The 57,671-nt window shown below is 53.4% G+C and carries 53 protein-coding genes, 2 pseudogenes and 1 riboswitch (1 of these 56 only partly in view); of the genes and pseudogenes, 19 read left to right on the forward strand and 36 right to left on the reverse strand.

The window, feature by feature from the left end; translation table 11 throughout:
* The 3 genes in view from OGX75_RS07625 to OGX75_RS07635 are tightly spaced (each overlapping or abutting the next) and all read left to right on the forward strand, a layout consistent with a single transcriptional unit that may run on beyond the window.
* Window positions 1-87, forward strand: the 3' end of a protein-coding gene (locus OGX75_RS07625) for a nucleoside permease (protein ID WP_286451217.1). It extends 1,191 nt beyond the left edge of the window; the window shows 87 of its 1,278 coding nt (coding positions 1,192-1,278); its start codon lies beyond the left edge, outside the window; its stop codon occupies window positions 85-87.
* The gene (locus tag OGX75_RS07630) at window positions 84-1,088 is read left to right on the forward strand and encodes an ADP-ribosylglycohydrolase family protein (RefSeq protein ID WP_115181409.1); all 1,005 of its coding nucleotides are present in this window, start codon (window positions 84-86) and stop codon (window positions 1,086-1,088) included. Before OGX75_RS07625 ends, OGX75_RS07630 begins: the two co-directional genes overlap by 4 nt.
* Complete coding sequence (locus OGX75_RS07635; protein ID WP_286451216.1) at window positions 1,085-2,050, forward strand: PfkB family carbohydrate kinase; 966 nt, start codon at window positions 1,085-1,087, stop codon at window positions 2,048-2,050. The genes OGX75_RS07630 and OGX75_RS07635 overlap by 4 nt, the downstream gene beginning before the upstream one ends.
* On the opposite strand, the gene OGX75_RS07640 is transcribed toward OGX75_RS07635, so the two are convergent.
* The 3 genes from OGX75_RS07640 to thiM are packed head-to-tail and all read right to left on the reverse strand — an operon-like array spanning window position 2,024 to window position 4,400.
* A complete protein-coding gene (locus OGX75_RS07640) occupies window positions 2,024-2,770 on the reverse strand; it encodes a GntR family transcriptional regulator (protein ID WP_058669406.1) in 747 nt (248 codons plus the stop codon). The genes OGX75_RS07635 and OGX75_RS07640 overlap by 27 nt on opposite strands.
* Before the next feature lie 44 nt (window positions 2,771-2,814).
* Window positions 2,815-3,615 carry a bifunctional hydroxymethylpyrimidine kinase/phosphomethylpyrimidine kinase gene (thiD, locus tag OGX75_RS07645; RefSeq protein ID WP_012131659.1) on the reverse strand — a complete coding sequence of 267 codons (801 nt, stop codon included), beginning with the start codon at window positions 3,613-3,615 and terminating at the stop codon, window positions 2,815-2,817.
* Window positions 3,612-4,400, reverse strand: coding sequence for a hydroxyethylthiazole kinase (gene thiM, locus OGX75_RS07650; protein ID WP_286451215.1), 789 nt, complete (start codon window positions 4,398-4,400; stop codon window positions 3,612-3,614). The genes thiD and thiM overlap by 4 nt, the downstream gene beginning before the upstream one ends.
* 31 nt (window positions 4,401-4,431) lie before the next feature.
* Window positions 4,432-4,529: riboswitch (TPP riboswitch) on the reverse strand.
* 281 nt (window positions 4,530-4,810) lie between these two features.
* On the opposite strand from thiM, the gene rcnB reads away from it, so the two are divergent.
* Window positions 4,811-5,131, forward strand: a complete 321-nt coding sequence (gene rcnB / locus OGX75_RS07655; RefSeq protein ID WP_024130186.1) for a Ni(II)/Co(II) efflux transporter accessory subunit RcnB — start codon at window positions 4,811-4,813, stop codon at window positions 5,129-5,131.
* Between the two features lie 73 nt (window positions 5,132-5,204).
* Here rcnB and OGX75_RS07660 read toward each other — a convergent pair whose 3' ends face one another.
* The 6 genes and pseudogenes from OGX75_RS07660 to apbC form a co-directional block, all read right to left on the reverse strand.
* On the reverse strand, window positions 5,205-6,185 hold the full coding sequence (locus OGX75_RS07660) for a fimbrial protein (protein ID WP_286451214.1): 981 nt from the start codon (window positions 6,183-6,185) through the stop codon (window positions 5,205-5,207).
* 12 nt (window positions 6,186-6,197) lie between these two features.
* Window positions 6,198-8,683, reverse strand: a pseudogene (locus OGX75_RS07665) (fimbrial biogenesis outer membrane usher protein).
* 14 nt (window positions 8,684-8,697) lie between these two features.
* Window positions 8,698-9,378 carry a fimbrial assembly chaperone gene (locus tag OGX75_RS07670; RefSeq protein WP_110494039.1) on the reverse strand — a complete coding sequence of 227 codons (681 nt, stop codon included), beginning with the start codon at window positions 9,376-9,378 and terminating at the stop codon, window positions 8,698-8,700.
* 64 nt (window positions 9,379-9,442) lie between these two features.
* On the reverse strand, window positions 9,443-9,976 hold the full coding sequence (gene yehD, locus OGX75_RS07675; RefSeq protein ID WP_112001920.1) for a fimbrial protein YehD: 534 nt from the start codon (window positions 9,974-9,976) through the stop codon (window positions 9,443-9,445).
* Between the two features lie 278 nt (window positions 9,977-10,254).
* Window positions 10,255-10,536: a YehE family protein gene (locus OGX75_RS07680; protein WP_112001919.1), complete on the reverse strand. Its 282-nt coding sequence runs from the start codon at window positions 10,534-10,536 to the stop codon at window positions 10,255-10,257.
* A 274-nt stretch (window positions 10,537-10,810) separates the two neighbouring features.
* The gene (gene apbC, locus OGX75_RS07685; protein WP_012131650.1) at window positions 10,811-11,920 is read right to left on the reverse strand and encodes an iron-sulfur cluster carrier protein ApbC; all 1,110 of its coding nucleotides are present in this window, start codon (window positions 11,918-11,920) and stop codon (window positions 10,811-10,813) included.
* Between the two features lie 165 nt (window positions 11,921-12,085).
* Between apbC and metG the strand changes: the two genes are divergently transcribed.
* A complete protein-coding gene (metG, locus tag OGX75_RS07690; protein WP_286451213.1) occupies window positions 12,086-14,119 on the forward strand; it encodes a methionine--tRNA ligase in 2,034 nt (677 codons plus the stop codon).
* A gap of 140 nt (window positions 14,120-14,259) precedes the next feature.
* Here the strand turns inward: metG and OGX75_RS07695 are convergent, their stop codons facing one another.
* The 3 genes from OGX75_RS07695 to OGX75_RS07705 are packed head-to-tail and all read right to left on the reverse strand — an operon-like array spanning window position 14,260 to window position 17,178.
* Window positions 14,260-14,730, reverse strand: coding sequence for a YehS family protein (locus OGX75_RS07695; RefSeq protein WP_012131648.1), 471 nt, complete (start codon window positions 14,728-14,730; stop codon window positions 14,260-14,262).
* 46 nt (window positions 14,731-14,776) lie between these two features.
* Window positions 14,777-15,496 (reverse strand): two-component system response regulator BtsR, encoded by a 720-nt coding sequence (btsR, locus tag OGX75_RS07700; RefSeq protein WP_012131647.1) that lies wholly within the window; start codon window positions 15,494-15,496, stop codon window positions 14,777-14,779.
* Complete coding sequence (locus OGX75_RS07705; protein WP_012131646.1) at window positions 15,493-17,178, reverse strand: sensor histidine kinase; 1,686 nt, start codon at window positions 17,176-17,178, stop codon at window positions 15,493-15,495. The genes btsR and OGX75_RS07705 overlap by 4 nt, the downstream gene beginning before the upstream one ends.
* A gap of 222 nt (window positions 17,179-17,400) precedes the next feature.
* Here OGX75_RS07705 and mlrA point away from each other — a divergent pair, with 222 nt between their 5' ends.
* Both mlrA and OGX75_RS07715 read left to right on the forward strand, forming a co-directional pair.
* Entirely contained in the window at window positions 17,401-18,132 is a 732-nt protein-coding gene (gene mlrA / locus OGX75_RS07710) for an HTH-type transcriptional regulator MlrA (protein ID WP_012131645.1), read from the forward strand.
* A 109-nt stretch (window positions 18,133-18,241) separates the two neighbouring features.
* Entirely contained in the window at window positions 18,242-18,349 is a 108-nt protein-coding gene (locus tag OGX75_RS07715) for a protein YohO (RefSeq protein WP_047462533.1), read from the forward strand.
* On the opposite strand, the gene OGX75_RS07720 is transcribed toward OGX75_RS07715, so the two are convergent.
* From OGX75_RS07720 to bglX, 5 genes are all read right to left on the reverse strand, one after another.
* Window positions 18,330-19,061: an ABC transporter permease gene (locus OGX75_RS07720; protein WP_114848213.1), complete on the reverse strand. Its 732-nt coding sequence runs from the start codon at window positions 19,059-19,061 to the stop codon at window positions 18,330-18,332. The two genes, OGX75_RS07715 and OGX75_RS07720, sit on opposite strands and share 20 nt — an antisense overlap.
* Complete coding sequence (locus OGX75_RS07725) at window positions 19,045-19,992, reverse strand: ABC transporter ATP-binding protein (protein ID WP_286451342.1); 948 nt, start codon at window positions 19,990-19,992, stop codon at window positions 19,045-19,047. The genes OGX75_RS07720 and OGX75_RS07725 overlap by 17 nt, the downstream gene beginning before the upstream one ends.
* On the reverse strand, window positions 19,985-21,142 hold the full coding sequence (locus OGX75_RS07730) for an ABC transporter permease (protein ID WP_110494898.1): 1,158 nt from the start codon (window positions 21,140-21,142) through the stop codon (window positions 19,985-19,987). The genes OGX75_RS07725 and OGX75_RS07730 overlap by 8 nt, the downstream gene beginning before the upstream one ends.
* 24 nt (window positions 21,143-21,166) lie before the next feature.
* The gene (gene osmF / locus OGX75_RS07735; protein WP_012131641.1) at window positions 21,167-22,084 is read right to left on the reverse strand and encodes a glycine betaine ABC transporter substrate-binding protein OsmF; all 918 of its coding nucleotides are present in this window, start codon (window positions 22,082-22,084) and stop codon (window positions 21,167-21,169) included.
* A gap of 201 nt (window positions 22,085-22,285) precedes the next feature.
* The gene (gene bglX / locus OGX75_RS07740; RefSeq protein WP_047462528.1) at window positions 22,286-24,583 is read right to left on the reverse strand and encodes a beta-glucosidase BglX; all 2,298 of its coding nucleotides are present in this window, start codon (window positions 24,581-24,583) and stop codon (window positions 22,286-22,288) included.
* Between the two features lie 251 nt (window positions 24,584-24,834).
* Between bglX and dld the strand changes: the two genes are divergently transcribed.
* Window positions 24,835-26,565, forward strand: a complete 1,731-nt coding sequence (gene dld, locus OGX75_RS07745) for a D-lactate dehydrogenase (protein WP_024130181.1) — start codon at window positions 24,835-24,837, stop codon at window positions 26,563-26,565.
* Window positions 26,566-26,676: 111 nt separating this feature from the next.
* Here the strand turns inward: dld and pbpG are convergent, their stop codons facing one another.
* The gene (gene pbpG / locus OGX75_RS07750; RefSeq protein WP_012131638.1) at window positions 26,677-27,612 is read right to left on the reverse strand and encodes a D-alanyl-D-alanine endopeptidase; all 936 of its coding nucleotides are present in this window, start codon (window positions 27,610-27,612) and stop codon (window positions 26,677-26,679) included.
* A 230-nt stretch (window positions 27,613-27,842) separates the two neighbouring features.
* A complete protein-coding gene (locus tag OGX75_RS07755; protein ID WP_012131637.1) occupies window positions 27,843-28,430 on the reverse strand; it encodes a Yip1 family protein in 588 nt (195 codons plus the stop codon).
* Between the two features lie 163 nt (window positions 28,431-28,593).
* Between OGX75_RS07755 and OGX75_RS07760 the strand changes: the two genes are divergently transcribed.
* A complete protein-coding gene (locus OGX75_RS07760) occupies window positions 28,594-29,163 on the forward strand; it encodes a DedA family protein (protein ID WP_286451212.1) in 570 nt (189 codons plus the stop codon).
* A gap of 48 nt (window positions 29,164-29,211) precedes the next feature.
* Here the strand turns inward: OGX75_RS07760 and mdtQ are convergent, their stop codons facing one another.
* From mdtQ to mhbT, 7 genes are all read right to left on the reverse strand, one after another.
* On the reverse strand, window positions 29,212-30,648 hold the full coding sequence (gene mdtQ / locus OGX75_RS07765; RefSeq protein WP_286451211.1) for a multidrug resistance outer membrane protein MdtQ: 1,437 nt from the start codon (window positions 30,646-30,648) through the stop codon (window positions 29,212-29,214).
* A gap of 281 nt (window positions 30,649-30,929) precedes the next feature.
* Entirely contained in the window at window positions 30,930-31,868 is a 939-nt protein-coding gene (gene dusC / locus OGX75_RS07770) for a tRNA dihydrouridine(16) synthase DusC (RefSeq protein ID WP_047462518.1), read from the reverse strand.
* A gap of 66 nt (window positions 31,869-31,934) precedes the next feature.
* The gene (locus OGX75_RS07775) at window positions 31,935-33,128 is read right to left on the reverse strand and encodes a 3-hydroxybenzoate 6-monooxygenase (protein ID WP_286451210.1); all 1,194 of its coding nucleotides are present in this window, start codon (window positions 33,126-33,128) and stop codon (window positions 31,935-31,937) included.
* Window positions 33,129-33,142: 14 nt separating this feature from the next.
* The gene (gene maiA, locus OGX75_RS07780; RefSeq protein WP_024130180.1) at window positions 33,143-33,787 is read right to left on the reverse strand and encodes a maleylacetoacetate isomerase; all 645 of its coding nucleotides are present in this window, start codon (window positions 33,785-33,787) and stop codon (window positions 33,143-33,145) included.
* 8 nt (window positions 33,788-33,795) lie between these two features.
* The gene (locus tag OGX75_RS07785) at window positions 33,796-34,497 is read right to left on the reverse strand and encodes a fumarylacetoacetate hydrolase family protein (RefSeq protein WP_071258975.1); all 702 of its coding nucleotides are present in this window, start codon (window positions 34,495-34,497) and stop codon (window positions 33,796-33,798) included.
* 15 nt (window positions 34,498-34,512) lie between these two features.
* Window positions 34,513-35,550: a gentisate 1,2-dioxygenase gene (gene gtdA / locus OGX75_RS07790; protein ID WP_071258977.1), complete on the reverse strand. Its 1,038-nt coding sequence runs from the start codon at window positions 35,548-35,550 to the stop codon at window positions 34,513-34,515.
* A gap of 11 nt (window positions 35,551-35,561) precedes the next feature.
* Complete coding sequence (gene mhbT / locus OGX75_RS07795) at window positions 35,562-36,920, reverse strand: 3-hydroxybenzoate transporter MhbT (RefSeq protein WP_286451209.1); 1,359 nt, start codon at window positions 36,918-36,920, stop codon at window positions 35,562-35,564.
* 126 nt (window positions 36,921-37,046) lie between these two features.
* Between mhbT and OGX75_RS07800 the strand changes: the two genes are divergently transcribed.
* The 6 genes from OGX75_RS07800 (at window position 37,047) to OGX75_RS07825 (ending at window position 41,317) form a co-directional block, all read left to right on the forward strand.
* Window positions 37,047-37,955, forward strand: coding sequence for a LysR substrate-binding domain-containing protein (locus OGX75_RS07800; protein ID WP_286451208.1), 909 nt, complete (start codon window positions 37,047-37,049; stop codon window positions 37,953-37,955).
* Window positions 37,956-38,084: 129 nt separating this feature from the next.
* Window positions 38,085-38,483, forward strand: a complete 399-nt coding sequence (locus OGX75_RS07805) for a CidA/LrgA family protein (protein WP_286451207.1) — start codon at window positions 38,085-38,087, stop codon at window positions 38,481-38,483.
* Complete coding sequence (locus OGX75_RS07810; protein ID WP_071258980.1) at window positions 38,480-39,175, forward strand: CidB/LrgB family autolysis modulator; 696 nt, start codon at window positions 38,480-38,482, stop codon at window positions 39,173-39,175. The genes OGX75_RS07805 and OGX75_RS07810 overlap by 4 nt, the downstream gene beginning before the upstream one ends.
* Before the next feature lie 129 nt (window positions 39,176-39,304).
* The gene (gene cdd / locus OGX75_RS07815; RefSeq protein ID WP_214143319.1) at window positions 39,305-40,189 is read left to right on the forward strand and encodes a cytidine deaminase; all 885 of its coding nucleotides are present in this window, start codon (window positions 39,305-39,307) and stop codon (window positions 40,187-40,189) included.
* 166 nt (window positions 40,190-40,355) lie between these two features.
* Window positions 40,356-41,075, forward strand: coding sequence for an outer membrane permeability protein SanA (gene sanA / locus OGX75_RS07820; RefSeq protein ID WP_012131623.1), 720 nt, complete (start codon window positions 40,356-40,358; stop codon window positions 41,073-41,075).
* Window positions 41,076-41,077: 2 nt separating this feature from the next.
* Window positions 41,078-41,317, forward strand: a complete 240-nt coding sequence (locus tag OGX75_RS07825; RefSeq protein WP_012131622.1) for a DUF2542 family protein — start codon at window positions 41,078-41,080, stop codon at window positions 41,315-41,317.
* A 59-nt stretch (window positions 41,318-41,376) separates the two neighbouring features.
* Here OGX75_RS07825 and mglC read toward each other — a convergent pair whose 3' ends face one another.
* The 6 genes from mglC to folE form a co-directional block, all read right to left on the reverse strand.
* A complete protein-coding gene (mglC, locus tag OGX75_RS07830) occupies window positions 41,377-42,387 on the reverse strand; it encodes a galactose/methyl galactoside ABC transporter permease MglC (protein ID WP_012131621.1) in 1,011 nt (336 codons plus the stop codon).
* A gap of 15 nt (window positions 42,388-42,402) precedes the next feature.
* On the reverse strand, window positions 42,403-43,923 hold the full coding sequence (mglA, locus tag OGX75_RS07835; RefSeq protein WP_047462502.1) for a galactose/methyl galactoside ABC transporter ATP-binding protein MglA: 1,521 nt from the start codon (window positions 43,921-43,923) through the stop codon (window positions 42,403-42,405).
* Window positions 43,924-44,001: 78 nt separating this feature from the next.
* The gene (mglB, locus tag OGX75_RS07840; RefSeq protein WP_012131619.1) at window positions 44,002-45,000 is read right to left on the reverse strand and encodes a galactose/glucose ABC transporter substrate-binding protein MglB; all 999 of its coding nucleotides are present in this window, start codon (window positions 44,998-45,000) and stop codon (window positions 44,002-44,004) included.
* 279 nt (window positions 45,001-45,279) lie between these two features.
* Complete coding sequence (galS, locus tag OGX75_RS07845; RefSeq protein ID WP_012131618.1) at window positions 45,280-46,320, reverse strand: HTH-type transcriptional regulator GalS; 1,041 nt, start codon at window positions 46,318-46,320, stop codon at window positions 45,280-45,282.
* A gap of 152 nt (window positions 46,321-46,472) precedes the next feature.
* Window positions 46,473-47,630 carry a DUF418 domain-containing protein YeiB gene (gene yeiB, locus OGX75_RS07850; RefSeq protein WP_047462500.1) on the reverse strand — a complete coding sequence of 386 codons (1,158 nt, stop codon included), beginning with the start codon at window positions 47,628-47,630 and terminating at the stop codon, window positions 46,473-46,475.
* A 14-nt stretch (window positions 47,631-47,644) separates the two neighbouring features.
* Complete coding sequence (gene folE / locus OGX75_RS07855) at window positions 47,645-48,313, reverse strand: GTP cyclohydrolase I FolE (RefSeq protein WP_012131616.1); 669 nt, start codon at window positions 48,311-48,313, stop codon at window positions 47,645-47,647.
* 337 nt (window positions 48,314-48,650) lie between these two features.
* Here folE and fghA point away from each other — a divergent pair, with 337 nt between their 5' ends.
* Window positions 48,651-49,487 (forward strand): S-formylglutathione hydrolase, encoded by an 837-nt coding sequence (gene fghA / locus OGX75_RS07860; protein WP_286451206.1) that lies wholly within the window; start codon window positions 48,651-48,653, stop codon window positions 49,485-49,487.
* Here fghA and OGX75_RS07865 read toward each other — a convergent pair whose 3' ends face one another.
* Window positions 49,488-49,865, reverse strand: coding sequence for a helix-turn-helix transcriptional regulator (locus OGX75_RS07865; protein ID WP_104868446.1), 378 nt, complete (start codon window positions 49,863-49,865; stop codon window positions 49,488-49,490).
* 4 nt (window positions 49,866-49,869) lie between these two features.
* Complete coding sequence (locus OGX75_RS07870; protein WP_214143323.1) at window positions 49,870-51,237, reverse strand: L-serine ammonia-lyase; 1,368 nt, start codon at window positions 51,235-51,237, stop codon at window positions 49,870-49,872.
* Between the two features lie 216 nt (window positions 51,238-51,453).
* Here OGX75_RS07870 and serB point away from each other — a divergent pair, with 216 nt between their 5' ends.
* From serB to OGX75_RS07885, 3 genes are all read left to right on the forward strand, one after another.
* Window positions 51,454-52,341 carry a phosphoserine phosphatase SerB gene (gene serB / locus OGX75_RS07875; protein WP_286451341.1) on the forward strand — a complete coding sequence of 296 codons (888 nt, stop codon included), beginning with the start codon at window positions 51,454-51,456 and terminating at the stop codon, window positions 52,339-52,341.
* A gap of 32 nt (window positions 52,342-52,373) precedes the next feature.
* Window positions 52,374-53,696, forward strand: a complete 1,323-nt coding sequence (locus OGX75_RS07880) for an MFS transporter (RefSeq protein ID WP_012131609.1) — start codon at window positions 52,374-52,376, stop codon at window positions 53,694-53,696.
* A 311-nt stretch (window positions 53,697-54,007) separates the two neighbouring features.
* A complete protein-coding gene (locus OGX75_RS07885) occupies window positions 54,008-55,993 on the forward strand; it encodes a ligand-gated channel protein (protein ID WP_024130173.1) in 1,986 nt (661 codons plus the stop codon).
* Window positions 55,994-56,044: 51 nt separating this feature from the next.
* Here the strand turns inward: OGX75_RS07885 and OGX75_RS21280 are convergent.
* A pseudogene (locus tag OGX75_RS21280) lies at window positions 56,045-56,133 on the reverse strand (hypothetical protein); the annotation flags it as partial.
* Window position 56,134: 1 nt separating this feature from the next.
* Window positions 56,135-57,604 (reverse strand): lysine-specific permease, encoded by a 1,470-nt coding sequence (gene lysP, locus OGX75_RS07890; RefSeq protein WP_012131607.1) that lies wholly within the window; start codon window positions 57,602-57,604, stop codon window positions 56,135-56,137.
* Window positions 57,605-57,671 lie beyond the last annotated feature (67 nt).

Consider the following 57,671-nt stretch of genomic DNA (forward strand, 5'->3'; position numbering starts at 1 on the left):
ATTTTCTTTCGCGAATCCGACAAAGAGATCACTGCGATTAAAGTGGACGATCGCGATATTGCGCTGACACAAGGGGAAGTTAAATGAAAGCTGAACGTATTCTCGGTGCCCTTTATGGGCAGGCGTTAGGGGATGCGATGGGAATGCCGTCGGAGCTATGGCCCAGAACGCGCGTAAAAGCGCATTTTGGCTGGATTGATCGCTTTCTGCCCGGCCCTGCGGAAAATAACGCGGCCTGCTATTTTAACCGCGCTGAATTTACTGACGATACGTCGATGGCGCTGTGTCTGGCGGATGCGCTGCTGGAGCGCGACGGGCAGATCGACCCGGACCTGATTGGCCGTAACATTCTGGACTGGGCGCTGCGCTTTGACGCCTTTAATAAGAACGTTCTTGGCCCGACGTCGAAAATTGCGCTAAACGCCATTCGTGACGGCAAGCCCGTTGCTGAACTGGAAAACAACGGCGTGACCAACGGGGCGGCCATGCGCGTTTCCCCACTGGGGTGCTTGCTTCCGCCACGCGATCTGGATGCGTTTATTGATGATGTGGCCCTGGCCTCCAGCCCGACGCATAAGTCAGACCTGGCTGTTGCTGGTGCGGTCGTTGTGGCATGGGCTATCTCACGCGCGATTGAAGGTGATTGCTGGTCTGATATTGTCGATTCGCTACCGGCTATCGCCCACTATGCGCAGCAAAAACGCATCACGACCTTTAGCGCCTCGCTCTCGGCTCGCCTGGAGATCGCACTGAAGATCGTCCGTGACGCGAACGGTATTGAATCCGCCAGTGAGCAGCTTTACCAGGTGGTTGGCGCGGGCACCAGCACCATTGAATCGGTGCCCTGCGCCATCGCAATGGTCGAGCTGGCCAACACCGACCCTAACCGCTGCGCCATTCTGTGCGCCAATCTCGGCGGCGACACCGACACCATTGGGGCGATGGCAACGGCGATTTGTGGCGCGCTGCACGGCGTGGAGGCCATCGAGCCTGCGCTGAAAGATGAGCTGGACGCGGTAAACCAACTGGACTTCATGCGCTATGCCACCGCGCTGACGCGCTATCGCCAGCAGCGGGAGGCGGTATGAACACAACGCGCCTGCGGGCGTTGCTGCCCGATTTAGCCCGCCGCCAGCCGGTGACGGTCGTGGGCGCGGCGGTCATTGATGTGATTGCCGATGCTTACGCGCTGCCCTGGCGTGGCTGCGATATTGAGCTTAAACAGCAAGGCGTCAACGTCGGCGGCTGCGCGCTCAATATCGCCGTCGCCTTAAAGCGTCTGGGGATTGAGGCCAGTAATGCCCTGCCCCTCGGTCAGGGCGTATGGTCAGACATTATTCGTCATCGCATGGCGAAAGAGGGGTTACACAGCCTGATCGACAACGCAGAGGGAGACAACGGCTGGTGTCTGGCGCTGGTAGAACCGGATGGCGAACGCACGTTTATGTCGTTCAGCGGCGTTGAGAACCAATGGAATGCCGACTGGCTGGCGCAGCTGACAATTCCGCCCGACAGTTGGATCTACTTTTCCGGTTATCAACTCGCCTCGCCATGCGGCGAACTGCTGGTGAGCTGGCTGGAAGGGTTAGAGAGCGTGACGCCGTTTATCGACTTCGGACCGCGAATCGGCGACATTCCCGACCCGCTAATGGCGCGGATTATGGCCTGCCATCCGCTGGTATCGCTGAACCGTCAGGAGGCAGACATTGCTGCCGAACGGTTTGGCTTTAGTCATGAACCTAACGCGTTTGGCGCCGCCTGGCTTGCGGCGTTTGCCTCACCGGTTATTGTCCGCCACGATAAAGACGGAGCATGGTATTTCAGCCAGCAATCATCCGGCTGCGTGCCGGCATTTGCCACAACGGTCGTCGATACCATTGGCGCGGGAGACAGCCACGCGGGAGGCATGCTGGCCGGGCTGGCATCCGGCTGGGCGCTTGCAGACGCGGTGCTGCTGGGGAACGCGGTCGCCTCCTGGGTGGTAGGCCATCGTGGCGGCGATTGCGCGCCAACGCGCGAGGCGCTACTCCTCGCACACAAAAACGTATAGATCGCTGCGACAGTAGCTGATGCTGTATTCAATGGGCCGCTGTTGCTGGTCAAGCGCCACCTGCTTGATCACCAGCACCGGCACTTTGCTGTCCATCTGAATATGTGACTGAAATTCCGCATCCGGCATGCGCGCGCTGACGCGAGAGCGTGTACGTTGCGGAAAGATATGCTGGCTGCGGAAATAGTCATACAGCGAGATCCCGATGGCGTCCGCATCATGAATCAGGTGCGCAGGCACCCAGGACTCCTCAATGGACACCGCATCCTCATCCACATAACGAATACGTTTGAGCAAGAACACATCGCTGCCTGCGGCGATCGCCAGCTGCTGCGCCACCTCATCCGGGCATTTCACTACCCGCTTGTTGACCCACAGGGTATCCGGCTTTTTACCGCGCAATACCACCTGCTGCGAAAAGCCACGCGCCTCTTTCAGGGAATATTCGAAGATGTTGTTAATCTGCGTTCCGTAGCCACGGGCGCGAGTCACGACGCCTTCTTCTTCCAGCGCCTGCATTGCCTTGCGCACCGTAATACGCGAAACGCCGGTCAACTGGCTGAGATCGCGCTCGCCGGGCAAAATGTTGCCATGCTCAAGAATCCCGCTGCGAACGGCATTTTTGACCGTCTCGGCAAACTTCCTGTACAGCGGCGTGTTATCCACCGCTGCCATTCGTTCATTCAGTTGCGCGATAAGCCGGGTATGCGCTTGTTCCATTTATCTTTTTCCAGGCCGACAAGTCTGGGATCAGTATACTACCATTACCACCACGCGTGGAAATGATGTACCGGGCCAATCCCCTCGCCTACCTCCAGCGTATCCGCCTGGGCTAACGCCGCCGAAAGCCATGTTTTTGCTTCCTGTACCGTATCGGCCCAGTTGCTATGGCACGGGCGCAGCGCCGCCAACGCCGCCGACAGCGTACACCCGGTGCCGTGGGTATTTTTGGTCATCACCCGTGGGGCGGTAAAACGCTGCTCCCCTTCACGGGTAAAGAGCCAGTCCGGGCTTTGCGCATCATCCAGATGACCACCTTTCATCAGCACGGCGCCACAGCCCAGCGCCAGTAGCGCACGCCCTTGTTCCAGCATTTCCTGTTCCGTGCGGGCGTGCGGCGCATCCAGCAATGCCGCGGCCTCCGGCAGATTCGGCGTGATAATCGACACCTGCGGCAATAACCGGCTGCGCAACGTCTCCACCGCCGACGGAGAAAGCAGCGGATCGCCGCTTTTCGCCAGCATCACCGTATCCAGCACCACGTTTTGCACCTGGTGACGCTGCAAACGTTCTGCAACAGCTTCAACAATATCCGTTTCCGCCAGCATGCCGATTTTGGTGGTGTCGATACGCACATCGCTGAAGACAGAATCCAGTTGCGCTGCGACAAAATCTGGCTCAATGCGGTACACCGACTGCACGCCGCGGGTATTTTGCGCCACCAACGCCGTAATGACGGAGCAACCATACGCGCCCAGCGCCGAAAAGGTCTTCAAATCGGCCTGAATCCCGGCGCCGCCGCTTGGGTCAGTGCCTGCAATGGTTAACGCGTTAATCCGTTTCATACCTTCTCCTCCGCATTAAGGTGATACAGCGCATCAAGAAAAGCCGGAATAAAGCTCCCGGGCCCCTGACTGCGTTCGGCAGCGATCTGCCCGGCCTGTTTCATCCAGCTACAGGCTGACGCCACATTGTCCAGCGTATTTCCCGGCAGCGCGCAACTGGCCGCCACAATCGCAGATAAGGCGCATCCCGTCCCGACAACGCGCGTCATCAGCACATCGCCGCCGGTAACGCTGACGGTACGCTGCCCGTCGGTGACATAATCCACCTCCCCCGTTACCGCAACGACGGCCCCCGTCTGACGCGCCAGCGCCTGAGCGGCCGGTAACGCCGATACCGCCGTATCGGTGGTATCCACTCCACGCCCGCCCGCCGCTAATCCAGACAGGGCGAGGATCTCCGAGGCATTGCCGCGTATTGCCCTGGGATTAAGAGACAGCAGTTCCAGACAGAAACGGCGGCGATAATCGAGCGCGCCAACCGCCACGGGATCAAGCGTCCAGGGGGTTTTCGCTATATGGGCCTGCTCTGTCGCAGCGCGCATGGCCTCCGCGCGCGACCGGGTCAGCGTGCCGACGTTAATCAGTAACGCACTGGCGATAGCAGCAAACTGGCGCGCCTCTTCGGGCTCAATCACCATCGCCGGTGAGGCGCCTGATGCCAGTAATGTATTGGCGGTAAAGTTCTGTACGACGTCGTTCGTCATACAGTGGGTCAGCGGAGAAAGGATACGAAATTGTTGTAAGGTATGAGCCGCAAGCGTGCGGCTGTGCAGGTCAGGCTGCATGGTTCAGCTCCTGCCCGCGTGAAGAAGGGACACGAGCAGTGTCAGACTTCCCTACGCTGGCATTATCCAGATCAGGTAATACGGGTATGTCTCAGCCCTTCGTGAAAAGGGGCACCCCGAGTCGTTGAAACCGAAGCATTTATTATGCATGTTTCGCCAACAGGATACTGGGTGCGTCAGGGGATGTAAATCAGCGAAATGCCGATATCGCTGGCTCCAGCGCAGGTCAGATAGTTCCCAAAACCGTCATTCGTGATGCGAACTGCCTACGGCATGTGTTGCTTGCGCGCGCTTTCGTTTACACTTTTTACGAAATTATTGGCGTGATAACAAAATAGTTCTTGTCAGACTTGCTGCACAGTGAGAATGATACACGACTGATTTTTATGACCCGAATACGTGGAGAGTTTATGGGTATGAAGAATAAATTTTTAATGGGCGCACTGCTGCTGGCAACCAGCGCAGTCTGGGCAGCACCCGCCGCAACGGGGATTGATCAGTACGAATTGAGCAGCTTTGTTGCCGACTTTACCCATTTCAAACCTGGCGATACCGTTCCTGAGCTGTACCGCACCGACGAGTACAATATTAAGCAATGGAAGCAACGCAATCTGCCAGCGCCCGACGCAGGAACCCACTGGACCTATATGGGCGGCGCTTATGTACTGATTAACGACACCGACGGCAAGATTATTAAAGCCTACGATGGCGAGATTTTTTATCATCGGTAAATGCTTTACTGTAAAAACAACAGACAAAACACGTCCTTTCATTCAGAAAAGGACGCGTTTTCAGAGAAATGACTTAATCATATGAAACAGCAAATATTACTTTGCTTTGCAAATTTCCAGGACGTAATGGTTCGTTGCTGACTCTGACATATTTTGCGGTAATCGGGATAGTATACTTATCCTCAATACTGGTCATTTTTACCATTGTTCTTAATATATCACCCTGCATTAAAGGCGTAGTACCTGAGCCACTGTATATCTGAAACCCCACACCTTTTGCACCCTCCGTCAGCGTATTTTTAAGTATCGTGCCGTTTTCATTCCAGTCACCATGAGAAACGTTGAAACTCACTGGATTAGTCGTAACATTATATACGCTATCACAGTTTAAAATCAGATTCGTGGTTCCTGTTTTCGTATTATTTCCGGTTATTATCTCATTTAATGTTGTTTCTGGCATCGCAATAACATATTGATTCTGTGAAAAATGGCAGGTCGTAGGTTTATGTTTTACTGTAAAAATAATGTTTTGTGAATAAGAAACATTACTGTTTAGCCTTCCCGTTATCCAACAAATAAGCCATGAGAAAAGATTATTATTACAGGTATTATCAGTAAGAATGCTGATAGCCGGACGGTTTAAGTTAATGCTATTACCTGAAACGGTTAAATCCGCAGTTCCAGACTTTATATAGTTCGCTTCAAGCGTAAACGACTTCGTATTGGTCACATTATCTGTTGTAGTCTCCTGGTTACCAATCGTAACGGGAAAGCCATTTCCAGTCAGCTTTAATTGCATAAAAATGGATTTCTGCGACCCCGTCCCTTTAAACTCAACGATATAATTTTGTAAAGGCGTCGCATAATACATCTTGTCGCTTGACGCATTACAGGTAAACGTATCATGTAAATTAGTTTTGACAGGAATCACCGCAGCACCTGATGTCATATCTATTTCAATAGATTGTTGTGCGGTTGTGTTATTCCCTAGTGAACATTTAGCCTGTGATAAGACAGGGAATAACAGTAATAATATTAACCAATACTTATTCATAGCAAGTCCTTTTCATCGACAAATATAGGTCTTGTTCTCATCAATTACGCCATCAAAAGTAATAATGCAAAACAATCCTTGCTGTTTGTTTGTCGCGACTTTCAAAGAGGCAGGAACATTATCTGTACGGATAAAGAGGCGACTTCCTTGCCCAACTAAGCCAACATTTTTCCCGGAATGATCTTCTACTTCATAACCGAAGGTTAATGGAGAACCATCTGGACGTCGCGCCAGAAAATACCAGGGCTTGCGCCTGTCGGTTTCAAACTCAGCTAACACAACCGCACCACGATAAGGCACAATCCCCTTACGATTACCGCGTAGTTCGACATCACTGTAGGTATGGGAAAGATCCAACGTTAAAAAGTTTTCACGATATGGCGTCAGACTGTCATATATGGCATACCCATTCTTGTCCGTGGTCAGATAACGGTGACCTTGCACTGCTGCCCCTTCTAACCCAGGCGCTTTAATAATGGCAAGTGTATCTGAGAGGCGGTTGGTTAAATGTATACCATCAGACCAGGCGACAATTCCCCCCTGGATATTCCCACCAGCCTGCCGGTATTTATTAGACTGGCTATAGCTGGCACCTACCGTCGCAACCGGCGCTCGCCACGTCAGGTTTCCACCTGCGCTTGTTTCATTATTTTGCCGCTGATGCGCAATATTCGCGCCATAGCTAAATTGATCTCGACCACCCGCAATGCCGCTTAGGCTGGTATTATTCGACTGATAGCCTTCGTTATCAAACGTCGTTGAGTTTGAAACAAAGAGATCGCGTTTCGTTGCCGTGACGCCATCGCCCCAGGAGAATGGGATGGAAATATAAATATTAAGACGCTTATCCTCCCGATTATCCTCATCATAACTCTGACTCGCAGACAAGGTATAACTAATACGCCGCCAGTCATTAGAATAACTCAACTGATAATCCTTTCCGCTGCCATTACGTCCCCAATAATCACGCCATAATCCACTCAGGGCCAGGTTCCCCCATCCCTCTGGTAACCCCTGGTTTATATTGACAGAAAAACTATTCTTACGACCAAAATCATTTTGGTAATAATCAGTGATGTCATACACATCACTGTTATCCCGATGATAGCTGTTTTTATTATTCGCCCAGACATGATCATTAAATGAACGGTAATCACGTGAAGAATAACGATAGGCTGCTAACGCAAACTGCGTACCTGTTTGTGAAACATATTTATTCCACGCTATCTGATAACTTTGACCATTAAAAACATCACCATTATCCTGTTTACTATGAGACTGAGTGGCATCCACAGAAACAGCACCAATATGTGTATTCCACCCTGTGCCTAATGTAAAGGCCTGGTAATGGTCAGACAGCATAGTGCCACCATATAATGTCAGTAGATTATTTAATCCATACTGATAATTGGCTTGCAAAAAATCCGTCTGCTTTGTCGCGCCTTCTATATGGCTACGCCCTGCCGCAATATCGTATTTTGATACGCCAGACTGTAGCATATTAGGTACAGATGAATAAGGCACAAGATAATGGGAAACTGAACCATCAGCTTCTTTTACACTGACATCCAAATCGGCACCACCTCCAGCAAGCTGTAGATCGGCAATCGCAAATGGGCCAGGCGGAACCTCTTTTTGATAGACAATAAAGCCATTCTGTTCAATGGTTACTAAAGCATGACTTTGTGCAATACCACGAACAATGGGTGTAAAGTTTTGTTTCGAATTGGGCAGCATTTGCATATCACGCCAGATACGTATCCCGGTGAAACGTACAGAGTCAAACAGATCGGTTCCGGTATACATATCCCCGGCACGTAGCGTTCCTAATATTTCAGGGATGCCACGTTCCATATACAATGTATTATTTTTCCATTCTCCGCTGTCATCATTACTTTTCGTGAAGTTTGCATTCGAATGTAACTGCCAGCCAAACAGATTTAGCCCACTGTTCAGACTTACGTAGCTGCTTTCATCATTACCACCACTTTTATAATTACTGTAATACTGACTGGCATAATAAGACATGTATAGAGCATTAATGCCCCGATCCCAGGTTTCAGGTAACATATAACCCGGCTCGTATTCATTCACGTAGGCATGAGGCACCGTCAAATTTAGAGCAAACTGACTGATATCATAGCTAATATCCCCCCCTGAACTGCGGCTCGTAGCGATACACAATCAACTTTCTTATCCACTTGAAGACCATCGGACTTAATACCAATCTGATGCAACTGAGCTATAGACAAGCAAGTATCATCAGGATCATCCTGGATATTTAATTCGTAACGGCCACGCCACTGATTGTTAAGATAAACATCCATATCATAAAGGCCCGGCATCGGTTTATCTCCGTCGATCTGATAACGGGAAACCTTTTCACCTTTTAATCCGCCAAACATAAAGTGTGTGTCAAATGTTTCGGTTTCTCCCCATACCGGGGATATCACCAGCACAGAAAGGATCGCTAACGTAATGGAGTTTATCTTTAACATAACCAATCCTTGGGCTATCTATCCGTTTTTACTTTCTCACTCAAATAATTACCATGATCATCAATAAGTGTGACAGTATAATGATTAACGCCAACAGAAGTGCTTACTAATTTATCTGACCAAGGTGCAAGCACATAAGTTTCTTTATTAATTTTGGTTTTTCCAACAATTTCAGGGATGGTAATCCAGTTTGCTGAATTATTTTTGATGTTTATGCCGTTGTATGATTTACTAATCCGCAGACGAGAAAAGCTATTTTTATCTACAGAAGAAATTCCTTGTGGACGGTAGATAAACTTCACACGGTTTTGCATCGCAAATTTGATTACATTTTTCCCTTCCGTTTCTGCTGAATTTGGCGGGATATCCAACACATTGAGAAAGAACAGACTTTCACGATCACCCGGCAATCTATTCTCAAGTAATTTAATCTTCAGTTGTTGGCCAGAACCCGCAATCACTCGGGCGACTGGCGGTGACAGAACAAATGGCACCTGAATTTTTTCAGGTGGCAAACTGGTATCGCCATCATCAATCCATGACTGCACCAACGCGCTACGCGTACCTTCATTCATTAACTGTACAGTAATTTCTTTTTTCTGGGCTGGATAAATAATCCGTGTGCCGTAAATATAAATACCTGCCCACGCAGGCATTACAGCACCAGCCAATAATAATACCATTATCTTTCTCATGGTTAACTCACCTTATTATCAGAGAAATCGGCGGCGACAAAACGCCGCCGACTAAAAGGGTGTGTTAATCAGTTACTACCGTCAGCGTCAAAGAGGAGCTCACCTCACCCGCAGTTACATTATTTTGTCCAGCCAGATTAGCATAACGCGCTGAGAAGCTAAGCTCATATTTCCCATCATCACTTTTATCCAGGGAAATACCATTATCTGCATTAACCTTATTCCCGTCATAATAGACAGAGAAACCAGCGCCATTGTTTGATGCAGTATTCCGTGTAACAGAGGTATGTGAACTATCAAACTGTGAACGGGAGAAGGTAATACGAGGTGCATTATCACCCGTACACTCAACTTTCAACGGCGTGATAGTGGAGTTAGAATATCCATCATAAACGCCGCCAGCATTCAGTATATTTAAACGGTCCACCCCCACCTGGTTCATATCAATCTTTGCAGTTGCATCACCAACAAATTTACATGTTGTGCCAACAACTTTACCCGTAATAATCAGTTCGCCATAATCTGCATCCGCCGCAAAAACCCCGGCACTCATAAAAATAGCAGACAATACGGAGGCAGCAATAATTGAACGTTTCATAGTATCTTCCTTAATAAATGAATTTCTATTTGTTAAGAGGGATTAACTCTTGAAACTAAATTCTCACACACAAAACGTTATCGCAATGTAAACGTGTTGTTTTGTTGATTTAAAACAATTTACAGAATGCAATATAATTACAACAAATAAGTTGTACTAATTATCATTTTTAGAATTTATTAATAATCGTGATTTATCATTAAATACATTCAAAATATAAATAAAAAAGCCCACATCATTCATGAAAATAATGTGGGCTTTCTCGTATTCACGTTATTTTAGTCGTAGCGGTTTAAGACTATCTGGCGAGCAGAGCCTCCAGGCAGAGTGATAACTTCCGTTACAACGCCTCTGACCGGCATTGAGGCCGTTTCTCCTGCGTTTGTCAGATAGGTGTTATTACCGCAACGCTGTTGCAACTGAGTATCCACAACGTCAGCGTGACAGGTGGGGGTCGTGACGCTTCCGCTAATCGTGAGCGTCGCGGTATCAGAAGCAAAAACAGGAGAACTCATTCCATAAGCCAGAACTATAATTCCCATCAGCAAAGGATTCTTCATGTTTAGCGTTAATCCTGTCGTAAAAGAGAGCACAGCACAGTTTATCTTCATGGGAAATTATGCTCGCTGGTTCATTGTAAGACCAATCGAGATAATAAATTAATAAGATAGCTATGATCAATTCAAATGATGTATTTGGCGATTTTTTAAGAAAAGCGCCCAAATAATGAAGGGAAAATAAATAATAGCGTGATGATTATTTCATTAATATATTCACCGCATCAATATATTTCTGATGCGGTGAATAGCAGTCATCCTGACGGTTCAGGCGAAATTAAACCGCGCGGAAAGCTATTTCTCCGGGAATAACCTCACCCTGCCAGTACAGTTGCGCCGCAACGCGCCCTGCCAGCTCGCGGTATATCGCGGTAAACTCACTGTCGGGACGGCTGATTACCGTCGGCGTTCCGCGATCGAGATCTTCACGCAGGCTGATATGCAACGGCATCTGCCCCAGCAGTTGAGTACGGTACTGCTCGGCCAGTTTCTGTGCGCCGCCGGTGCCAAAAATTGGCTCATGGTGACCGCAGTTGCTACAGATATGCATACTCATGTTTTCAACAATCCCGAGCACCGGTACTTCGACCTTCTCGAACATCACAATGCCTTTTTTGGCGTCAATAAGCGCGATGTCCTGCGGCGTGGTAACGACAACCGCGCCTGTCACCGGAATGTTCTGCGCCAACGTCAATTGAATGTCACCTGTTCCCGGCGGCATATCCAGTACCAGGTAATCCAGATCCGGCCACAACGTTTCCTGCAACATCTGCATCAGCGCTTTGCTGGCCATCGGGCCGCGCCATACCATCGCATTGTCATCCGTCACCAGATAGCCGATGGAGTTGGTTGCCAGACCGTGAGACATAATCGGCGCCATATGGGTGCCGTCCGGCGAAGTTGGGCGCTGATTCTCAGCCCCCAGCATGGTCGGGATAGACGGGCCGTAGATATCGGCATCCAGAATACCGACTTTCGCCCCTTCCGCCGCCAGCGCTAACGCCAGGTTAACAGCGGTAGACGATTTTCCCACGCCGCCTTTACCGGAACTGACGGCGATAATGTTCTTCACGCCGTTAATGCCAGGCTGATTTTTAACGCGCTTCAGCGTCGCGATGTTATGCGACAGCTTCCAGTCAATGGCTTTCGCGCCCGTAATCCGCAGTAAATCGGCGCTGCATTGCTCTTTTAACACCTCAAACGCGCTGTGCCAGACAAACGGCATGACCAGCTCAACGTGCAGCGTGTCATCCAGCCAGGCGACATGGTGCAACGCTTTCAATGTCGTCAGGTTATGCTTCAGGGTTGGGTGCTGAAAATTCGCCAGCGTCCCGGCAACCATCGCGCGCAGGGTCTCTGGTGATTTAGCCTGGGATTGTGCGTTCATCCCGACTCCTTTTTATCGTTATGAAAAGTACAATTGTAACTTTCTAGTTTACTCCTGCGGTAATAATTATTCATTTATGGTTTGATCCCCTTATTTCTTGGCGTAGTTATTACCTTTCAGGTAACATCAGAACCCCCTTTTACTAGAGAAGAAGTAATACCTACTATGACTCAAGTCGCGAAGAAAATTCTGGTAACGTGCGCGCTGCCGTACGCCAACGGCTCCATCCACCTCGGCCATATGCTGGAGCACATCCAGGCTGATGTCTGGGTCCGTTACCAGCGAATGCGCGGCCACCAGGTCAACTTCATCTGCGCGGACGACGCACACGGCACCCCTATCATGCTGAAAGCACAGCAGTTGGGGATTACGCCAGAGCAGATGATTGGTGAAATGAGTCAGGAGCATCAGACTGATTTCGCAGGCTTTAACATCAGCTATGACAACTACCACTCAACGCACAGCGAAGAGAACCGCGAGCTGTCCGAGCTGATTTACACCCGCCTGAAAGAGAACGGTTTCATTAAGAACCGCACCATCTCTCAGCTCTACGATCCAGAAAAAGGCATGTTCCTGCCGGATCGTTTTGTAAAAGGCACCTGCCCGAAATGTAAGTCTCCAGATCAGTACGGCGATAACTGCGAAGTGTGCGGCGCGACCTATAGCCCGACCGAGCTTATCGAGCCGAAATCCGTGGTTTCCGGCGCTACGCCGGTGATGCGCGACTCTGAGCACTTCTTCTTTGACCTGCCATCTTTCAGCGAAATGTTGCAGGCGTGGACCCGCAGCGGCGCGTTGCAGGAGCAGGTAGCGAACAAAATGCAGGAGTGGTTTGAATCCGGCCTGCAACAGTGGGATATCTCCCGTGACGCGCCATACTTCGGTTTTGAAATCCCGAATGCGCCGGGCAAATTTTTCTACGTCTGGCTGGATGCGCCGATCGGCTACATGGGTTCATTCAAGAATCTGTGCAACAAGCGCGACGATCTGACCAGCTTTGACGACTACTGGAAGAAAGATTCTGACGCCGAGCTGTACCATTTCATCGGTAAGGATATCGTTTACTTCCACAGCCTGTTCTGGCCGGCCATGCTGGAAGGCAGCGGTTTCCGCAAACCGACCAACCTGTTCGTTCACGGCTATGTAACGGTGAACGGCGCGAAGATGTCTAAATCGCGCGGCACCTTTATTAAGGCCAGCACCTGGCTGAACCATTTTGACGCCGACAGCCTGCGCTATTACTACACGGCGAAGCTCTCTTCCCGCATCGATGACATCGACCTGAATCTGGAAGACTTCGTGCAGCGCGTCAACGCGGATATCGTCAACAAAGTCGTCAACCTGGCTTCCCGTAACGCGGGCTTTATCAACAAGCGTTTCGATGGCGTACTGGCTGCTGAACTGGCCGATCCCGCGCTGTACAAAACCTTCACCGACGCAGCAGCGGTCATCGGCGAAGCGTGGGAAAGCCGCGAATTCGGTAAAGCGATCCGTGAAATTATGGCGCTGGCGGACATGGCTAACCGCTATGTTGATGAACAGGCGCCGTGGGTTGTCGCGAAACAGGAAGGCCGCGATGCCGACCTGCAGGCGATCTGCTCGATGGGCATCAACCTGTTCCGCGTGCTGATGACGTACCTGAAGCCGGTTCTGCCAACGCTGAGCGAACGTGTGGAAGCGTTCCTGAACACCGAGCTGAACTGGGATGCAATCGCGCAACCGCTGCTGGGCCACAAGGTTAACGCCTTCAAAGCGCTGTATAACCGCATCGACATGAAACAGGTTGATGCGCTGGTTGAAGCCTCGAAAGAAGAGGTGAAAGCGGCGGCGGCGCCAGTTACCGGCCCGCTGGCAGACGACCCGATTCAGGAAACCATTACCTTTGACGATTTCGCTAAGGTCGATCTGCGCGTGGCGCTGATTGAAAACGCTGAGTTCGTTGAGGGTTCTGACAAACTGCTGCGTCTGACGCTGGATCTGGGCGGCGAAAAGCGCAACGTCTTCTCCGGCATCCGTTCCGCGTACCCTGACCCGCAGGCGCTGATTGGTCGCCATACGGTGATGGTCGCCAACCTGGCCCCGCGTAAAATGCGCTTCGGCATCTCTGAAGGGATGGTGATGGCCGCCGGTCCTGGCGGGAAAGATATCTTCCTGTTAAGCCCGGATGACGGTGCGAAGCCAGGCCAGCAGGTGAAATAAACAAAAAGCCGGAGACATTCTCCGGCTTTTTTATTCCAGAACGCCAGCGAATCACGCCGTAGGTCTGGTAAGCGAAGCGCCATCAGGCGCAAATGCCGGATGACGGTGCAAACACCTTATCCGGCCTACCGCTTATCTTATTACGCTTTCTTCTCGTGCTGACGCGCCGCCAGCCCGCGCAGGAAATAGCGCAAGAACTGATCGCCGCACTCGCGGAAGTTTTTATGCTCCGGGGCGCGCATCATCGCCGTGATTTCCGGCATCGAGACGCGGAATTTTTGCTCCGTCAGAATCGCAAGAATATCGTCGGTTTTCAGCGAGAACGCGATACGCAGCTTTTTCAGCACAATATTATTGTTAACGCGGCGCTCCGGCTCCAGCGCTGGCGCGGACTCATCTTTACCACGCTTTTCGTAAATCAGCCCATTCAGGAAAGCAGAGAGGATGATATCCGGGCAACGTTGAAAGCCCTCTTCCTCTTCTTTACGCAACCAGACAGCAATCTGTTCCGCAGTGGCTTCGGCATTACCCAGCGCCAGAATGCGCACCAGATCGTTATTGTTTGCTTTCAGGATGTAGCGCACGCTACGCAGAATATCGTTACTCAGCATGGGGCCTTCGGGTGTTAATGAGGCAAAAAATCATTTTAGCAGTCTTTTACAGCCCAATCGCCTCTTTTAAACTTTTCAGGTAGCGACGGCTGACAGGAACCGTTAAGCCGTTGCGCAAAATCAGCTCGGCCTGACCATTATCCTCCAGACGAATTTCCTGCAACTGCGCCATATTCACCAGATACTGACGATGGCAGCGCAATAACGGCGTGCGGCTCTCCAGCGTTCGCAGCGTCAATTCGGTAAACCCTTCCTTCCCCTCGCTGCTGGTTACGTACACGCCGCTCATCCGGCTGCTGACAAACGCCACGTCATCCATTTGCAACAGATAAATACGGCTGTGCCCGGTGCAGGGAATGAATTTCAACGCTTGTTGATTTTCCGGCAGCACCGAAACGTCCTGCATGTTTCGTTCCTGTCGCAGACGCGCCAACGTTTTCTCCAGCCGCTTCTCTTCAATGGGCTTAAGCAGATAGTCAAAAGCGTGCTCTTCAAACGCTTTAATGGCGTATTCGTCAAAAGCGGTCAGAAAAACAATGTACGGTCGATGTTCTGGATCGAGCATCCCGACCATTTCCAGCCCGCTGATGCGCGGCATCTGGATATCAAGAAACAGCACGTCCGGGTGCAGCTTATGCACCGCGCCAATCGCCTCTACCGCATTCGAGCACTCACCCACAATCTCAATATCACTTTGTTCCTGTAACAGAATCCGCAGATTTTCCCGCGCTAACGGCTCATCATCCACAATCAGCACTTTAATCATGCGTTTTCCTCCAGGGGAAGTCGTAAGGTTATCCGGGTAAAGAGATCGGGTTCGCAGGCCACGTTGATGCCGTAATCATCGCCAAAGCGTTCGCGCAGCCGTTTATCCACCAGGTTCATCCCCAGGCCGCTGGCATTGGTCGTGGGCTGGTACAATCCGGCGTTATCCTCAATGTCCAGCATCAGGTGCTGCCCGTCCTGTCTGGCCGTAATGGAGACTTCACCGGTGCCGAGCAGTTGCGACGTGCCGTGCTTAATGGCGTTTTCCACAATCGGTTGCAGAGTGAACGCGGGCAGTTGCTGGTGCGAAAGTTCCTCCGGCACGTTTAAATTCACCTGCAACCGCGCCTGGAAGCGCGCCTTCTCAATTTGCAAATAGGCATTCACATGCTCAATTTCATCGGCAAGGGTCACAATCTCCGAGGGGCGCTTTAAGTTCTTGCGAAAGAAGGTCGAGAGATACTGCACCAGTTGGCTGGCCTGTTCGCTGTCGCGGCGTACCACCGCTTTAATGGTGTTAAGCGCGTTAAACAGGAAATGAGGATTCACCTGCGCATGCAAAAGTTTAATTTCCGACTGTGTGAGCAGCGCTTTCTGGCGTTCATACTGCCCGGCCAGAATCTGCGCCGACAGCAGTTGCGCAATCCCCTCGCCCAGCGTTCGGTTGATGGAGCTAAAGAGCCGGTTTTTGGCTTCATACAGTTTGATGGTGCCCATCACGCGTTGGTTTTCGCCGCGCAGCGGAATCACCAGCGTTGAGCCTAATTTGCACTGCGGATGCAACGAGCAGCGGTAAGGCACTTCGTTACCATCGGCATACACCACCTCACCGGTCTCAATCGCTTTCAGCGTGTAGCTTGATGAAATAGGTTTCCCCGGCAGGTGGTGATCGTCGCCAATGCCGGTAAATGCCAGCAGTTTATCGCGATCGGTGATCGCTACTGCGCCGATGTCCAGTTCCTGATACAACACCTGGGCCACCTTCATGCTGTTCACTTCGTTAAAGCCCTGACGAAGGATACCCTCCGTGGAGGCCGCCACTTTCAGCGCGGTGGCGGAAAACGCCGAGGTGTATTTTTCAAACATCGCGCGTTTGTCGAGCAAAATGCGCATAAACAGCGCCGCCCCGACGGTGTTAGTCACCATCATGGGCGCGGCAATACTGCTTACCAGATGCAACGCATCTTCAAAAGGTCGGGCGATCAACAAAATGATCAGCATTTGCACCAGTTCAGCGACGAAGGTAATCGCCCCGGCCGTTAACGGGCTGAAGACTTTATCGGTGCGCCCACGACGGATCAGCACGCTATGCACCAGGCCGCCTAACAACCCTTCGACAATGGTGGAGATCATACAGCTCAGCGCCGTCATCCCGCCCATCGAATAACGGTGTAAACCGCCGGTGAGTCCGACCAGGCCGCCGACCACAGGCCCACCCAGCAAGCCGCCCATCACGGCGCCAATCGCACGGGTATTGGCAATGGAATCTTCGATGTGCAACCCAAACCAGGTGCCCATAATGCAGAAAATAGAGAAGACGATATAACAGAGAAATTTATGCGGCAGGCGAACGGTAACCTGCATTAACGGGATGAATAAACGTGTTTTACTCATTAACCACGCAATGACCAGAAACACGCACATCTGCTGAAGCAGCAGCAACACCAGATTAAACTCGTACATACCCGCAAACCACACATCTCTTAAAAACGCGTAACATACATTGGCTGCGCTTATCTTTCTTTGAACTGTTGCAAAAAAACATGAATTCGTGAGAACGATCACTCAAAAGCGCACGTCAGGCCACAATCTCACCCGCGCACTGATTAAAGAACAGACAAAACTACCTGGTTCGTAAAAGAGCGTCTAAAGTAAAACTGGGACCTCGCGAGCAAGGGTGAAACGATGGCGCTTTACACAATAGGTGAAGTGGCTTTGCTTTGTGATATCAACCCTGTCACGTTACGCGCGTGGCAGAGGCGTTACGGATTATTAAAGCCCCAGCGAACAGACGGGGGGCACCGCCTGTTTAATGACGCCGATATCGACAGGATTCGGGAGATTAAACGCTGGATTGATAACGGCGTGCAGGTCAGTAAGGTCAAAGTGCTGCTCAGCAACGATAACATCGATGTGCAAAACGGCTGGCGCGAACAGCAGGAGACGCTGCTGCACTATTTGCAAAGCAACAATCTGCATAGCCTCAGGCTATGGATTAAAGAACGTGGGCAGGATTACCCCGCCCAGACGCTCACCACGCACCTGTTTACTCCTCTGCGACGACGCTTACAGTGCCAGCAACCCACTCTCCAGGCGCTGCTCGGCATCCTTGACGGCATCTTGATCAATTACATTGCGATTTGTCTTGCCTCCGCGCGCAAAAAACAGGGGAAAGACGCGCTGGTGGTCGGCTGGAATATTCACGATACCACCCGGCTGTGGCTGGAGGGCTGGGTCGCCAGCCAGCAAGGATGGCGCGTCGATGTGCTGGCTCACTCGCTGAACCAGCTTCGCCCGGAGCTGTTTGACGGCAGGACGCTGCTTATCTGGTGCGGCGAGACGCAGACGCCCGCGCAGCAGCAGCAACTCAACGCCTGGCGCGCGCAGGGGCACGATATTTACCCGCTGGGCCTGTAGCCTTACCGGATGACAGCATCAATGCGTGATCAGACATTCTGCGCATTTAATGATTCATTAACAAACGTGCTTTACGGTACAATCCTTTTGTTAACATAAGGAGTGCACAATGCGCGCAGCTAAAATCGGTGTGATTACCCTCTTCCTGCTGATGGCTATCGGCGGTATCGGCGGCGTGATGCTCGCTGGCTATACGTTTATTTTACGTGCCGGTTAAGGCGCAGCACCAGACGCTCGAACAGGCGATCGACAATGATCGCCGCCAGCGCGACCAGTAAAGCCCCCTGAATCACATAGGCGGTGTTAAAGCCGCTCAGCCCGATGATAATTGGCGTGCCGAGCGTGCTGGCGCCCACCGTCGAGGCGATCGTCGCAGTCCCAATATTGATGATCACCGAGGTGCGAATCCCCGCCAGAATCACCGGCGCGGCCAGCGGCAGTTCGACTTTCCACAGCTGCTGTCCCCGGCTCATTCCCATCCCGCACGCCACGCTCATGACGCTGGCGGGAATCGCCCCCAGCCCGGCGAGCGTGGCCTGCAATATCGGCAAAACCCCGTAGAGGATCAGCGCGATAATGGCTGGCTCCTGACCAAACCCCATCACCGGAACGGCTATCGCCAGCACCGCGACCGGCGGAAAGGTCTGCCCGACGGCGGCGATGGTTTCCACCAGCGGGCGAAACTCTGCCCCCCATGAGCGAGTGACTGCAATCCCCGCCCCGACGCCAACCGCCACAGCAATCAGGCTTGATACGCCCACCAGCCAGAAATGGGCCAGCGCCAGCGCCATAAAGCTTTCTTGCTGATAAACCGGTCGTGGCAGCTGCGGAAACAGTGCGCCAAACACCGCCTGACTGTACGGCAGCCCCGCAAGCAGCGCCAGAAAAGCGACAATAAGCCAGAGCAGCGGATCAGACAGTCGTTTCACCGGGCAGCACCTCCGAAAGCAGATCGCGAAAATGGAGCGTCCCGCAGGGAGTGCCCTGCTGATCCACCACCGGCAATACGTCGCACCCTCGCGCCACAAAGACAGACAGCGCATCGCGCAGCGTCATCTCTTCCGCCAGCGCGTCACCGCCCACTTGCTCATGGCGACGCACATAATCCCCCACGCTGCGCAGCGACAGCAGCCGTACGCCCAGTTCGCTGCGCCCAAAAAACGCCTGCACAAAATCATTCGCCGGCGCGGTCAGCATTTCCAGCGGCGTGCCCTGCTGTACCACTTCGCCGCCATCCATCAGCACCAGATGCTCCGCCAGACGTAGCGCCTCGTCGATATCGTGCGTCACCAGCACGATGGTGCGGCCAAGCAGCCGGTGAATACGGGTCATCTCCTGCTGAAGCGCCCCGCGCGTTACCGGGTCCAGCGCGCCAAACGGCTCATCCATCAGCAATACCTGCGGATCGGCAGCCAGCGCGCGAGCCACCCCAACGCGCTGCTGTTGCCCGCCAGAGAGCTGGTGCGGATAACGGTGACGCAAATTCACGTCCAGCCCCAGCAGCGTCATCAGTTCTTCTGTGCGGTCATCAATACGCGAGCGCGACCACTTTTGCAGTTGCGGTACGGTGGCAATGTTTTGCGCCACCGTCCAGTGCGGGAAAAGGCCGATCGACTGGATGGCGTACCCCATGCGACGACGCAGTTCCAGCACCGGCAAGCTGCGGATCTCTTCCCCGGCAAAACGGATCACCCCGCTGTCATGCTCCACCAGGCGGTTAATCATCTTCAGCGTGGTGGATTTTCCCGACCCCGATGTGCCAATCAGCACCGAAAAGCTGCCTTCGCGAAAATGCAGATTGAGGTCGTTGACGGCCTTCTGCGCACCGAAGGTTTTGCTGACATGGCTAAATTCAATCATCATTCGTTACCTTCAGGAGTGCGATCCATAAATCAAACAGCGCGTCGATCAGCACGGCCAGCGCAATGACCGGGATCACCCCCAGCAGAACCAGATCAACGGCGCTGCTGAGCAGTCCCTGAAAGACCAGGGCGCCAAACCCTCCCGCCCCAATCAGGGCGGCGATGACCGCCATCCCCACCGTTTGCACCATGACCACGCGCAGGCTGCGTAAAAAAACCGGCAACGCCAGCGGCAGTTGTACATGGATAAAGCGTTGAGAAGCGCTCATCCCCATCGCCCGCGCGCTTTCCAGCACGTCTCGCGGCACCTGGTTAAGCCCGGCAACCACGCCGCGCACCAGCGGCAGTAACGCATAGAGCACCAGCGCAATCAGGGCGGGCGTTAACCCGGTTCCCGCCACGCCAAGCGTTCCCAGCCAGGGCCAGGCCTTCACCAGCCCGGCAAGCGGGGCAATCAGCAGGCCAAACAGCGCAACGGAAGGGATGGTCTGGATAACATTCAGAACGGCAAAGACCGGCCCCTGCCGCGCCGTTGCAAACGAGCACCAGATGCCCAGCGGTACGCCAATCAGCAACGCAGGCAACACGGTTCCCGCCAGCAGCGTCAGGTGCTGAACCAGCGCATTATCAAAAATATCCTGCCGGTTAGCGTACTCTTTGAGTAAAGAGAGATCGTTGAATGCGCCGGTGAGCAGCAGCGCCAGCGGTAAGAGCGCAATTTGCGCATGCAGAAGCCAGCGCCAGAGCGGTTGGGTGGTGATACGGCGAATGGCATCGCTACAGGCCAGCAGGGTGAGCCCAAGACCCAGCCACAGGCCGCTCCCCAGGCTTGTGCGCGCCAGCGGGCTGCCGGCCTGCGCCAGATGCGTTGCCGCTTTCCCCACGCTCCAGAGCATGGCGATCACCAGCGCCTGCGCCAGCACAAGCGTCAGCACGCTGCCCTTTTTCCCAGGGACAAAGCACAACACCAGCAATGCGCACCCGGCGCCCGCCAGCAGAGAAACCGAACCCGGCCAGATATCCCAGATCTGACGCCCCGCCCCTGACACCAGGCGATTGGGGGCGTAGTTAACGAAAGGCAGCGCGGCGGCAACCCCCGTCAGGATCACCAACAGCAGCAACACACGGTTAAGACTGACTTTTGACACCTTACTGACCTGATACAAAATGTGTTACTTCACCCAGCCTTTTTGCTTCAGGTAATCTGCCGCGACTTTTTTCGCATCCAGCCCTTCAACGGCGATACTGGCATTCAACTGTTGCAACGTTTTTTCATCCAGGCTGGCAAAGACCGGCTGCAACCATTCCGCCATCTGCGGATATTCTTTTAGCACCGACTCACGAACCACCGGAGCAGGCGCATAGATAGGCTGGACGCCTTGCGGATCGCTCAGTGTTTGCAGCCCCAGCGCCGCAACCGGGCCGTCGGTGCCATAGGCCATTGCCGCGTTTACGCCGGACGTTTGCTGGGCGGCCGCTTTAATGGTCACCGCCGTATCGCCGCCAGCCAGCGACAGCAACTGGTTCTGATTCAGTTTAAAATCGTAGGCTTTTTCAAAGGCAGGCAGCGCATCGGCGCGTTCGATAAACTCGGCGGAGGCGGCCAGTTTGAACGTTCCGCCCTCTTTCAGATAGCGTCCGAGATCCGCAAGCGAAACCAGTTTATTCTTTTCCGCAACATCCTGGCGTACCGCAATCGTCCAGGTATTGTTTGCAGGCGCTGGCGTTAACCAGACCAGCTTGTTCTGCTCAGCATCCAGTTTTTTGACTTTTTCAAACCCCGCCTGTGCGTTTTTCCATGCCGGATCGTTTTCGTCTTTAAAGAAGAATGCGCCGTTTCCGGTATATTCCGGGTAAATATCCAGCTCGCCAGAGGTAATCGCGCCGCGTACTACCGGGGTTGTACCCAGTTGCACTTTATTCACCGTTTTAACGCCGTGGCTTTCCAGCACCTGTAAAATCAGGTTGCCAAGCAAGGCGCCTTCCGTATCGATTTTTGATCCGACCGTTACGGGTGATGCGGCCTGCAACGGCAGGCTGACCGCCGCTAACAGCAGCAGCGCCCCCGCCCCTGTTTTTGAAATTGTCATGCTGCTTTCCTCATTCTTTTACATCCCTTTTCAGAGACTTGAGGAAAAAGCATAGTTGAAAAATAGCAGAGCGACAAAAGGCAGGGGCAATTCACAGGCCGGATAAGCGCAAGCGCCATCCGGCAATCAGGCGCACCGGTGCCGGATGGCGACGCTAACGCGTCTTATCCGGCCTACGGAGCTGACAGGTATGGCGCGTGGCTACAGCAGTTCAAACTCGCCCTGCTTCACACGGGCGGAATCGACGCCAATAAAGACGTTAAACTTGCCGGGCTCCGCGTCATACTTCATACGCTGGTTCCAGAATTTCAGCGCCTCAATATCAATCGGGAAGCTAACGGTCTGCGTTTCTCCCGGCTTCAGCGTTACCTTCTCAAAGCCTTTCAGCTGTTTTACCGGACGACTCATCGATGCCGTGACATCCTGCAAATACATCTGGATTACCGTCGCCCCCTCGCGCTTGCCGGTATTCGTCACCCGCACGCTGGCCGTTACCGCGCCATCGCGCTTCATGGTGGGCGCAGAGAGCGTCACATCGGAAACGGTAAACGTGGTGTAGCTCAGACCATAACCAAACGGATACAGCGGGCCATTCGCCTCGTCAAAGTAGCGGGAGGTGTACTTGTTCGGCTTGTCGGCGTTATACGGACGACCGGTGTTGAGATGGCTGTAGTAAACCGGGATCTGCCCGACAGAGCGCGGGAAGGACATCGGCAGTTTACCCGACGGGTTATAGTCGCCGAACAGAACGTCAGCAATGGCGTTACCGCCTTCCGTACCGGCAAACCAGGTTTCCAGAATGGCGTCAGCCTGCTGATCTTCTTTCACCAGCGCCAGCGGACGACCGTTCATCAGCACCAGCACCAACGGTTTACCCGTCGCCTTCAACGCCGCGATCAGATCGCGCTGGCTTTGCGGGATCTGAATGTCGGTGCGGCTGGAAGCCTCATGCGCCATACCCTGCGCTTCCCCGACAACGGCCACAACCACATCGGACTGTTTCGCGGCATTAACGGCCTCGTCAATCATCGCTTCTGGCGAACGAGGGTCTACTTTCACCGCCTCCTCATACTGATTGAGGAAATCAACAATGCCTTTGTCATTAGTGACATTCGCCCCTTTGGCGTATATCACTTTGCCTTTGTCGCCCAGCGCGTTTTTAATCCCCGTCAGCACCGTAACGGACTGGCTGGCGACGCCAGCGGCAGACCAGCTTCCCATCACATCACGCTGACTGTCGGCCAGCGGCCCCACCACCGCAATGGTGCCGGATTTATTCAACGGCAGCGTTTCCAGACGGTTCTTCAGCAGCACCAGACTTTCGCGCGCAACGTCGCGCGCGTCTTTGCGATGCAGGCGGCTCTCAGCGTTCGTGTCCTGCGGATCGGACTCTTTTGCGCCCAGGTGGCTGTACGGATCGTTAAACAACCCCATGTCATATTTCACGTTCAGCACATGGCGCGCGGCATCGTCCAGTTCCGCCATCGTTACTTTGCCTGATTTGACCAGCCCCGGCAGGTATTTGCTGTAATACTCATCGCTCATACTCATGTTGATGCCGGACTTGAGCGCCACGCGCACCGCGTCTTCCGGGTCGGATGCCGTGCCGTGTTTAATCAGCTCTTTGATCGCGCCGTGATCGGAAACGGTGATGCCTTTAAAGCCCCACTCGTCGCGCAGCACCTCTTTCAACAGCCATGAATCTGACGTCGCAGGCGTGCCGTTCAGTGAGTTGAGCGCCACCATCACCGCGCCGCTGCCCGCGTCCAGCCCGGCTTTATACGGCGGCATATAGTCGTTGAACAGGCGCTGCGGGCTCATATCGACGGTGTTGTATTCCTTCCCGCCCTCAACCGCGCCATAGGCGGCGAAATGTTTCACGCTGGTCATCACCGAATAGCGATCCGCCGGGCTTTTGCCCTGCATCGCCTCGACCATCGTTTTGCCCATGATCGCCGTCAGATACGTATCTTCACCAAAGCCTTCCGATGCGCGTCCCCAGCGCGGATCGCGGGACACATCCACCATCGGCGCCCAGGTCATGTTCAGGCCATCGTCAGCCGCCTCATACGCCGAGACGCGACCCACGGTTTTTACCGCCTCCAGATTAAACGAGGAGGCCAGGCCAAGGCTGATAGGGAAAACGGTACGCTGCCCGTGCAGCACGTCATAGGCGAAAAAGAGAGGGATTTTCAGGCGGCTCAGTTCCATCACCTGATCCTGCATTTTTCGGATATCCTGGCGGGTGACGGTGTTAAAAATCGCCCCGACCTGCCCGTTTTTGATCATCTCCCGGATGGCTTCTTTCGGGTTGTCGGGCCCAACGCTTATCAAACGCAGCTGACCGATTTTTTCATCGACGGTCATTTTCGTGAGCAATTCAGTGACAAACGCATCCCGAGCTTCAGGCGTCAGCGGATGGTTGCCAGACAACGCTTCCGCCAGCGCTGGCTGCAACGCAAGGCTTACCGCAACACCTACAGAACATAGCCATTTCATCTTGATTCTCTCTTTTTCTTTAGCCCGACGTGGCAGCAAAAATATAACAAAAACCGCAGTTTGCCATAAGCCTAATCGGGAGAGGAGAAGAAAGCTAAGGTTATTCTCTGATTTTTTTAACGTCCCCTGCGCAGGGAGGAGGATCAGGAATACGCTAAGCCTGCACCGAGACAAGTTGCATGAGAAAGCGTATTGTCATACAAAGCGCTATGCTTAGTTCCGATAGTTTGTCCCACCACAAGGAGTGGAGAATGTCTTCCATTACAACGACAGATAATAAAGCCTTTCTTAACGAGCTCACCCGTCTGGTGGGTCATTCGCACCTGCTCACCGATCCTGCAAAAACCGCCCGCTACCGCAAGGGGTTCCGTTCTGGTCAGGGCGAAGCGCTGGCCGTGGTCTTCCCCGGCTCGCTGCTGGAATTGTGGCGCGTACTGAACGCCTGCGTAAACGCCGATAAAATCATTCTGATGCAGGCCGCCAATACCGGCCTGACTGAAGGTTCCACGCCGAACGGCAACGATTACGATCGCGAAATTGTCATCATCAGCACGCTACGCCTCGACAAGCTGCACGTCCTCAGTAAAGGCGAACAGGTGCTGGCATACCCAGGAACCACGCTGTACTCACTGGAAAAAGCGCTTAAACCTTTTGGTCGCGAACCGCACTCGGTTATCGGTTCCTCCTGTATCGGCGCGTCAGTTATTGGCGGCATCTGCAATAACTCCGGCGGGTCGCTGGTACAACGTGGCCCGGCGTATACCGAAATGTCTCTGTTCGCGCGCATTGATGAGCAGGGCAAATTACAGCTGGTGAACCATCTGGGCATCGAACTGGGCCAGACCCCGGAACAGATCCTCAGCACACTCGATGATGAACGCATCAAAGATGAAGATGTGCGCCACGATGGCCGCCACGCCCACGATTACGATTACGTGACTCGCGTCAGGGACATTGAGGCCGATACCCCTGCCCGCTATAACGCTGACCCGGATCGCCTGTTCGAATCCTCCGGCTGCGCGGGTAAGCTGGCGGTGTTCGCCGTGCGGCTGGACACTTTCGAGGCGGAAAAAAACCAGCAGGTCTTTTATATCGGCACCAATCAGCCCGATGTGCTGACCGAGATTCGTCGTCATATCCTGGCGAAGTTCGACAACCTGCCGGTTGCCGGTGAATATATGCACCGCGATATTTACGACATCGCGGAGAAATATGGCAAAGATACGTTCCTGATGATCGACAAGCTCGGCACCGACAAAATGCCGTTCTTCTTTACGCTCAAAGGCCGTACCGACGCGATGCTGGAAAAGGTAAAAATCTTCCGTCCGCATTTCACCGACCGCGCGATGCAGAAGTTCGGCCATTTATTCCCTAACCATCTGCCGCCGCGCATGAAAAGCTGGCGCGACAAATATGAGCATCATCTGCTGTTAAAAATGGCGGGAGACGGAGTGGCGGAAGCGCAAAGCTGGCTGACCGAGTTTTTCAAAACCGCCGAGGGCGATTTCTTTGCCTGTACCCCGGAGGAAGGCAGCAAAGCGTTCCTGCACCGTTTTGCCGCGGCAGGCGCGGCGATCCGTTATCAGGCGGTGCATGCCGATGAGGTGGAGGATATTCTCGCACTGGATATCGCCTTACGGCGTAACGACACCGAATGGTATGAGCATCTGCCGCCGGAAATTGACAGCCAGCTGGTGCATAAACTCTATTACGGTCATTTCATGTGCTATGTCTTCCATCAGGATTACATCGTGAAGAAAGGCGTCGATGCCCATGCGCTGAAAGAGCAAATGCTGGAACTGCTGCGCCAGCGCGGCGCGCAATATCCGGCAGAGCATAACGTTGGTCATTTGTACAAAGCGCCGGAGACGCTGGCGCGTTTTTATCGTGAAAATGACCCCACCAACAGCATGAATCCGGGTATTGGTAAAACAAGTAAGCTGAAATTCTGGAAAGAAGCGGCGTCCGACGAGACGCATTGATTTCTCGTATTTACAGCGATGGAGCTGTTTTAAATATCGTGCCGGATGGCGGCGCAAGCGCCTTATCCGGCCTACAAACTGTAGGCCGGATTCAGGCACATATCAACAAACTCAATCGTTTTGCGCGGTCTGCTCGCCTGCTGCGGCCATCTGCGCAGCTTTCTGCTTTTTATAACTCAACGCGGCGGCCGGAACGGGCATCGCTTTGCCGGTTTCAATCCAGGTGCGTAAACGGCTGGCATCGGCAAAATGGGTATATTTGCCAAAGGCATCCATCACCACTAACGCCACCGGTTTGTTGTTGATCATCGTGCGCATCACCAGGCAATGACCCGCAGCGTTGGTAAACCCGGTCTTGGTCAACTGAATATTCCAGTTATCGCGGTACACCAGGTGATTCGTATTGCGAAACGGCAAGGTGTATGCCGGGTTTGCAAAGGTCGCCATATCCTCACGCGTGGTGCTTAACTGACCAATCAGCGGGTACTGCTTGCTGGCAATCAGCAGTTTCGTCAGGTCACGGGCGGTCGATACGTTATGAATCGACAGTCCCGTCGGCTCCACAAAACGGGTGTGGGTCATGCCCAACGCTTTGGCTTTAGCATTCATCGCTTTAATAAAAGCGTTATAGCCACCCGGATAATGATGCGCCAGGCTTGCCGCCGCCCGGTTTTCCGAAGACATCAGCGCCAGCAGCAACATATTTTTACGGCTGATTTCACTGTTCAGACGCACGCGTGAGTAAACGCCTTTCATTTCCGGCGTCTGGCTGATATCGACTTTCAGTTTTTCATCCAGCGGCAGTCGCGCATCAAGCACCACCATCGCCGTCATTAATTTGGTGATCGACGCAATCGGACGCACAAGATCCGGGTGGTTCGAATAGATCACTTTGTTGGTGTTCAGATCAACAATCATCGCGCTTCCAGAAGCAATTTCCGGTTGAGACGCTACGGCGGCAGCCGCGGTTTTCGCCACAGCGTGTGGCGCAAAAGGGACAGCCAGCATCAGGGCAAGGCTAAATAATGAAACTCGGAATTTCAGCATGATGAGATTTCTGATAATGATTCACGCACGTAGAACGTACACCGCCTGAGCCAGGATTTTACTCAAGCTAGCTCCGGCATCATAGCGACCCGACAGCGTTGTCGCCATAAGAGAATCGTCACGAAATGCTGCATGCTGGCTTTTACACCCGTCTCTTCCCTGTTTCGGGGCGCAGGCGCGCTGCTGTTGTCCATTTATCGCCCTCCTGCGACCCGAATTCTTTTCATATCTCAGAATAACCGGTATCCATATCCCCACAGGATCACCGTCATCGCCAGCAGCACTTCCAGTACCAGCACGCCGATAGCCAGCGTCGAACTGGAAAAGCTCAGACCTTCCTCTTTACTGATGTTCAGGAATGTCGGGATGCCGAGATACAGCAGATAGCCGGTATAAAACAGTGCGACAGTACCGACTAACGCACAGAGCCACACCAGCGGATAAAGCGCCACCAGACCACTTAAAAACAGCGGCGTTGCGACATACCCGGCAAAGACCATACAGTGTCCCAGGGAAGGCCGTTGCGGGTAGTTGCGCGCCATCCACCAGATGACCCGCCCCATCACGGCAACCCCGGCCAGCATCATGCCGTAAAACAGAACCGCGAACGCCAGCCCCGTAAACAGAGACAAGCGCAGCACATTGCCATCACCAAAATTCCAGCCAATTTGCGTGGTGCCGATAAAGGCGCAAATCACCGGGATCGCCGCCATCAGCAGCACATGGTGGGTATAATGATGCGACACCGTTTCGTTTTCGCTTTTGATCACGCGCATTTCACGATCGGGATGGGAAAATAGCCCCCAGACATGGTTCATACCGCCCCCCTGCTTGTCAGCTCTGGATCTCAACACTTCAAGTATAATTCAGCTTTCGATTATTTTATGTACAGCGCATAAAAACCGATGCGCTAACGTCGCGCCTTTTCCGGCCATAAACATTGATAGGGTGTATGCTAAAGGCGGGAGGTCGTTTTCACGTATGGATATCAACAGTCTTATCACGCATTACGGTTACGCCACGCTGATTATTGGCAGTATGGCGGAAGGCGAGACCATCACCCTGTTAGGCGGCGTGGCAGCCCATCAGGGATTGCTTAAATTCCCTCTGGTGCTGCTCTCTGTCGCACTCGGCGGCATGATTGGCGATCAGGTGCTCTATTTGTTGGGTCGTCGCTATGGCGGCAAAATTTTGCGGCGCTTTTCCCGACATCGCGCCAAAATTCATCTGGCGCAGAAAATGATCCAGCGCCGCCCGTACCTGTTTGTGATCGGTTCCCGATTTATGTACGGCTTTCGCATTATTGGGCCGCTATTGATTGGCGCCAGCCATCTGCCGCCTAAAATCTTTCTGCCGCTGAATATTCTGGGAGCGATGATCTGGGCTTTGCTGTTTACCACCCTGGGCTATATTGGCGGCGAGGTGATCGCGCCGTGGCTGCACAGTTTCGACCAGCATATAAAGCATGTGATTTGGCTGGCGCTGGTGGTTGGGCTGGTTTTTGGCGCTCGCTGGTGGTTAAAACGGCGCAATAAGCCTGATGCGCCGTAGCGCTTCAGGCTTATTTGGCCTGCATTAAAGCGCCATCCGGCACGACGCTCAAAGATGATAACCGCCGCCCAGCGCGCTGGTGAGCTGGATGGACGCATCCAGCCATTGCCCTTGCAAAATCAGGCCGTTGCAATGTTCCCGCAGCGCCGGGATCTTCGCCTGGCTGACGCGGGAGCCCGCAATAATTCCGGCATTAAAGCGCGCCTGTGCCAGACCAACCACCCGCTGTGCGTCATGCTCAATCTGCCGTTGGTGCTGATTTTTTTCAGCCATCGTTTCAACCTGACTGGCGGCGCGCGCCACATCATTCACCGCATCCACCACCGCTTTGTTGTAATTCGCGACAGAGAGATTACTTTGCGCTTTCGCGATATCAAGACTGGCGTTCAGCCTGCCGCTGTCAAAGATCGGCAGCGTCAGCCCGGCGGTGACGCCCATCTGCTGTGCGGAATGGCGAAACAGATCGCTCAGGTGCAGGGCGTCCTGTTGCAGAAACGCCATCAGGTTGATATCGGGATAAAACGCCGCTTTTGCGGCGTCAACGCTGCCTAAAGAGGACTCAATGTACCAGTGCGCCGCCTGTAAATCGGGTCGGCGAGCCAGAAGTTCATAGCTCAACTGAGCGGGCAACTGGCTTTCAGTCACTGGCAGAGCAACCGTATGCAGGGTCAGCGAGGCCGATTGCGCATTGGTCAGCGCACTCAGACGCGCCTCAATAATCTTCATTTTACCGGCCACATCATTTAGCTGCTGCTGCGTTTTACCGGCATCAATATCGGTTTCCACCCCTTCGACCGAGGAGGTAATACCGTTTTGATACAGCTGGCGATCAACCGTAATGACGTTTTGCTGTTCATGTTCGATTTGCGTCAGCACCGCTTTAAGCGCCGCCTGCGTCTGCCATTCCCAGTATAAACGCGCGACACCGCTTGCCAGCAGTTGCCGGGTTTGCGCCTGTTCCGCTTCACGCGCTTTCACTACGCCGATTCTCGCGCTGACTTCAGCCCGATTCTTGCCCCAGAGATCCAGATCCCAACCGGCGGTTAAGCCGAACGTCCCGTTGGTGTACCACGGCCCGGTGGTTCCCGCCGCCGGATCGGTGATGGCAAACGGCCCCATCAGCCCTTCCGCAGACATTTTCTGGCGCTCAACATCCGCAGAGAAATCCAGCCGGGGGCCATCCTGCGCTTCAACCGCCTTCGCCTGCGCCTCGGCGAGTTGTATACGCTGTTCAGCCACCTGCATATCAGGAGAATGCTGTAATGCGTTGTCAATTAAGGCATCAAGCTGGGGATCGTGGTACGCCTTCCACCACTGGCTGTCCGGCCAACCGTTTTTTATTGCCGTCGGTAATGGTGAATCAACCTGTGCAGCAGGCGTTTGTCGCGTCAGCGACTGGCGGGTATCGTGCATCGGCGCGCAACCCGCCAGCAGCGTAAAAAGAGACAGGCACACCGTTGTGGCCAGGAAAGAATCGCGGTTCATGGAGACGTTCTGGTAAGAAAAGGTGCGCAGAGATTACGTGGTGTTGCGTCCTGTTTTTTAGTTACGCGTGGCAATACATCTTTGGAAAAGGAAAAATATAATTAGAAAATTATAATTGAAACAAATAATTATAATTAAAGTATTTCATGGAATGATATTTACCCTTTGCGTAGTTCCCTGTCGAACCGCTGCCGGATGGCGACGTACCGTCTTATCCGGCCTACACAGTCTGTAGGCCTGATAAGCGAAGCGCCATCAGGCACGCGGCCTGATAAGGCGATTTAAATATCAATGGACTGAATGGCGCGAGCAATATCGGGGGAATTATTAAGCGCACGGATTTCCTGAAATAGCGCGCTGGCTTCCGTATATTCCTTACGCAAATACCCCAGCCACTGCTTAATACGCGCGACATGATACAGCCCGGTATCCCCCTGCTTTTCCAACCGGGTGTATTTTTGCAGCAGTAAGACCACTTCCGGCCAGGGCATACGCGGTTCGTTATATTTCACCACGCGGCTGAGATTCGGGATGTTTAACGCTCCACGTCCCATCATCACCGCGTCGCAGCCGCTGACCGCCATACACTCTTGCGCACTCTGCCAGTCCCAGATTTCACCATTGGCGATAACCGGAATAGTGAGTCGCTGGCGGATCTCGCCAATCGCCTGCCAATCAATATGTTCGGCTTTATAACCCTGCTCTTTGGTGCGCCCATGCACGACAAGCTCTGTCGCCCCTGCCTGCTGGACGGCATCGGCAATTTCAAATTTTCTTTCGCCGCTGTCCCAGCCCAGACGCACTTTCACCGTGACCGGTAAATGCGCAGGCACGGCTTCGCGCATCGCTTTTGCCCCCTGATAGATAAGCTCAGGATCTTTGAGCAACGTCGCCCCACCTCCGCTGCCGTTCACCATTTTCGACGGACAGCCGCAGTTTAAATCCACGCCGTATGAGCCCAGCTCCACCGCGCGGGCGGCGTTTTCCGCCAGCCACTGCGGGTATTGCCCCAGCAGTTGAATACGCACGACTGTGCCGGACGCCGTGCGGCTGGCATTGTGCAGTTCCGGGCAGATGCGATGAAACACTTTTACCGGCAGAAGCTGATCCACCACGCGCAAAAACTCCGTGATGCACAGATCGTAATCATTAACCTCGGTCAGTAGCTCGCGCACCAGAGAGTCGAGCACGCCTTCCATCGGCGCCAGTAAAACACGCATAGCATTTCGTTACCTGCAAAAAAAGAGGCGCTATGGTAGCGCCTCTGTGGTGCGGTTTAAAGTCTCTCAGCGCGGCTCAAGGCAGTTATCTTCCTTCCAGCCATACAGCCACTCAATGCCGCGATAAAACTCTTGCTGGGATTTGCCTTTCCACAGCAGATTACGCACCTGTCGCTCCACGCCTGCGGCATGGTAGACGCGCCCCATCTCGCGGGTTGACCAGACAATTCGCGCCGTGCGGGGAATACGCACCGACTCATACAACGCAAAGGCCTGCTGCGCATCGCCATGACAACGCTCCAGCGCTTTACCCAGCGTAACGGCATCTTCCAGCGCCATGCAGGCGCCCTGCGCCATATATTGCGCAACCGGGTGCGCGGCGTCGCCCACCAGCGTGATGCAGTCGGTTCCCCATTTCTCTACCGGTTCCCGGTCAGCGGTCGCCCAGCGGCGCCAGGAGGTGGGTTTGTCGAGCATTTGACGCGGACGCGGGTGAATCCCGGCAAAATAAGAGAGCACCTCTTCTTTGCTTCCGTCTTTCACGCCCCACTCCTCCTGCTGACGGCTATGGAACGTCACCACCAGATTGTACTGTTTCCCGCCGCGCAACGGATAATGCACCAGATGGCAGTGCGGCCCGGCCCACAGTACCGGCGCGTTGATGCGCAAATCTTCCGGCATGTCGTCGCACTCCACCACGGCCCGGTACACCACATGCCCGGTCACGCGCGGCGTATCGCCAAGTAGACTCTGGCGTACGACCGATTTCACGCCATCGCAGCCCAGCAGAATATCTGCCGTCCAGCTATTCCCCTGCTCGTCAAACACCGTTACATCGTCCGGCGTCTGGCGGATATCGACAATATTCGTCGAAGTCCGGTACTCCACGCCCGGATGGGTCAGCGCCGCTTCCCAGACGGTGGCATGAATATCCACCCGGTGAATTACGGCATACGGGCCGCCAAAATGGTCACGAAAGGCCTGGCCGGTTTCAATGCGCACGACCTCTTCGGCATTCACGGCGTCCATCATCGTAATATGATCGGTAAAGACCGCGCGCTGGCGAGCCACTTCACCAACGCCGAGGCTGTCCAGCGCGGAAAACGCATTCGGCCCGAGCTGAATCCCCGCCCCAATCTCACCAATTTCATGAGCCTTTTCCAGCAGCATCACTTTAATGCCCTGGCGCGCCAGCGACAGCGCGGTCGCTGCGCCGCCAATACCGCCACCCACGATAATTGCGCTTGTCACTTTAGCCATTGTCGTTCTCCTTATCAGGCTGAAATTTTGTCTTGTTGATTTTCGGGGGCAGCGGCGATAAAGGCCGGAAGCCGGGTGCAGGCGTCATAAACCGCCTTGCAGCGCGGATAACCGCTCAGGTCGCATCCCATTCGCAGCGCATTGGCCCATTGTGGAATCAGGCAGCAATCCGCCAGCGTAGGCGCATCCCCCACGCAAAACTGCCCGGACTGCCCCTGGCGCAACAGCTGTTCCACCGCGCTAAGCCCTTGTTGCACCCAGTGGGCGTACCAGCGTTTCTTGTCTTCTTCGCCGATCTTCAGCTCGTCAGTCAGGTAGCGCAATACGCGCAGGTTGTTCACCGGGTGAATATCACAGGCAATGGCATAGACAATTTCCAGCGCCTGGCTGCGCGCCGGATCGACCAGCGGCAGCAACGGCGTCTGCGGGAAGTGGCGATCCAGCCAGTCGATGATTGCCAGCGATTGCCCGAGAGATTCACCGTCATCAGTCACCAGCGTCGGCACCAGCCCGATCGGGTTCATCCGTCGGTAGCTCAGCGCATTCTGCTGGCCGATACGAATGTTGACGCCCACCGTCTCATAATCGATGCCTTTTAATGCCAGCGCGATACGCACGCGATAAGACGCCGAGCTATTAAAAAAACTGTACAGCTTCATCATTCACCTCAGACAATCTTCACGGCGATCGGCGTTAACCCTTCCACATTGCCGGTAATCACATCCCCTTTCACTACCGCCCCGACCCCTTCCGGCGTGCCGGTGAAAATCAGGTCGCCCGGTTGCAGTTCAAAAAAGCCGGACAGGTAGCTGATGGTTTCATTGACGGACCAGATCAGATGGCGAATATCGCTGCGCTGATGATCTTCCCCGTTTACCTGTAACCAAATCGGCGCGTTGTTGACGTCTGCCACATCGGTCGCTTTATGCAGCGGCGCAATCGGCGCGGACGAATCAAACGCTTTGCCGATTTCCCACGGGCGCCCCATCTGGCGCATTTCCATCTGACGGTCGCGGCGGGTCATATCCAGCCCGGTGGCATAGCCCCAGACATACTCATGCGCCTGCTCAAGCGGAATATCGCTGCCCTGTTTGCCTATCGCCACCACCAGTTCAATTTCATAGTGATAGTTATCGGTCTGCGACGGATAGGCCAGCGCCAGCGTTTCGCCAGCCGCAACCGGTACGACCGCATCGGCCGGTTTGCAGAAGAAGAACGGCGGCTCACGATCGGGATCGAACCCCATCTCACGGGCATGGGCGGCGTAGTTACGGCCAACGCAGTAGACGCGGCGAACCGGGAATTGCTCATCGCTGCCAACAACCGGCACCGCGACTGGCGCCTGAGGTTCGAATACATATTTGCTCATCTTTTCTCTCCCAATTTAATCACGCGCTTCGCGGAACAAGCCGAGGGCTTCCTGAACCGGTTTGTCCGAAAAACTGAATAAAACGGTATCTTCCGTGGTCTGGAACGACACCCCGTGCCATGTCGGCACCACAAAGATATCTTTCGCTGTGAAGTGGAACGTCTCATTGCCAATGGTGACCTGCCCGGAACCTTCCACAACGTGATAAATAGTGCTGTCGGTCGTGCGCGCCACGCGCGACGCAAACCCTTTCGGCAACAGTTGCAAAAACGCGCCCATCGAAGGCATCGGATAGCCCCCGGTGACCGGGTTGACGTAGCGCATCTTGTAGCCATCCCACTCGTCAGGTTCCCCCATCCGGGTCAGGTCATGCAGCGCTTCACGGCTACGGTCGTAGCGGTAGTTGAAAATCGGCGAGGAATTGCCGACCTGGTGGCGTAGCGGCAGCATGTTGGCGGCGTAGCGCGGCAGGTAATCACCTTCTTTGCGCGTCACCGGCTGCTGTTCTTCCGGGTAATCTTCCGCAAACCCGCAGCCCAGCGTATTCACCAGCGGCAGATCCAGACCGTCCAGCCATACCACCGGCTCGTCGCCAGGGTTGCCGTGATCGTGCCAGCGCCACTGCGGCGTCAGAATAAAGTCGCCCGGGTGCATCTGCGTCCGCTCGCCGTCAACGGCGGTGAACGCGCCTTGCCCTTCCACAATAAAACGCAGCGCCGACTGGTTGTGGCGATGACTCGGCGCCACCTCGCCCGGTAAAATCAATTGCAGCCCTGCATACAGCGTCGCGGTAATTGACGACTGTCCGCGCAGCGCCGGGTTTTCCAGCACCAGCACCCGGCGGACAGCCTCTTTCGCGCCAATCAGGTTGCCGCTTTCCAGCAACAGCGGGCGGATCTCCTGATAGTTCCAGTACGCAGGCGCGCAATTGGCGTTCGGCGTTTGCGGCACCAGGTGGTGCAGCGACTCCCAGAGCGGCGTCAGGTTTTGCCCGGAAATGTGCTGATAAAACTGCTGACGGTTGTGTTTAACATCCTGATTCACTTCAGACATGGAGGTTCTCCTTATTCGTTCACGACGCCTGCCCGGGGCAGCACGTCAGGTTCAGAGGCTGAGTGGCGGACAACCGCCGTCAACATGGCGAGCATCACCGCGCTAATGGCAGCCGGAATCGCGATGACGAAAAACAGCGTATCGAAAGAGAAATTCATCGCCATCATCATGCCGCCGGAGAGCGAACCGACAATGGCGCCACAGCGCCCGACGGCATTGGACCAGCTCACACCGGTTGCACGGCTTTGAGTCGGGTACAGCGTCGCAGTTAAGGCATTCAACCCCACCTGCGATCCGCTGATGCCAATGCCCGTACCAAAAATCGCCAGCGCCATCAGCCACAGTCCGTTTTCACTCAGGCCAATCATCACGATGCAGACCGCGCCCAGCGCGTAGCTCACGGCCAGCACCCGGAACGGATTGTGTTTGTCCATCAGTACGCCGAGTAACAGCGCGCCGAGCGTACCGCCGATCTGGAATGCGGCAGTGACCCAGGAGGCATGCTGCAAATCGATTCCCCGGTGATTCAGGAGCGTCGGCATCCAGCTGGAGAGCAGGTAGATAATGAGCAGGCTCATGAAGAACACGACCCATAACATCAGGGTAATGGGAAGCTGACGCCCGACAAAAAGCTGGCGGATACTGCCTTTTGAAATGGCGGCGGCTTCATGAAGATAGAAATGCGTATTGTCGTAGCGTTCACCGGTGATGGCGGCAACCGTTCTGGCAATCGCCGCCTGCGGGCGCTGACGACGCACCTGCCAGCGTGGCGACTCGGGCAGAACAAACAGCAAGGCGAAGAACAGCATTAAGGGTAATACGCCGCCGAGCACCAGAATGCCGTGCCAGCCAATCAGCGGCACCAGTTGCGCGCTGACGATGCCGCCCATCGCCGAACCGAGGGTAAACCCGCAGAACATCAGCGTTACCAGCGCGCCGCGACGGCGGGCGGGAAGGTATTCCGACGTCATCGTGATGGTATTCGGCATCGCGCCGCCCAGCCCCAGCCCGGTTAAAAAGCGCAGTACCACCAGCGTTTGCAAATCCGGCGAGAAGGCGGAAAGCAGGCTCAAGGCGCCAAACAGCGCCACGCACAATTCAATCACCCGTTTACGGCCAAAACGGTCTGACAGCGGGCCGCACAATAGCGCCCCTGCCGTCAGCCCCAGCAGACCCGCGCCGAACAGCGGGGCCAGATCGCTGGCGCTCAATTGCCAGTGCGTACGGATATCCGGCGCAATAAAGCCAATTGCGGCCGTATCAAAACCGTCGAGCATTACCACCAGAAAGCAGCAGATGATAACGCGCCACTGCATTTTGCCGACGGGGGCGGCGTCAATCAGTGCTTGTAGATCACGTCGTTGAGTCATAGTGAATGCCTCGGTGCAGGTAAGGTAGATGTCATTTTTGTTTTTTGTATGTTGCAAGTTTGTAATCATGGCGATGAAATGTACAATGGCATTTCGGGTAGAGGTATAACCTGGGGGTTATATCAAATGGCGAATTGGGCGCAAAAATTGAAGCTGCACCACCTGCAAATGCTGGTCGCGCTGGGGGAACAAGGGAATCTGACCCACGTTGCGCGAATGATGAACATCACCCAGCCCGCGCTGTCGAAGTGGCTGTCACAGCTTGAAGATGAGATCGGAATCACGCTTTTTGAACGCCACAGCAAGGGGTTGCGCCCTTCAGAAGGGGGCAAGCTGTTGCTCCAGCATGCGCAGCGGCTCATCAACGATATGGAACGTTCGCAGTATGAGATCGCGCGCTTTAAGCAAGGTGGGCTGGTGGGAAGCCTGAAAATCGGCTGTTCACCGGTCGCGACAGACTGCGTGTCGCAGGCGATCCTTTGCCTGCTCAATGAGATGCCGACGCTGCACCTGAATATTGAAGAGAAAGTCATGACCCCGCTTTTACACGATCTGCTCGCCGGGTCGCTGGACGTGGTGGTAGGTCGCGTGGGCGGTCGGGCGCTCCAGCTGCCGTTAAACTATCAGGTGCTCTACACCGAACCGGTCTGCTTTGTCGCCCGCCCCCATCATCCCCTGGCCTCACACGCCACGCTTTCCTGGAACGACCTCGCCCACTGGCGCTGGATTGTCTGGCCGACCGGTACGCCAATTCGCATCAGCATTGATAACGCCCTGGTGGACAACGGCGTGATGCTGCCGGAAAACACCATCGAATCCGCCTCGATGAACGTCAGCACCAATTTGCTGCAAAGCAGCGATATGATCTCTATTCTTTCTCTACGCCTGGCGCAACGCTATGCCAGCCAGGGCCAGTTGGCTATCTTAAACCTGCCGAAAATAGAACAGAAAGGAAGCGTGGGCATGTTCTGGCGCAAGAACGAGACCCCTCCTCTCGCGTTGAGTCGTTTTCTGCATTTTCTGGCGCAGGTTTAGCGCGGGCAACGGGGCGTTGCCCGATGTTCCCGTTGTCTATTTCCACTATGCTCAGAATTCATGATGTGATCGGTAGCACGTTTTAAAGTTTAATTGTATGATGAATCTGTTTCATCAAGGGCTTTTACCATGAGTAAATCACTGAATATCATCTGGCAGTATTTACGCGCATTTGTACTGATATATGCCTGTTTGTATGCGGGTATTTTCATTGCATCGCTGCTTCCTATTACGATTCCCGGCAGCATCATCGGCATGTTGATTCTGTTTGTTTTACTGGCGCTACAAATTCTGCCAGCGAAGTGGGTAAACCCGGGATGCTATGTCCTGATCCGTTACATGGCGCTGCTGTTTGTGCCGATTGGCGTCGGCGTCATGCAGTACTTCGATTTGCTGCGCGCGCAGTTTGGCCCGGTGGTGGTCTCCTGTGCGATCAGTACGCTGGTTGTTTTCCTGGTCGTGAGCTGGAGTTCGCATATCGTACACGGTGAACGAAAAGTGTTAGGGCAGAAAGGAGCGAAAAAATGATGTCGTATATCTGGTGGTCGTTACCCCTGACGCTGGCGGTCTTTTTCGCCGCCCGCAAACTGGCTGCGCGCTTTAAGATGCCGTTGCTTAACCCGTTGCTGGTTGCCATGGTGGTCATCATCCCGTTTCTGATACTGACCGGCATTCCTTACGATCACTATTTCAAAGGCAGCGAGGTGCTCAACGACCTGCTGCAACCCGCCGTCGTGGCACTGGCGTACCCTTTATATGAACAACTGCACCAGATCCGCGCCCGCTGGAAATCCATCATCACGATCTGCTTCGTCGGCAGCGTGGTCGCCATGGTGACCGGAACCACTGTCGCCTTACTGATGGGCGCCACGCCGGAAATCGCCGCATCGGTATTACCGAAATCGGTCACAACCCCAATCGCAATGGCGGTGGGCGGCAGCATCGGCGGCATTCCCGCCATTAGCGCCGTCTGCGTTATTTTCGTCGGGATACTGGGCGCCGTATTTGGTCATACCCTGCTCAACCTCATGCGTATCCGTACTAAAGCCGCACGCGGTCTGGCAATGGGAACCGCCTCGCACGCCCTGGGCACTGCGCGCTGCGCCGAGCTGGATTACCAGGAAGGGGCGTTCAGTTCGCTGGCGCTGGTGATCTGCGGGATCATCACCTCGCTGCTGGCGCCGTTTCTCTTCCCGATTATTCTAGCGGTAGCAGGTTAAAATTTGCGATGCGTCGCGCATTTTTAATTTAAGTTTCACAAGTTGCAATCACAATGAGATTTGGATCACATATAAAGCCGTAACAGCTCCGTAAACTACGATTCCATTACATTGTTATGAGGCAACGCCATGCATCCACGTTTTCAAACTGCTTTTGGCCAACTTGCGGATAATCTGCAATCAGCGCTGGCGCCGATTCTGGCAGATGAGCATTTTCCCGCCATGCTGACTGCGGAGCAGGTCTCGACGCTTAAGCGTGAATCGGGGCTGGACGAAGACGCGCTGGCTTTCGCGCTCCTGCCGCTGGCTGCCGCCTGCGCACGCACCGACCTTTCCCACTTCAACGTTGGCGCTATCGCGCGCGGCATCAGTGGAACCTGGTATTTCGGTGGGAATATGGAGTTCCTGGGCGCGACGATGCAGCAAACCGTTCATGCCGAGCAAAGCGCGATCGGCCATGCCTGGCTGCGCGGTGAAAAAGGGCTCGCCGCCATCACTGTTAACTACACCCCTTGCGGTCATTGCCGTCAGTTTATGAACGAACTGAACAGCGGCCTGGATCTGCGTATCCACCTGCCGGGGCGCGTACCGCATACCTTACGCGACTATCTGCCTGACGCTTTCGGCCCGAAAGACCTGGAGATCAAAACGCTGCTGATGGACGAGCAGAATCACGGTTTCGCGCTGGAGGGCGACGCGCTGACTCAGGCAGCGATTGCCGCCGCCAATAAATGTCATATGCCTTACAGCCACTCCCCAAGCGGCGTGGCGCTGGAATGCAAAGACGGGCGTATTTTCACCGGCAGCTATGCCGAGAACGCCGCCTTTAACCCTACGCTGCCGCCTTTGCAGGGCGCACTGAATCTGCTGAACCTGAACGGGTATGACTATCCAGATATTCAGCGCGCAATTCTGGCGGAGAAAGCCGACGCGCCGTTAATCCAGTGGGATGCCACCGCCGCCACGCTGAAAGCATTAGGCTGCAATAATATCGACCGCGTACTGCTGGGTTAAGCCCTGGAACACGTAATGTGCGTAGGCCCGATAAGCACAGCGCCATCGGGCAACATGCAAATGGCAAGAATGTCTAAAATCCCCCCAATCAGACTGCTGTTTCTTGCGCTTCGACAGCGGGTACAGTAGCCTGATTGAAATTTCATCCCTTTATCGAGTTCTCTGCATGTTAAAGCGCGTGTTTTACAGCCTGTTAGTCCTGATCGGCTTGCTGCTGTTGACTGTGCTTGGTCTCGACAGATGGATGAGCTGGAAAACCGCGCCCTATATTTACGACGAATTACAGGATCTCCCCTACCGCCAGGTGGGAGTGGTATTAGGCACCGCAAAATACTATCGCACCGGCGTCATTAATCAGTATTACCGCTATCGCATTCAGGGGGCGTTAAACGCCTACAACAGCGGCAAGGTCAATTATCTGCTGCTCAGCGGCGATAACGCGCTGCAAAGCTATAACGAACCGATGACGATGCGTAAGGATCTGATCGCCGGGGGCGTTGATCCTGCCGACATCGTGCTCGATTATGCCGGTTTTCGCACGCTGGACTCCATTGTGCGCACGCGCAAAGTGTTTGATACCAACGACTTCATCATCATTACCCAGCGTTTCCACTGTGAACGCGCGCTGTTCATTGCGCTGCATATGGGAATTCAGGCTCAGTGCTATGCGGTGCCGTCGCCAAAAGATATGTTAACGGTACGCGTACGTGAATTTGGCGCCCGATTCGGCGCGCTGGCAGACCTCTATATTTTCAAACGGGAACCTCGCTTCTTAGGCCCGTTAGTTCCCATTCCAACAATGCATCAGGTGCCGGATGACGCCCAGGGCTACCCGGCAGTAACGCCTGAGCAATTGCTGGAACTGCAAAAGAAACAAGGAAAATAAGCGTGGAAGGGAAAACGATCTTTGTGGTCATCGCCGTCCTGATGGTGATGCTGTTTAGCTTACGGGAAGCCTACAAAGGCTGGCGCTCTGGCGCCGTGGATAAAATCGTCAGGAACGCCCGCGAACCCGTATACGCCTACCGTGCAGAAACCCCTCTCCTTTACTGGAGCTACATCGGGTTATATCTGTGCATGTCGGTTTGTACGCTCGCCGCAGGCATTTATTTTCTGTTCTTTAGATAACGCGCAGAAACAAAAAAGCCCGAAACAGTTGCCTGCTTCGGGCTTTTTCATGCCGGTAATTACTTCTTACGGGCGTATTTCAGCGAGTCCAGCGCCACCGCGAAGATAATGATGCCGCCTTTAATGATGTACTGCCAGTAAGGGTTCACGCCGATATAGGTCAGGCCGTAGTTGATGACGGTAAAGATAATCACACCGGTCACAACGCCGAATACCGTCCCGACGCCGCCGCTAAACGACACGCCGCCGACCACGCAGGCGGCAATCGCATCCAGCTCATACATAAAGCCGAGGTTGTTGGTCGCAGAACCGATACGCCCCGCTTCCAGCAAACCGCCGAATGCGTAGAACACACCGGACAACGCATAGATCATCAGCAGGTTCAGCCCCACGTTAACGCCGGACACTTTTGCCGCTTCCGGGTTGCCGCCGATAGCGAAAATGTTCTTACCGAAACGGGTTTTATTCCACAGGATCCAGACGAACGCCACCGCAATCAGCGCATAGAAGGTAATGTAGGAGAGCCGGAAACTGCCCAGCGCAATAAAGCCCTGCGCAAACGTCGAGAACCCGCTATCAAACCCCGAAATCGGCGACGCCCCGACGAAGTCGTAATACAGGGAGTTGATGCCATAAACGATAATCATCGTGCCCAGGGTCGTGATGAACGGCGTCACATTAAGGTACGCAATGATAATACCGTTAAGTAAACCAATGACGGCCCCAATTGCGCAGACAATCAGGATCACCAGCGGAATCGGCATAGTGGCCATTTCCGGGAAGACCTTATTGGCGTTTTCCACGGACTGCAACAGCGTTGCGGCGACCACGGCCGCCAGGCCAACCTGACGCCCCGCAGACAGGTCAGTCCCCTGGGTGACAATCAACCCTGCCACACCCAGCGCGATGATAATACGCACGGAGGACTGCGTCAGAATGTTACTTAAGTTCAGCAGACTTAAAAATGTAGGGTCCTGGAAAATAATAATGGCCAGCAAGACTAAAAGAACAACGTAAATTCCGCCTTCTTTCAGATAAGTAAGAAAACTTTTCTTATTTAACGCACTCATGAGGAGCCCCTGATCTTAAAGGTGCAAAGACGCAAGACGCAGAATTTCGTTTTGCGTTGTTGTTTTTGTGTCAACAATCCCGGCAACAAGGCCATTGCTCATTACCAGAATACGATCTGTAATCCCTAACAATTCCGGCATTTCGGAAGAAATGATAATAATCCCCTTCTCTTTTTTCGCCAGTTCCGCAATCAGTTGATAGATTTCAAATTTTGCGCCGACATCAATACCGCGCGTTGGCTCATCCAGCATTAATATTTCTGGCTGCGTTAACAGCCACCGGCCAATAATGACCTTCTGCTGGTTGCCCCCCGAAAGAGAGCCAATTTGCGTGCGATGACCTGGCGTTTTCACGCGCATTGAGTCAATAACCCACTGGGTATCGCTCTTCATGCGGGAATTATCCAGCAAACCGACTTTATTTCTGTAATTGCGGATGTTGGAAATTAAAGAGTTAAAACCAATATCCAGATACGCGTAGATCCCGGTTGAACGACGTTCTTCCGTTACCAGCGCGAAACCGTGATTAATGGCTTCGTTCGCGTTGTGGTTATTAATCTTTTTGCCGTGCAGCGTAATCGTACCCGATGATTTTTCCCGGATACCAAAAAGCGTTTCAACAATATCGGTACGCTTTGCCCCTACCAGACCCGCAATCCCGAGAATTTCCCCTTTATGCAGATCAAAAGAGACGTCGCGGATCGACGGCTGGCGCAGAGACGTCAGGTTACGCACTTCCAGAATGACCTCTCCCGGCTTATTTTGCTTGTCCGGGAAACGCTGGTTCAGGGAACGACCCACCATCATGGCGATGATCTTGTCCATATCCAGCCCTTCCAGCGGCTGCGTCGCAATCCACTGGCCGTCGCGCAAGACGGTGACTTCATCGCACAGCTGGAAAATCTCTTCCATTTTATGCGAGATATACACAATACCGCAGCCGCGCTCCTTCAGTTTGCGAATAATAGTGAACAGATGGTTAACCTCTTTTTCCGTTAATGAAGAGGTTGGCTCATCCATGATCACAATTTTGGCATTGTAGGAAAACGCCTTCGCAATTTCGATCATCTGCATTTGTGAAACAGATAATGTCCCGACACGCGCACGCGGATCGATATCAATATCCAGCTCATCAAATATCGCTTTGGTATCCCGGTACATTTTATCCTGATCGACAAACATACCTTTGGTTGGGTAACGCCCTAACCACATGTTATCCATGACGGAGCGCTGTAACACCAGGTTTAGCTCCTGGTGAACCATCGAAATACCATTCTCCAGGGCTTCTTTGGCAGAATGAAAATCGATCTCTTTCCCCTGAAATAAAATGCTACCGGAATCTTTTTGATAGATCCCAAAAAGGCATTTTAATAATGTTGATTTTCCTGCGCCATTCTCCCCCATTAAGGCGTGAATCGAGTGCGGGCGGACTTTTAAATTAACATTATCAAGTGCCTTTACGCCGGGAAAAGACTTGTTGATGCCGCTCATTTCCAACAAGTATTCGCCTGACGACGGAGTAGTAGTGCTGACCATAATTATACCTTGTTGGCCTCGCAGAGTGCGTTAATAAAGGGCGCAATGTTATTGCGCCCAAAGAAAACGATATACGAATTACTTGTTGGTAAACTCAGCCAGATTGTCTTTATCAACACCTACGTACGGAACGCGAACAATTTTGTTCTCGATTTTCCAGTCGGTGCCGTCAGCCGCGCCTTTACCATCGGCCAGGTTTTTCGCCAGATCAAAGGTGGCTTTCGCCTGGTTGTTGGCATCGTTCAGCACGGTACCTGCCAGCGCACCGGATTTCACCAGTGCCAGCGCTTCAGGTAACGCATCCACGCCGAATACCGGAACGCTGGTTTTATTGTGCGCTTTCAGCGCTTCTACCGCGCCCATCGCCATTGCGTCGTTATTCGCGATAACCACTTCAATTTTGTTGGCGTTCGGGCCGGACAGCCATGCGTCCATCTTGTCTTTCGCCATTGCGGTATCCCACATCGCGGTATCCATTTGCAGCTGCTCAGTTTTGATGCCTTTGTCGTTCAGCTCTTTGATAACATAGGTGGTACGCGCTTCAGCATCCGGGTGGCCCGGCTCGCCTTTCAGCAGTACGAACTGGATTTGGCCATCTTTGTTCAGATCCCAACCCTGGTTAGCCTGCCAGTGTTTAGCGATCAGATCGCCCTGGATGATACCGGATTCTTTGGAGTCAGTGCCGACGTAATAGGCTTTGTCATAGCTATCCAGCGCTTTGCGGGAAGGTTCTTTGTTGAAGAACACAATCGGGACATTCTGACCACGCGCTTTCTCAATTACCGTACCTGCCGCAGCCGGGTCAACCAGGTTGATCGCCAGCGCTTTTACCCCTTTTGCCAACAGCACGTCGATCTGGTCGTTTTGCTTGGACTGATCGTTCTGCGAGTCATTCATCAGCAACTGCACATCAGGCGCCGCCTGGGCGTCTCTTTCGATAGCCTTACGCACGACGGACATAAAGTTATCGTCATATTTATAAATCGTCACACCAATGCGAGTATCAGCAGCGTGCGCAGCCGCGCCAAATAACATGCTTGCCATCACAGCAGACAGAGTTAACGCCTTCTTATTCATGGTATCTCCGGTTTTATTATGCAGGGTAGTACTTGAGAAAAATGCTCGGCAGGGCAGAACGTTAATGAAGTGTTACTGAACGCCGAAGCTCACTGTTAAAAAATCTTTCTTCCGTGCCCGGTAACGCTCCAAAAATATGCTTTAATTGCTGTTTAATGCCCTGACGATGCGTTAAAAGTGATTATTCACCGTTACATAGTATTTACAGTGCTTCAAACGGTGCCATCATAGCTATCGTATTGTTAAGATACTGTGAATTTACTCACATATTGAAAGCGGTTACATCCCCTGACGTTGCTGGTTAGTGATCGGGGCCGCATTCTGTCTTAGCGCAACCGAATGACGACGCACCAGCGTTGGCATAAAACAGTGCGTCGCCGTTGAATCCAGCGTGCCGGCCGCGCCCTGCAACGCCAGTTCCGTTGCCATTTTCGCCATAGAAGCAATGGGATAACGCACCGTGGTCAGTTGCGGGTCGGTGTAACGGGCAATAGGAATATCATCAAAACCGATGATGGAAAGATGTAACGGGATGGCAATGCCATTGTCTTTTAACGCCGTGAGCGCGCCAGCGGCCATGCTGTCGTTATAGGCGAATACGGCGGTCAGTTGCAGGTTTCGCCCCAGCAGTTCCACCATCGCCGCTTCACCGCCCTGCATGTCCGGGGAACCCGTGCCAATCCAGCTTTCTGGCGGCGTAATCCCCTGCTCCTGCAACGCGCTCAACCACCCTTCTTTACGCATCGTGTCATCTTCAATGCGGTGGCTGGAAGCCAGATAACCAATCCGTTGATGACCATTATTGAGCAGCATGCGGGTCGCCATTTTTGCGCCGCTGATATTGTCCAGGCACACGCAACGGTGGGCATAACCCGGCACAATACGATTGATCAGCACCATGCCTGGGATCTGGTCCATAAACGCCCCCAGTTCCTGGTCACTTAATGCTTTCGAGTGAACAATCAATGCGTTACAGCGCTGGCGAATCAGAACCTCGATGGCATGACGCTCTTTTTCAGCCTCATGATAACTGTTGCCGATCAGCACATATTTGTTGTGCTGTTGGGCAACCACATCCACCGCTTTGACCAGTGCGCCAAAAAACGCATCTGACACGTCCATCACCACCACGCCGATGGTGTCGCTTATCTGCGTCGCCAGCGCTTGCGCATTAGCATTAGGACGGTAACCCAGCAGCGTGACCGCCTTCATTACCGCTTCGCGCGTATCGGGACTGACCAGCGCACTGTTATTCAGCACGCGAGAAACGGTCGCTACGGAAACGCCAGCCTGACGTGCCACATCACGAATGGTTACCATATTCACTACCCTGTTTGAGATTGCCGTTGCTCACAGACACCCTGTGTTTAGCAGGTGGGTATTTTGTCAGCGCTTCGTTCAGGACTACGTGAGTAAGGTCACAGGGCTGGAAACGGTTACATGCGTTTTGTTAATGAATGTGATCCAGATCGTTATCTGGATGTTCCCGATAATGACGTCCCGGAAGCACGGAGGGTTAATTGCCGCCAGAGCCATTCCACCGGCCCTTGCCGATAGAAACGCAGCCAAATCCAGGAGAAAAGCAGGTTCGCCAGCCAGACAGGAATGACGAATATCAGCAGCGTCAGTCGGTCGAATTTCATAAATAAACCGAACTGGTAGAACAGCGTGGTGCAGATCAGCGTCTGCAACAGATAGTTGCTCAACGCCATCCGCCCTACGCAGGCAATGGCAATGACCAGTTTAAAACGGCTGAGCTGCGGCCAGAATCCCAGCATCAACGCGGTGTAACCTATAGTCTGAAACGGCGCGCTCAATTCACGCGGCGCCTGTAACAGAAAAGCGCACCAGCGATACGCCCAGTCCAGCCGCCACTGTACAATAATGGCCGGAAGGTTAATCAGCACGCCGACGACGACAAGCAATACGCCCGTACGCCGGTAGTGTTGCAGGCTGTACTGACCCTTCAGCCAGCCGCTGCGCATCAGCGCCGCGCCCAGCAGCATCATTCCCGCCAGCTGCCAGCCATACTGCGCTCCCAGCGCCAGCAGACTGTTCGACAGCAGATCGACCCGGTTGCTGACCGCCTCCATGCCGCCGTTAATCTTCCAGTATTTTTCATACAACAAGGCAGAGGCATCCGGCGTCCAGGCGCGGCTGGTTTCACTCGCCGAGATGGACCCTAACAGCAGCAACACGCCGATCCCCGCCAGATAGAGCAAAATACCGGTATTAAATAAACTTTTTACCGACGGCGCGTCGCGTACCAGCCGCCAGCAAATCAGGCCGACAAGGCCATACGCCAGCAGAATGTCGCCATCCCAGAACAGCAAACCGTGGATAAAGCCCAACAGGACGAGCAGCGTCAGACGCGACTGAATCCAGCGTTTGCCGCGCGGCAGCAGCATTTGCAGACCCGCGCCGAATAACAGCGCAAAAAGCGTAAGGAATTTTACCTGCGCGAACAGGTCGAGGATCGCCCACGTCCATGCGTCAGACGCGGTGATCTTGCCATACCAGGCGGGATTAAGGTAAGCCGCCTTTGGCAAGCCAAAGGCGCTGATATTAAGAAGCAGGATACCGAGGATGGCGACGCCACGAATAAAATCCAGCGTGACATTACGCTCCATACTCCCTGCCCTGATCAGTTGTGGTGACGCACGGCGCGCAGGAACTCCTGGCGCGTGTTCTGGCTGGATTTAAACAATCCGCCGAGTGAAGTCGTGGTGGTGGCGCTGGTCGCATCGCGAATGCCGCGCGCTTTCACGCAGTAATGCACAGCGTCAATTGAGACCGCGACGTTATTGGTGCCAAGCAGCGTTTGCAGCGCGGTCAGAATCTGTTGGGTCAGACGCTCCTGAACCTGCGGGCGCTGCGCAAAAAACTGCACAATACGGTTAATCTTCGACAGGCCAATCACCGAATCTTTCGGGATATAGGCCACCGTCGCTTTCCCGTCGATCGTGACGAAATGGTGTTCGCAGGTGCTGGTAAGCGTGATATCGCGCACCGTCACCATTTCATCCACTTTCATCTTGTTTTCAATCACGGTGATCTTCGGGAAATTGGCGTAATCAAGGCCGGAGAAAATCTCATCAACATACATTTTAGCGATGCGATGCGGCGTTTCCATCAGACTGTCATCGCTCAAGTCGAGATTCAGCAACTGCATAATCTCGGTCATATGCCCCGAAATAAGACGTTTGCGCGTTTCGTTATCCATCTCATGCACGGGCGGGCGCAGCGGCGTTTCCAGACCACGCGCAACCAGCGCTTCATGAACCAGGGCCGCTTCTTTACTGAGTGATGACATTTATTCTTCTCCTGCAGGTGTGGCGCCTCTGCCCTGCGTGGGGCAAAGTTTTTAGGCTGTTGGCAGCCCGTTTATTGTGCGTGAGGCGGCGCACATAATCCAGTATTCACAACGATAATTATTGAAATCGCCGCTGCCTTTCATATCCCGGATTCCCCACGGCGGTTCCGCGCGCTAAATCTGACGGGCCATGACGCCAGGTGTTAATGTAAAGTTGTGTAGATGATGAAGCATGTTAGATAAATGCGGAAGTGAAAGTTACTCACAGCGCAATGAATAATCTGTATTATGGGGAAATTGCACGACTCATTCAGGTTCAACACAAAAGGAGCCACGCATGGATATGCTCGAAGAGCACCGTTGTTTTGAAGGCTGGCAGCAACGCTGGCGACACGACTCCACCACGCTGAATTGCGTCATGACATTCAGCATCTTTCTCCCGCCGCCCCGCAGTACAACGCCGCCTCCGGTGCTGTACTGGCTGTCAGGGTTAACCTGTAATGATGAGAACTTCACCACCAAAGCCGGTGCGCAACGCATTGCCGCCGAACTGGGCATTGTGCTGGTGATGCCGGACACCAGTCCGCGCGGCGAACAGGTCGCCGATGACGAAGGTTATGATTTAGGTAAAGGCGCGGGATTCTATCTCAACGCGACGCAGCAGTCCTGGGCCGCGCATTTCCGCATGTACGACTACCTGCGCGATGAACTCCCGGCGCTGATCCAGTCGCAGTTTAACGTGGGTGAACGTTGCGCGATCAGCGGACATTCAATGGGCGGGCACGGCGCATTGATCATGGCGCTGAAGAATCCGGGGAAATACACCAGCGTTTCCGCCTTTGCGCCCATCGTGAATCCGTGCCGCGTACCGTGGGGAGAAAAAGCGTTTACGGCCTATCTGGGGGAAGAGAGATCGGCCTGGGCTGAATGGGACAGTTGCGCGCTGATGCTCGCCAGCCAGCCGGAACACGCCATTCCAACGCTGATTGATCAAGGCGATAACGATCAGTTCCTCGCCGATCAGCTACAACCGGCGGTACTGGCCGAAGCCGCGCGCCAGAAGGACTGGCCGATGACGTTACGTATTCAACCGGGCTACGACCACAGTTATTACTTTATCGCCTCGTTTATTGAGGATCATCTGCGCTTCCATGCACAGCATCTGCTGAGCTGATCACCAGTAAACGGCTTTTTCCAGCGCCGCAATATCGTTATTGTCATCGGCTTGCGGCGCAGACGATTTCCGGTTTAAATCAGCAACCTGCTGGCGAATCTGAAGTCGCCCGACACTCTCGCTCTCGCTAAAATTGCGCATTTCTGATTCAAACAAAATCGCATCCAGATTGTGCAGTTTATCAAGCGCGCGCAGGAGAGAAATCAGCGTATCGAGGTTCAGGCCAGCGCCTTTCTCAATACGCTTGATCGTCGCGATGCCTACCTGCGCGCGATCGGCAAGCTGCTGTTGCGTCATAGACAGGGAAATCCGCGTTTCCTTGATACGCGCGCAGAGCGACCAGACGATCTCGTCATTATTCATTGTTTGGTATTTCAATGTACTAGCACCTTTTTCTTGGCTGAATTTTTCCGAGGCATCCGTGGTAAGTCTCGCGATATTTTGCGCTCATGTCTTTGCCGGTTTCATACATGGCGGCAATAATTTCATCCAGAGAAATACAGGGCTCGCTGATGCGGCTCATCGCCATCGTCGCCGCATTAATGGCTTTTACGGCAGAGATGGCGTTTCTTTCTATACAGGGAATTTGCACCTGCCCGCCAACCGGATCGCAGGTCAACCCCAGATGGTGCTCCATCGCAATTTCCGCAGCGCTTAATACCTGCCCGACGGATGCGCCCATCAGCTCCGCCAGCCCTGCCGCCGCCATCGAACATGCGACGCCGATCTCCCCCTGGCATCCCACTTCCGATCCTAAAATCGACGCATTCTGTTTAAACAACAGCGCGACGGCACCTGCCGTAAGAAAAAAACGGGTGATGGCACCCGCGTCCAGCGGACAAACAAACTTATCGTACCAGCTCAGCACCGCCGGAATAATGCCGCTTGCGCCATTCGTCGGCGCCGTGACAATCTGCCCGCCTGCCGCATTCTCTTCACTCACGGCAATAGCAAACACGTTAACCCAGTTCAGGGTCGTCAGAAAATCCGCTGCCGAAGGCTTCATACACAACGATTTATGCAATGCGCAGGCCCGACGCGGGATCTGATAAGGGCCGGGAAGCAACCCTTCGGTATGCAGGCCACGGTGGGCGGCCTGCTTCATAACCTCCCAGACCTGCGTTAAATAGCGCTGTAATGAGGGCTGAGAATGGCTGTTCAGCTCATTTTTCATCATCAGCGCCGCAACGGAAAGCCCGTTTCGTTGGCACAGCGTCTGCAACTGCGCGGCGTTGCGAAAGGCAAAGGGAGAGGCGCGTGTCTGATCTGTCGCCACGGGCGCAGACTCACCGTATTTTCGTACCTGCCCGGCGCCGGTCGAAAACCACGTCTCCTCGTATAACGTAAAGTAATCATCTTTGGCGCGAAAGGTCATCGCATAAGGATGTCCAGGATGCGCATGGTGATTCGCAATAATTTTCACCGCCACTGTCACCGTACTGTTCGCCGGGGCTGGCACGTCAAGCATACCGTCATTTTCCGCACGCCTGATGGCGGTCAGTTGCATACGTAAATCCACCTTCTCCGGCTGATTTCCCAGCAACCCCAGATAAAGCGCGGCATCAACATTGTGGCATTTACGGCTTAACGATAATGCGCCAAACAATTCAATTTCAATATTCCTGAGTAACGGCAGCGTATCCTGCCGTTTTAGCTGCGAAATGAAATTGCAAGCCGCACGCATTGGCCCCACGGTTCTTGAACTGGATGGACCTATCACAATTTTGAATATATCAACGCAACTTTCCATTTTTATATATGTATTCCTAAAAAAAGCGCAGGGTGGGATGGCGATAATATACCGTAATCAACATATTAAAAATGATACTTTTCATGCTTATTCATTATCAGGTATTAAAAACAATACCATTTTATCTTTTCTTTAACATTCATATCTGTGATAGCACGACGCACAAGAAACAAACGCCGCCCATTATAATAAAGCGCAATGTAAAGGAGCAACATGATGGCAATAACTTACTTCGTCACATCAACAAACACAGAGCAACTTCAGGCGTGGTTATATAATGATTTTCTTCGTTCTCACGCAATACAATGTCATTATTTATTAGAGCGTCGGCATCTGGCATTAATCAATAAGGATTATTTAAAACTTACGCTACCCGATGAAATGCTGACGCAGGCTATTTATCAGAAATTACGCGCAGCATCACTGCAATTGCAGTTTGATTTTTTTGTCAAACCTCAGAGCATCCCCACAAAGGGACTGATTGCATTTGATATGGACTCAACGTTTATTGAAGAGGAAGGCGTGGATGAAATCGCTCACACGCTTGGCATCTCTGCGCAAATCGCGGAGATGACCCAACAGGCGATGGAAGGGAAAGTAGATTTCGACACCAGTTTTACCCGCCGTATTCGCATGTTAAAAGGCACGCACTGTGATGTCCTCAATGCCGTTTGCGATCGAATGACGATTTCCCCCGGCCTTGCCGCTATGTTGCCGGTACTGAAAAACAAAGGGTTTAAAACGGCCATTATTTCCGGTGGTCTGGATATTTTCACTCAACGACTGAAAGAAAAGTATCAGCTCGACTACGCCTTTTCCAACACGGTTGAAATAAAAGATAACGTCCTGACGGACAATATTACCTTCCCGATCATGAATGCCAGGAAAAAGCGGCAAACGCTCTCTGCGCTGGCAACACAACTCAACCTCGCTGTACACAACATTATTGCCTGCGGCGACGGCGCAAACGATCTGCCGATGCTAACGTACGCGGGAACCGGTATCGCGTGGCGGGCAAAACCCGTTGTCAGAGAAACAATCCATCACCAGATTAATTTTCATGGATTCGAATCACTTCTGTTTTTTATTGAAGATGAATTATAACCACATTTCCGTCGCCGGAAGGGAAACTCACGATGAACATAAAAGCATTTATTTTCAGTCAGGCCGATCGGCCTGTTATGAACGCGAAAAAAGAGATTGATCATACTTATAAAAAATTTCGCACAGAGATCATCACCTCGGTATTTATCTCTTATGCCGTATTCTATCTGACCCGTAAAAACTTTTCTGCTGCGATGCCAGCCATGCTGGCGGATACGTCGCTAACCGCAGAAGATTTCGCCATCATGTCCTCCATTTTTTACATTCTTTATGGTTCCATGAAGTTTGTTGGCGGCATGCTGGTTGATAAAATTAACCCTAAAGCCATGACCGGCCCGGTGCTGATTGGCGTCGGCATCGTCAATATTCTCTTTGGCTTTTCCGATAGCGTCGCGGCGTTCTACGTATTGTACAGCCTCAATGCGATTCTCCAGGGCACCAGCTTCCCGCCAATGGCGAAAATTATGGCCTCCTGGTTCTCAAAAAACGAACGCGGGCGCTGGTGGGCAATCGTTGAAGCAGCGCATAACATTGGCGGCAGCCTTGCCCCGCTGCTCACCAGCTTCGCCATTGCCTTTAGCGGCAGCTGGAAAATGGGCTTCTATGTCCCTGGGGTCATTTCCCTTCTGATGGGGGTCGTCGCGCTGTTTACGATTCAGGATCGTCCCGGCACCCTCGGGCTACCCAATGTCGGCGAATGGCGTAACGACCCTACCGAGCTTGCACAGGTAAAAGCCAGCCCGGTCAATCTGAGCTTCTGGCAGGTGTTCGTTAAATACATTCTGACCAACCCACTGGTATGGATCATCATCGTGGGCGATATGTCCGTGTATATTGCGCGCACTATTCTCAATGACTGGCCGCAAATCTATTACTCGCAGGTACACGGCTGGAGCCTGATTAAAGCAAACTCCATTATCTCGTGGTTCGAAGCTGGCGGGCTGGCAGGGGGACTGCTGGCCGGATATTTGTCAGACTTTATGTTTAAAAGCAACCGCTGGATGACGGGGTTAATTTTCGCCTTAATGCTCTGCGTATGCATCGTGCTTATCCCATTGGTGCAGGATACCTCTTACACCATCACCGCCGTACTTTTCACCATCATGGGATTTGCACTGTACGGGCCGCATATGCTTTTTGCCGTCGGCTGCCTGGACGTTACTCACAAAGATGCTGCGGGTTCTATTACCGGTTTCCGGGGATTATTCAGTTATGTTGGCGCGGCAATGGCCGGCGTACCGGTCATTCTGGTGAAAAATAGCTGGGAATGGTCTGGCGTCTATATTTACGCCTTCATCGCTATTTTATTAACCACGCTCTCCCTGGCGCTACTTTCTCGTCTCCATCGTCTGTAAAAAACGATAATCTATTGCCATAACGTAACAACGGAGGGTATCTGCCCTCCTTTTCATCCTTCATTTCTCCATTTTTTCTTCAATATTTCCTCACATTTACGATCCGTCATCTTATTGATTTGAAATACCTTTCCGTGAAAAACAAATAAACACAAATGATTTCAATTATCATTTGTGTTTACAAATATTCATTCTTTTGTACAATTCGTCCCGCTTATTCACCGCAAAGAGTACTTAAAAGACAAATACATACCGTTGTCATGGCCTTTTTTCATGGCTCGCAGTTTTACTCATTTAATGGAATGACAAAAATGACCATACCTCACGTTAAGGCTATCGCTGCCGCAGTATGCGCAGCGTGTCTCCCATCGCTCGTCTATGCTGCCGATCAGGACACCGTCGTTGTAACCGCCACGGGATTTGAGCAGAAAATCCAGAACGCCCCCGCGTCTATCTCCGTTATCACCAAACAGCAGATCGAAGACAAAGCCTATCGCGATGTCACCGATGCGCTGAAAGATGTGCCCGGAGTCGTCGTTACCGGCGGCGGCAGCAGTAGCGATATCAGCATCCGCGGGATGGCTTCGCAATACACGCTGTTCCTAGTCAACGGTAAGCGCATCAGCACGCGCGGCACGCGTCCGAACAGCGATAATTCCGGGATCGAGCAAGGCTGGCTGCCGCCGCTGGAATCGATCGAGCGTATTGAAGTTATTCGCGGGCCAATGTCATCGCTTTACGGTTCAGATGCGATGGGCGGCGTCATTAACGTGATCACCAAAAAAGTGTCCAACACGAAAGGCTGGACCGGCTCCCTGCATGGCGACGCCACCTTCCAGGAAGACAGGGACTCCGGTGATTTGTACCAGACCAACGCTTATGCGTCCGGCCCGCTGATTGACGGATTGCTGGGAGCGAAAGTGACCGGGCTGCTCTCTCGCCGTGCGGAAGACAAAATCGTCAATGGCTACAACGAGCAGCGCCTGCGCAACGGGGCTTTAACGCTTAACTTTACGCCGGATGATAAAAACGATTTTGACTTCGACATCGCGCGTGAATTGCAGGATCGCGACAGTACGCCAGGCAAGTCAATGGCAGAAGAAAGCTGCCGCAACGGTAGCTGTAAGCCAAACAGCAAAAGCGAAAACCGCTATGAGCACACCACCTATTCCTTAACCCACAGCGGTTATTACGACGACTTCAACACCACCAGCTACATTCAGCAGGAAGAGACCAACAACCCTGGTCGCCAGATGAAGTCTTACAACACCATCTTTAATAACCAGAACCAGATCTTCCTCGGCGCGCATACCCTGACATTAGGTGGGCAGTACCGTTACGAGAAACTGAGCGATAACGGCAACCAGTTAAAAGCCTATGAAGACGTGAACAAGCTGACCCGCTGGAGCTGGGCGCTGTTTGCTGAAGATGAGTGGGCGATGACCGACAGCTTTACGCTGACCGGCGGTATCCGTATGGATAAAGATGAAAACTATGGCGACAACTGGACGCCGCGTGGCTATGGCGTATGGCATCTTACCGATCAGTGGACCTTAAAAGGCGGCGTCTCTGCGGGCTACCGCGCACCGGATCTGCGCCAGTCCTCCCCGACCTGGGGACAGATTACCGGCGGCGGTCGTCTGAACGGTATTATTGTCGGTAACGCAGACCTGAAACCAGAAAAGAGCCTGAGCGAAGAGTTGGGCCTGCTGTGGGATAACGGAGATAACCTTAACGCTGGCGTGACGCTGTTCAATACCGACTTCAAAGATAAGATAACTGAAGTGCGCCGCTGCAACAGCAGTTCAGATCCGGCCTGTACTATTGGTGGTGAGAAATACGACTTTGTCAGCGATCGCGTCAACGTTGATAAAGCCAATATGCGCGGCGTGGAGTCCACCTTTGGCTGGAAGATCACCCGCGATCTCAACTGGACGGCGAACTACACCTATACCGAATCTGAGCAGAAAAGCGGCCAGTTCTCTGGCAAGCCGTTGAATAAAATGCCGAAGCATATGTTCAACACCACGCTGGACTGGCAGGCAACGCAGGATGTTGGCTTCTGGAGCCGTCTGAACTTCCGCGGCAAGACCTCCGAATACCTGAGCCGTACTTCAATGGCCCAGGGAACGCCGTCTTATACGCAGGTTGATGTTGGTGTGCGTTATTACGCGTACAAAAATCTGCTGTTAACTGCGGGCGTGTATAACGTTCTGGACAAACAGATCGATTACGAGACTTACGATACCATTCTCGACGGTCGTCGTTACACGGTTGGCCTGACTTATAACTTCTAAGTTCAGTACAACAAAAAGCCCCGGCATGATGAATGCCGGGGCTTTTTTATTTTACCTGCCGGATGGCGGCGTAAACGCCTTATCCGGCCTACAAATGTTGCTCCTGTAGGCCTGATAAGCGCAGCGCCATCAGGCACCAGGTTATTTCTTCACACGCTCCGGGAAGTGCATTTCACTGTAGCGAACAAAGTGCGTTCCCTTTGTCAGCTTGTAGCCAAACCAGATAGCCAGGAACAGCGGAATCCCGATATAGGTTGCCGCTACGCCGCCCCAGTCAATGGTGTCTTTCAGGAAGGCTTCATAGTTCTGACCCAGCGTGATGGTCAGACACAGCACAAACGCAAAGATCGGCCCCAGCGGGAAGAATCCAGAACGGTACGGCAGATCTTTCACATCGTTACCCTGCAACACATAGCCACGGCGGAAACGATAATGGCTGATGGCAATCCCCAGCCAGGCGATAAAGCCCGTCATCCCGGAGGTATTCAGCAGCCACAGGTATACCGTCTGGTTGCCAAACATCGACGTCAGGAAGCAAAGCCCCGCAATTACCGTCGTCGCATACAGCGCGTTACGCGGAACGCCGCCGCGTGACAGCTGCGCGAAAATACGCGGCGCTTTACCGTCACAGGCCAGGGTGTAGAGCATACGGGTAGACGCGTACATCCCGGAGTTACCCGCCGACAGCACCGCCGTCAGGATAACCGCGTTCATTACCGCCGCAGCGGAAAGCAGACCCGCATGCTGGAACACCAGAGTGAACGGGCTGACACTGATGTCTTTCACATCGTTACGCAGCAGGCTCGGGTCGGTATACGGGATAATCAGGCTGATAATCAGGATCGCGAACACATAGAACAGCAGGATACGCCAGAATACCTGACGCACCGCGCGCGGAATGTTTTTCTCTGGATCTTCAGACTCACCCGCCGCGATACCAATCAGTTCCGTCCCCTGGAAGGAGAAGCCGACAATCATCGCCACGCCAATCATCGCCGCAAAACCCCCGGCAAACGGCGCATCGCCGGTCGTCCAGTTGCTCCAGCCCACTGGCTGCGCCCCTTTGAAGATGCCGACGATCATCATGACGCCCACGATGATAAAGATAATGACGGTCGCCACTTTGATCAGCGAGAACCAGTATTCTGCTTCGCCAAAGCCTCTGACCGAGATGTAGTTCAGCAGGAAGATCACGCCGAGGAACAGCGCACTCCAGATCCAACCCGGCGTATCCGGGAACCACCAGTTCATCACCAGTTGTGCGGCCACGAGGTCTACGGCGATGGTCACCGCCCAGTTGTACCAGTAGTTCCAGCCGAGCGCGAAGCCAAAGCCTTCTTCAACATAGTTCTGACCGTAAGTCGCAAATGAACCGGATACCGGCATATACGCCGCCAGTTCGCCGAGACTGGTCATCAGGAAGTAGACCATCAGACCGATCAGGATATAAGAAAACAGCGCGCCGCCTGGACCCGCCGCAGAAATGGTTGCACCAGATGCAACGAAAAGACCCGTACCGATGGAACCGCCAATGGCGATCATTGTCAGGTGACGCGCCTTTAATTCGCGACGTAACGCGGGCGCTTCTGTGGTTTTAGTTTCGGAAACCATGTGAAAATGCTATCCATCCAAAAAATGAGGCGCGATTGTAGCAGACGAAACGCCATCCTTCCGGCAC

The organism is Citrobacter sp. CK199, assembly GCF_030333285.1.
Classification (GTDB): domain Bacteria; phylum Pseudomonadota; class Gammaproteobacteria; order Enterobacterales; family Enterobacteriaceae; genus Citrobacter_B; species Citrobacter_B koseri.

Coding starts and splice junctions, on each gene's coding strand:
- mdtQ (WP_286451211.1), bottom strand. CDS start 30,648: ATGAACCGCGATTCTTTCCTGGCCACAACGGTGTGCCTGTCTCTTTTT.
- OGX75_RS07635 (WP_286451216.1), top strand. CDS start 1,085: ATGAACACAACGCGCCTGCGGGCGTTGCTGCCCGATTTAGCCCGCCGC.
- OGX75_RS07755 (WP_012131637.1), bottom strand. CDS start 28,430: ATGAACCATGTCTGGGGGCTATTTTCCCATCCCGATCGTGAAATGCGC.
- thiM (WP_286451215.1), bottom strand. CDS start 4,400: ATGCAGCCTGACCTGCACAGCCGCACGCTTGCGGCTCATACCTTACAA.
- apbC (WP_012131650.1), bottom strand. CDS start 11,920: ATGAACGCACAATCCCAGGCTAAATCACCAGAGACCCTGCGCGCGATG.
- OGX75_RS07680 (WP_112001919.1), bottom strand. CDS start 10,536: ATGAAGAATCCTTTGCTGATGGGAATTATAGTTCTGGCTTATGGAATG.
- mglB (WP_012131619.1), bottom strand. CDS start 45,000: ATGAATAAGAAGGCGTTAACTCTGTCTGCTGTGATGGCAAGCATGTTA.
- osmF (WP_012131641.1), bottom strand. CDS start 22,084: ATGACAATTTCAAAAACAGGGGCGGGGGCGCTGCTGCTGTTAGCGGCG.
- mglA (WP_047462502.1), bottom strand. CDS start 43,923: ATGGTCAGCACTACTACTCCGTCGTCAGGCGAATACTTGTTGGAAATG.
- OGX75_RS07785 (WP_071258975.1), bottom strand. CDS start 34,497: ATGAGCAAATATGTATTCGAACCTCAGGCGCCAGTCGCGGTGCCGGTT.
- serB (WP_286451341.1), top strand. CDS start 51,454: ATGGCAATAACTTACTTCGTCACATCAACAAACACAGAGCAACTTCAG.
- mhbT (WP_286451209.1), bottom strand. CDS start 36,920: ATGACTCAACGACGTGATCTACAAGCACTGATTGACGCCGCCCCCGTC.
- OGX75_RS07660 (WP_286451214.1), bottom strand. CDS start 6,185: ATGAATAAGTATTGGTTAATATTATTACTGTTATTCCCTGTCTTATCA.
- metG (WP_286451213.1), top strand. CDS start 12,086: ATGACTCAAGTCGCGAAGAAAATTCTGGTAACGTGCGCGCTGCCGTAC.
- btsR (WP_012131647.1), bottom strand. CDS start 15,496: ATGATTAAAGTGCTGATTGTGGATGATGAGCCGTTAGCGCGGGAAAAT.
- folE (WP_012131616.1), bottom strand. CDS start 48,313: ATGTCATCACTCAGTAAAGAAGCGGCCCTGGTTCATGAAGCGCTGGTT.
- sanA (WP_012131623.1), top strand. CDS start 40,356: ATGTTAAAGCGCGTGTTTTACAGCCTGTTAGTCCTGATCGGCTTGCTG.
- gtdA (WP_071258977.1), bottom strand. CDS start 35,550: ATGTCTGAAGTGAATCAGGATGTTAAACACAACCGTCAGCAGTTTTAT.
- OGX75_RS07715 (WP_047462533.1), top strand. CDS start 18,242: ATGCGCGCAGCTAAAATCGGTGTGATTACCCTCTTCCTGCTGATGGCT.
- yeiB (WP_047462500.1), bottom strand. CDS start 47,630: ATGGAGCGTAATGTCACGCTGGATTTTATTCGTGGCGTCGCCATCCTC.
- mglC (WP_012131621.1), bottom strand. CDS start 42,387: ATGAGTGCGTTAAATAAGAAAAGTTTTCTTACTTATCTGAAAGAAGGC.
- pbpG (WP_012131638.1), bottom strand. CDS start 27,612: ATGCTGAAATTCCGAGTTTCATTATTTAGCCTTGCCCTGATGCTGGCT.
- fghA (WP_286451206.1), top strand. CDS start 48,651: ATGGATATGCTCGAAGAGCACCGTTGTTTTGAAGGCTGGCAGCAACGC.
- bglX (WP_047462528.1), bottom strand. CDS start 24,583: ATGAAATGGCTATGTTCTGTAGGTGTTGCGGTAAGCCTTGCGTTGCAG.
- OGX75_RS07870 (WP_214143323.1), bottom strand. CDS start 51,237: ATGGAAAGTTGCGTTGATATATTCAAAATTGTGATAGGTCCATCCAGT.
- mlrA (WP_012131645.1), top strand. CDS start 17,401: ATGGCGCTTTACACAATAGGTGAAGTGGCTTTGCTTTGTGATATCAAC.
- cdd (WP_214143319.1), top strand. CDS start 39,305: ATGCATCCACGTTTTCAAACTGCTTTTGGCCAACTTGCGGATAATCTG.
- OGX75_RS07760 (WP_286451212.1), top strand. CDS start 28,594: ATGGATATCAACAGTCTTATCACGCATTACGGTTACGCCACGCTGATT.
- OGX75_RS07880 (WP_012131609.1), top strand. CDS start 52,374: ATGAACATAAAAGCATTTATTTTCAGTCAGGCCGATCGGCCTGTTATG.
- OGX75_RS07670 (WP_110494039.1), bottom strand. CDS start 9,378: ATGAGAAAGATAATGGTATTATTATTGGCTGGTGCTGTAATGCCTGCG.
- maiA (WP_024130180.1), bottom strand. CDS start 33,787: ATGAAGCTGTACAGTTTTTTTAATAGCTCGGCGTCTTATCGCGTGCGT.
- lysP (WP_012131607.1), bottom strand. CDS start 57,604: ATGGTTTCCGAAACTAAAACCACAGAAGCGCCCGCGTTACGTCGCGAA.
- OGX75_RS07810 (WP_071258980.1), top strand. CDS start 38,480: ATGATGTCGTATATCTGGTGGTCGTTACCCCTGACGCTGGCGGTCTTT.
- OGX75_RS07725 (WP_286451342.1), bottom strand. CDS start 19,992: ATGATTGAATTTAGCCATGTCAGCAAAACCTTCGGTGCGCAGAAGGCC.
- dusC (WP_047462518.1), bottom strand. CDS start 31,868: ATGCGTGTTTTACTGGCGCCGATGGAAGGCGTGCTCGACTCTCTGGTG.
- OGX75_RS07695 (WP_012131648.1), bottom strand. CDS start 14,730: ATGCTGAGTAACGATATTCTGCGTAGCGTGCGCTACATCCTGAAAGCA.
- OGX75_RS07705 (WP_012131646.1), bottom strand. CDS start 17,178: ATGTACGAGTTTAATCTGGTGTTGCTGCTGCTTCAGCAGATGTGCGTG.
- galS (WP_012131618.1), bottom strand. CDS start 46,320: ATGGTAACCATTCGTGATGTGGCACGTCAGGCTGGCGTTTCCGTAGCG.
- OGX75_RS07630 (WP_115181409.1), top strand. CDS start 84: ATGAAAGCTGAACGTATTCTCGGTGCCCTTTATGGGCAGGCGTTAGGG.
- OGX75_RS07640 (WP_058669406.1), bottom strand. CDS start 2,770: ATGGAACAAGCGCATACCCGGCTTATCGCGCAACTGAATGAACGAATG.
- dld (WP_024130181.1), top strand. CDS start 24,835: ATGTCTTCCATTACAACGACAGATAATAAAGCCTTTCTTAACGAGCTC.
- OGX75_RS07805 (WP_286451207.1), top strand. CDS start 38,085: ATGAGTAAATCACTGAATATCATCTGGCAGTATTTACGCGCATTTGTA.
- OGX75_RS07885 (WP_024130173.1), top strand. CDS start 54,008: ATGACCATACCTCACGTTAAGGCTATCGCTGCCGCAGTATGCGCAGCG.
- OGX75_RS07775 (WP_286451210.1), bottom strand. CDS start 33,128: ATGGCTAAAGTGACAAGCGCAATTATCGTGGGTGGCGGTATTGGCGGC.
- yehD (WP_112001920.1), bottom strand. CDS start 9,976: ATGAAACGTTCAATTATTGCTGCCTCCGTATTGTCTGCTATTTTTATG.
- thiD (WP_012131659.1), bottom strand. CDS start 3,615: ATGAAACGGATTAACGCGTTAACCATTGCAGGCACTGACCCAAGCGGC.
- OGX75_RS07800 (WP_286451208.1), top strand. CDS start 37,047: ATGGCGAATTGGGCGCAAAAATTGAAGCTGCACCACCTGCAAATGCTG.
- rcnB (WP_024130186.1), top strand. CDS start 4,811: ATGGGTATGAAGAATAAATTTTTAATGGGCGCACTGCTGCTGGCAACC.